Genomic DNA, 57,671 nt, shown 5'->3' with positions numbered 1-57,671 from the left:
CAATGCATAACTAGATTGGTAATCGGTAAATATTACCGAGGAGCCCCCCATGAAAGAGAAGGAAACCCGGGTCGCACGTCGCCATTTCCTCGCGGGCGCTGGCGTCGTCGCTGCCGCCGCGGGTGCCGCGGCCCTGACCGCGCGCACGCCTGCCGCCCCCGCCGGTGCGATTCCCGCGCCGGAACCCACAGCTGCCGACAGCAACGGTTACCGTGTCTCTGAACACGTACGGAAGTATTACCGGACGACGCTGGTATAAGCCGCGCGATATGCCGGTCCGCCGTGATGCCCGTCATCCCGGCGCGGCCGTATCTCGCAGTATCGCCTTTACCCGCTTCGTACCTTTCCCGAGGTGACACATGATTCTGACCCGCAAGCACGCGGCCCAGGGCGGCGCCCCTGCGCAGCGCGTTGATCGACTCGCGTCCGCTCAGCCGGCCGCCGCTTCGTCCGCACGCCTGTCGGCACGACTGGCCACGAGCCTCGCCGGCGCGATGCCGACGATGGACCGCCGCAGCTTCCTGAAGCGCTCCGGCATTGGCGTCGGCGCGGGCCTCGCAGCCTCGCAGCTGACGCTGATCCGCAAGGCCGATGCGGCCGACGGCAAGGCCGCCGGCGACGGCAAGGGCGACATCGTCGTGCGCCGCACCGTGTGCGGCCATTGCTCGGTCGGCTGCGCGGTCGATGCCGTCGTGCAGAACGGCGTGTGGGTCCGCCAGGAGCCGGTGTTCGATTCGCCGATCAACATGGGCGCCCACTGCGCCAAGGGTGCGGCGCTGCGCGAGCACGGCCACGGCGAGTACCGCCTCAAATACCCGATGAAGCTCGTCAACGGCAAGTACCAGCGCATCAGCTGGGACCAGGCGCTGGACGAGATCACCGCGAAGATGAAGCAGATCCGCCAGGAGACCGGCCCGGATTCGATGTTCTTCATCGGCTCGTCCAAGCACAGTAACGAGCAGTCGTATCTGCTGCGCAAGTGGGTGTCGTTCTTCGGCACCAACAACACCGACCACCAGGCGCGCATCTGCCACTCGACCACCGTCGCGGGCGTGGCCAATACCTGGGGCTACGGTGCGATGACCAATTCGTACAACGATATGCAGAACGCCAAGGCGGCGTTGTATATCGGCTCGAACGCGGCCGAGGCGCACCCGGTGTCGATGCTGCATCTGCTGCATGCCAAGGAGAACGGCTGCAAGGTGATCGTGGTCGATCCGCGCTACACCCGTACCGCCGCCAAGGCCGAGCAGTACGTCCGCATCCGCTCGGGCACCGACATTCCGTTCCTGTTCGGCGTGCTGTACCACATCTTCAACAACGGCTGGGAAGACAAGGAGTACATCCGTCAGCGCGTCTATGGCATGGACAAGGTGCGCGAGGAAGTGCTGGCCAAGTGGACGCCGGACAAGGTGGAAGAGGCCTGCGGCGTGCCCGAGGAACAGGTCTACAAGGTCGCCGAGACCATGGCCAAGAACCGGCCCAGCACGCTGGTCTGGTGCATGGGCCAGACCCAGCACACGATCGGCAACGCGATGGTGCGCGCCTCCTGCATCGTGCAGCTGGCGCTGGGCAACATCGGCGTGTCGGGCGGCGGCGCCAACATCTTCCGCGGCCACGACAACGTGCAGGGCGCGACCGACGTCGGCCCGAACCCGGACTCGCTGCCGGGCTACTACGGCCTGGCCACCGGCGCGTGGAAGCACTACGCCGCGGTCTGGGGCGTCGATTACGAGTGGATCAAGTCGCAGTTCCCCTCGCAGGCGATGATGGAGAAGTCCGGCACCACGGTGTCGCGCTGGATCGATATCGTCACCGAGAAGAGCGACCTGATCGACCAGGACAACAACGTCCGCGGCGTGTTCTTCTGGGGCCATGCGCCGAACTCGCAGACGCGCGGCCTGGAGATGAAGAAGGCGCTCGACAAGCTGGACCTGCTGGTGGTGATCGACCCGTATCCGTCGGCGACCGCGGCGATGGCCAACATGCCGCCGGCCGAGGGCGACAAGGTCAATCCGAACCGCGCCGTCTATCTGCTGCCGGCCGCCACGCAGTTCGAGACCTCGGGCTCGTGCACGGCGTCGAACCGCTCGCTGCAATGGCGCGAGAAGGTCATCGAGCCGCTGTTCGAATCGATGCCCGACCACACGATCATGCAGGCCTTCGCCGACAAGCTGGGCTTCGGCAAGGAGCTGTCGCGCAACTTCAAGCTGATCGAGGTCAAGCGCGCCGGCCGTACCTGGATGGAGCCGGAGCCCGAGTCGATCCTGCGCGAGATCAACAAGTCGAACTGGACCATCGGCTACACCGGCCAGTCGCCGGAACGGCTGAAGGCGCATATGAAGAATATGCAGATGTTCGACGTCAAGACGCTGCGCTGCAAGGGCGGCAAGGACGCGGCCACCGGCTATGACCTGACCGGCGACTACTTCGGCCTGCCGTGGCCGTGCTACGGCACGCCGGAACTGAAGCACCCGGGCTCGCCGAACCTGTACGACACCACCCGGCACGTGATGGACGGCGGCGGCAACTTCCGCGCCAACTTCGGCGTCGAGCGCGACGGCGTCAACCTGCTGGCCGAGGACGGCTCGCATTCGGTGGGCGCGGAGATCACCACCGGCTATCCCGAGTTCGACCACGTGCTGCTGAAGAAGCTGGGCTGGTGGGACGACCTGACCGATGCCGAGAAGCAGGCCGCCGAGGGCAAGAACTGGAAGACCGACCTGTCGGGCGGCATTCAGCGCGTCGTGCTGAAGGTGCACGGCTGCCATCCGTTCGGCAACGCCAAGGCGCGCGCCGTCGTGTGGAACTTCCCGGATCCGATTCCGCAGCACCGCGAACCGCTGTACTCGACCCGTCCGGACATGGTCGCCAAGTATCCGACCCACGACGACAAGATGGCGTTCTGGCGCCTGCCGACGCTGTACAAGACCGTGCAGCAGCGCAACATCGAGAACAAGGTCCACGAGAAGTTCCCGATCATCCTGACCTCCGGCCGTCTTGTCGAATACGAGGGCGGTGGCGAGGAAACGCGTTCGAACCCGTGGCTGGCCGAGCTGCAGCAGGAGAACTTCGTCGAGATCAATCCGCGCGCGGCCTCCGCCCGCGGCATCCGCAACGGCGACTACTGCTGGGTCAAGACGCCGACCGGCGCCACGCTGAAGGTGCGCGCGCTGGTCACCGAGCGGGTCGGCCCGGATACCGCCTTCATCCCGTTCCACTTCTCGGGCTGGTGGCAGGGCAAGGACATGCTGGACTACTACCCGGACGGTGCGCATCCGATCGTGCGGGGCGAGGCGGTCAACACGGCGACCACCTATGGCTACGACGCGGTGACGATGATGCAGGAAACCAAGACGACGGTCTGCCAGATCGAGCGCTTCGCGTAAGGGGAACACAATGGCACGCATGAAATTCATCTGTGACGCCGAGCGCTGCATCGAGTGCAACAGCTGCGTCACCGCTTGCAAGAACGAGCACGAGGTACCGTGGGGCGTCAACCGGCGCCGCGTGGTGACGGTCAACGACGGCGTGCAGGGCGCGGAGAAATCGATCTCGGTGGCCTGCATGCACTGCTCGGACGCGCCCTGCATGGCGGTCTGCCCGGTCGACTGCTTCTACCGCACCGACGACGGCGTGGTGCTGCACGACAAGGACGTCTGCATCGGCTGCGGCTACTGCTCGTACGCATGCCCGTTCGGCGCGCCGCAGTTTCCGTCGACCGGCACCTTCGGCGTGCGCGGCAAGATGGACAAGTGCACGTTCTGCGCGGGTGGCCCGGAAGCCAACGGCAGCGAGGCCGAGTTCGAGAAGTACGGCCGCAACCGCCTGTCCGAAGGCAAGCTGCCGCTGTGCGCGGAAATGTGCTCGACCAAGGCGCTGCTCGGCGGCGACGGCGACGTGATTGCCGACATCCTGCGCAACCGCGTGATCAAGCGCGGCACCGGCGGCGATGTGTTCGGCTGGGGCACCGCCTACGGCACCAACGGCCAGGCCGCCCAGCGCGCTCCGGCCGCGCCGGCCGGCACCCCGGCTCCGGCCCAGCAGACGCCGGCCGGTCCGTCCACTCCCGCGGGGCAGGCATCATGAACAAGAACAAGCTGATGTGGGTCGCGGCCGGCGCCGCGCTGATCGGGCTGGCGGGCTGCGGCGAGGAGCCGCAAACCGCCAGGCCAAGCCCGAAGAAGACCGACACCGCGGCCTGGAAGGGCGCGCCCGGCGATCCCTTCGTCGCCACTGGCTGGACGCAGGGCGACCAGACCAGCTGGCAGAAGCAGATTCGCCAGCGCAACCAGCTGCAGAACGAGTACACGCGCGTCCAATGAGCGAGGCGTGCATGGGCGGCCGCCGTTGCCGCCGACTTCAAGCCGATCCGAAGGAGGCCCTATGAGCGCCAAGCTGATTTCCGCGCTGGCCGGCAAGGCCCGTGCCGCCGCGGCAACGGCCGCGTGCGCGCTGGCGCTGGCCGTGCCGCTGCTGCACGGCGGCGCGGCGCAGGCGCAGACCACGCCGGCGCAGACGCCTGCACAGGCAGCCGCGCAGGGCCAAAGCCCCGCCGCGACGCCGGCGCCGGCGGAAGCCGACACCAACAATCCCGCGCTGCATCCGCAGCAGCCGTTCTCGGGCATCGCCTCGCAGAACATCTTCGACGTGCCCGAGCGTGACATTGCCGCCGAGGCGCGCGAGCAGCAGAGCCGCACGCGCACGCAGCCGGGCAACAACGCGCCGGTCTGGCGCGAGATCAATTCGGACCAGCGCCACTACAGCAGCCTGCCGGACAAGGAAGCCGGCGTGCTGATCCTGCGTACCGGCCAGGAATGGCGGCTGTTGCGCAACGGCGTGATCACGGTCTGGGGCGGCTGGCTGCTGGTACTGGTGCCGGCGGTGATCCTGGCCTTCTTCGTCTGGCGCGGCACCATTCCGCTGAAGTCGCAGCCGACCGGCCGCATGATCGAGCGCTTCACGCCGCTGGAGCGCATTGTCCACTGGACCATGGCGATCGCCTTCGTGGTGCTGGCGGTGTCGGGCATCGTGATGCTGTTCGGCAAGCATTTCCTGCTGCCGATCATGGGCCATACGCTGTTCGGCTGGCTGACCTATCTGCTGAAGAACGTGCACAACATCGTCGGCCCGGTTTTCACGCTGTCGCTGATCGTCGGCTTCGTGATCTTCGTGCGCGACAACCTGCCGTCGCGCGACGACATCCGCTGGCTGACCAGCCTGGGCGGCATCGCCAGCGGCAAGCACGTCCCGAGCGGCCGCTTCAACGCCGGAGAGAAGGGCTGGTTCTGGGTCGGGGTGTTCCTGCTCGGTCTGCTGATCTCGGCCTCGGGCTTCGTGCTCGACAAGATCGTGCCGGGGCTGGACTACTACCGCACCACGATGCAGCTGGCCCATATCGTCCACTCGATCGCCGCGATCGTGATGATGGCGATGGCGTTCGGCCATATCTACATGGGCACGATCGGCATGGAAGGCGCCTATCGCGCGATGCGCGACGGCTATGTCGACGAGGCCTGGGCGAAGGAGCACCACGAGCACTGGTACGACGACGTCAAGTCCGGCAAGATCCCGGCCCAGCGTTCCACGCCTTCGCGCCGCCAGCCGGAACGGCGCCCCGCGCCCGGCGAGGCGTAAGCACCGTCGTTCCGCTGCCGTACGGACCAGGCCGGGATGAGCGCTACAATGCATGCTCGACATCACCGTGACAGGAGGTTCGGCATGAAGCGTATTCTTTTCGGTCTGGTGGCAAGCGGCGCGCTGGCAGCGTGTTCGCAGACGGGACCCATCGGGAAGATGATGGGCGGCGGTGCGACGGCCGAGCGAGCCGTGGCGCCGCTGACCGCCAAGAGCGGCACCAATACCCAGGGCACCGTGACCTTCACCCAGCATGGCGATCATGTGATGGTGCTGGCCGACGTGACCGGCCTGCCGCCGAATTCGGTGCATGGCTTCCACGTCCACGAGAAGGGCGACTGCTCGGCCCCCGATGCGATGAGCGCCGGCGGCCATTTCAACCCGACCGGGAAGCCGCACGGTTCCGTCAATACGCCGGATCATCATGTCGGCGACATGCCGAACCTGACCGCCGACGCCAATGGCCGCGCGCGCGCCAGCTTCCAGCTGACCAGCATGACCGTCGCGCCCGGCGCGAACAGCGTGGTCGGCCGCGCGGTGGTCGTGCACAAGGACCCCGACGACTACAAGACCCAGCCCACCGGCAATTCGGGCGGCCGCATCGCCTGCGGCGTGGTGGTCAAGTCCTGACCGGCGCGGCCGGCGCCGTGGCTCCGCCCTGACCAACCAGGCGGGCTCGCCATCGCGCCGGCCTCGTCCCGATGTTCCAGATTTCCACGTAACCATGTCCCTGCGTCCCGAACTGAGCCAAGCCGCCGTCCCGCTGATCGAGGAGGTCGAGGTGGTCGACGAGCAGGGCCGCGTGCGCGCCGCCTTCCTGCCCGGCGAACGGCCGCTGACGGTCTATCTGGACAAGCGCGAGCTGGTCACGCTGATGACGCTGGGCGGCGCCCCGGAGGCGCTGGTGCTCGGCTACCTGCGCAACCAGCGGCTGGTCGAGTCGATCGAGGACATCGCCGCGATCCAGGTCGACTGGGAGACCGAGTCGGCCGCGGTGACCACGCGCGGCGGTGTCGACCGCATCGAGGAGCGCACCGCGCGCAAGATCGTCACCACCGGCTGCGGCCAGGGCACGGTGTTCGGCTCGCTGCTCGACGAAGTCGACCAGATCCGGCTGCCCGACGACGCGGTGCTGGACCAGCAGACGCTCTACAGCATCGTCGACACGATCCGGCTGCAGCAGTCGGTCTACAAGCAGGCGGGCTCCGTCCATGGCTGCGCGCTGTTCCAGGGCCGCGAGCTGCTGATGTTCATCGAGGACGTCGGCCGCCACAACGCGGTCGACGCGATCGCCGGACGGATGTGGCTGGAAGGAATGGACGGCGCCGACAAGGTGTTCTACACCACCGGCCGCCTGACCTCGGAGATGGTCATCAAGGGCGCGCAGATGGGCATCCCGTTCCTGCTGTCGCGCTCGGGCGTCACGCAGATGGGCTACCAGATGGCGAAGCGCGTCAACATGACGCTGTTCGCACGCTGCACCGGCAAGCATTTCCTGCTCTATACCGGCCGCCAGCGCTTCCGTCATAGCGAGCCGCAGGCCGCGGTGGCATAAGGCCGATCTCCACGCGGTCAAACTCCCGCGCTCCCCGAGCTCGCCCTTCCGCTGTCCTTCCGGCTTGCCCCTTGATATCCCCGGCCGAGCTTGCCGGGCCGGCCGCGCTTTGGTTGTACAATGCGGCCCATTGCGCGCCATGCCGCCCGTTGCGGCGTTCCACTTCGCGGCGCTTCTTCCGTTCACCGCTACCTTATGAGCATCAAATCCGACAAGTGGATCCGCCGCATGGCGGAGCAGCATGGCATGATCGAGCCGTTCGAGCCGGGCCAGGTCAGGGAAACGGATGGCCGCAAGATCGTCTCCTATGGCACCTCCAGCTACGGCTACGACATCCGCTGCGCCGACGAATTCAAGATCTTCACCAACATCAACAGCACCATCGTCGACCCGAAGAACTTCGACGAGAAGTCGTTCGTCGACTTCAAGGGCGATGTCTGCATCATCCCGCCGAACTCGTTCGCGCTGGCCCGCACGGTCGAATATTTCCGCATCCCGCGCAGCGTGCTGACGATCTGCCTGGGCAAGAGCACCTATGCGCGCTGCGGCATCATCGTCAACGTGACGCCGTTCGAGCCCGAGTGGGAGGGCTACGTGACGCTGGAATTCTCGAACACCACGCCGCTGCCCGCGAAGATCTATGCCGGCGAGGGCTGCGCCCAGGTGCTGTTCTTCGAGAGCGACGAGGTCTGCGAAACCTCGTACCGCGACCGCGGCGGCAAATACCAGGGCCAGCACGGTGTCACGCTGCCGAAAACCTGATTGCCCTACAATGCGGGCCAATGGCGCTTGACGCTGCAAGACCACCGCACCGACCGCCATCACGGAACACCCAGAACCGGCGCAGCGGCCTGACCGCTTCGCCATGAATATCCGAGCCACATGTCCCCGCGCGCCGAACGCGGGCCATGTGGCTCAAGTCCTTTTGCCTCTCTCTCCTTTCCGCGAGGACGCCCGATGAAATTCCGCTTCCCCGTCATCATCATCGATGAAGACTTCCGCTCCGAGAACATCTCCGGCTCGGGCATCCGTGCGCTGGCCCAGGCCATCGAGGCCGAGGGCATGGAGGTGATGGGCCTGACCAGCTATGGCGACCTGACCTCGTTCGCGCAGCAGTCCAGCCGCGCTTCGTCCTTCATCGTGTCGATCGACGACGACGAATTCGCCAGCGGCGCCGACGAGCCCGAAGCGGCGGCGATCGAGAAGCTGCGCGCCTTCGTCACCGAGGTGCGCCGGCGCAACGCCAACCTGCCGATCTTCCTGTACGGCGAGACCCGTACCTCGCGCCATATCCCGAACGACATCCTGCGCGAGCTGCACGGCTTCATCCACATGTTCGAGGACACGCCCGAGTTCGTGGCCCGGCATATCATCCGCGAAGCCAAGGTCTATCTCGAGTCGCTGGCGCCGCCGTTCTTCAAGGCGCTGATCGACTACGCACAGGACAGTTCGTACTCGTGGCACTGCCCGGGCCACTCGGGCGGCGTCGCCTTCCTGAAGAGCCCGGTCGGCCAGGTGTTCCACCAGTTCTTCGGCGAGAACATGCTGCGCGCCGACGTCTGCAATGCGGTCGACGAACTGGGCCAGCTGCTGGACCACACCGGGCCGGTCGCGGCCTCCGAGCGCAATGCCGCGCGGATCTTCAACTCCGACCACATGTTCTTCGTCACCAACGGCACGTCGACCTCGAACAAGATGGTCTGGCACGCCAACGTGGCGCCCGGCGACATCGTGGTGGTCGACCGCAACTGCCACAAGTCGATCCTGCACGCGATCATGATGACCGGCGCGATCCCGGTGTTCCTGATGCCGACGCGCAACCACTACGGCATCATCGGCCCGATCCCGAAGAGCGAGTTCGACCCGGAGACCATCCGCAGGAAGATCGCCGCGCATCCGTTCGCCAGCCAGGCGAAGAACCAGAAGCCGCGCATCCTGACGATCACGCAGGGCACCTACGACGGCGTGCTGTACAACGCCGAGCAGATCAAGGAGATGCTGGCCGCCGAGATCGACACGCTGCATTTCGACGAGGCCTGGCTGCCGCACGCAGCGTTCCACGACTTCTATCGCAACATGCACGCGATCGGGCGCGATCGTCCGCGCAGCAAGGACGCGCTGGTGTTCGCCACGCAGTCGACCCACAAGCTGCTGGCGGGGCTGTCGCAGGCCTCGCAGATCCTCGTGCAGGACTCCGAGACGCGCAAGCTGGACCGGTACCGCTTCAACGAGGCGTACCTGATGCATACGTCGACGAGCCCGCAGTATTCGATCATCGCCTCGTGCGACGTGGCCGCGGCGATGATGGAAGCGCCCGGCGGCACCGCGCTGGTCGAGGAGAGCATCCAGGAGGCGCTGGACTTCCGCCGCGCGATGCGCAAGGTCGAGGGGGACTACGACGCCGGCAACAACGGCGACTGGTGGTTCAAGGTCTGGGGCCCGGAAGACCTGAACGAGGACGGCATCGGCGACCGCGAGGACTGGATGCTGAAGGCCAACGACCGCTGGCACGGCTTCGGCGACCTGGCCGACGGCTTCAACCTGCTCGACCCGATCAAGGCCACGATCATCACGCCGGGGCTCGACGTCGACGGCGAGTTCAGCGAACGCGGCATTCCGGCGGCGATCGTCACCAAGTACCTGGCCGAGCACGGCATCATCATCGAGAAGACGGGCCTGTACTCGTTCTTCATCATGTTCACCATCGGCATCACCAAGGGCCGCTGGAACTCGCTGGTGACCGAGCTGCAGCAGTTCAAGGACGACTACGACCAGAACCAGCCGCTGTGGCGCGTGCTGCCGGAGTTCGTCGCGCGCTTCCCGCAGTACGAGCGGATGGGCCTGCGCGACCTGTGCGACGCGATCCACAGCGTCTACAAGGCCAACGACGTCGCGCGCGTGACCACCGAGATGTACCTGTCGGACATGGAACCGGCGATGAAGCCGTCGGATGCCTGGGCGATGATGGCGCACCGCGAGATCGAGCGGGTGCCGGTCGACGACCTCGAGGGCCGCGTCACCGCGATCCTGCTGACGCCGTACCCGCCGGGCATTCCGCTGCTGATCCCCGGCGAGCGCTTCAACCGGACCATCGTCCAGTACCTGAAGTTCGCGCGCGAGTTCAACCAGCTGTTCCCGGGCTTCGAGACCGATATCCACGGCCTGGTGGCCGAGGAGATCGACGGCAAGCGCGTGTACTTCGTCGATTGCGTGAAGCAGACGGCTTGACGGCGGCGGCACGGTAAAGCAAAACGGCCGGCATCAACGGATGCCGGCCGTTTTGCTTGATGCCGTCGTTCGAGCGTGGCCGGCTCGAACGATCCCGTCTCGAAACTACTTCTTCTCGAACTCGAACACCGGGGCCGATGGGCCGCTGTCGCTCGACTGGCCCGGCGCGCTCGGCGTCTCGAGCTGCGCGCCGCCCGGCAGCGTTGGCGCTTCCGGTGCCTCCGACGGTCCGGACGGCGCCGTGCCGCCTGGCGCCGGCTGCGTGGTGGTGCCGAAGTCGATGTCCAGGCTGCGCGTGATGCTGCGGTCCTGGGCCTTCGTCTTGTCGGTGGTCACCAGGCCCGGGAAGATGATGATCAGCGACACCATGATCAGCTGGATCACCACGAACGGCACCGAACCCCAGTAGATGTCCGAGGTCTTGACCGAGCGCGGCGCGACCGAGCGCAGGTAGAACAGCGAGAAGCCGAACGGCGGGTGCATGAACGAAGTCTGCATGTTGACCGCCAGCAGCACGCCGAACCAGATCAGGTCGATGCCCAGCTTGTCGGCGACCGGGCCGACCAGCGGCACCAGGATGAAGGCCAGCTCGAAGAAGTCCAGGAAGAAGGCCAGCAGGAAGAACAGCACGTTGACCGCGATCAGGAAGCCGGTCTGGCCGCCGGGCAGCGCCGTCAGCAGATGCTCGACCCACAGGTGGCCGTCGACGCCGTAGAAGGTCAGCGAGAACACCCGCGCGCCGATCAGGATGAAGATCACGAAGGCCGACAGCTTCAGCGTCGACTCCATCGCCTGCTTGGTTAGGCCCAGGTTCAGCCGGCCCTTGATCAGCGCCAGCACCAGCGCGCCGAGCGCGCCCATGCCACCGCCCTCGGTCGGCGTCGCCACGCCGATGAAGATCGTGCCCAGCACCAGGAAGATCAGCGCCAGCGGCGGGATCAGCACGAAGGTCACCTTCTCGGCCATCTGCGACAGCAGATTGAGCTTGAGCACGCGGTTGATCACGGCCAGCACGAAGGCGAACGAGATCGCCGCGCCGATCGACACCACCAGCCGCTCGTCCAGCGGACCGCCGGGGTTGTAGTTCAGGTCGACCACCACGCCGACCACTACGGCCAGCGCGGTCAGCACCAGCACCGAGGTCGAGCCGCTCTTGCCGCTGGGCTCGCGGAAGGTGCGCGCTTCCAGCGGCAGCGCCGGGGCGGCGGCGGGCTTGAACAGCGTGACCAGCAGCACATAGCCCATGTACAGGCCGGTCAGCACCATGCCGGGCACGAAGGCGCCCTTGTACATGTCGCCGACCGAGCGGCCCAGCTGGTCGGCCAGCACGATCAGCACCAGCGACGGCGGGATGATCTGCGCCAGCGTGCCCGACGCGGCAATCACGCCGGTGGCCAGCCGCTTGTCGTAGTTGTACTTGAGCATCAGCGGCAGCGAGATCAGCCCCATCGAGATCACCGAGGCCGCCACCACGCCGGTGGTCGCCGCCAGCAGCGCGCCGACGAAGATTACCGCGTAGGCGAGGCCCCCGCGGATCGGGCCGAACAGCTGGCCGATCGTATCGAGCAGATCCTCGGCCATGCCGGACCGCTCCAGTATCAGCCCCATGAAGGTGAAGAACGGAATCGCCAGCAGCGTGTCGTTCTCGATGATGCCGAACAGCCGGCTCGGTAGCGCCTGCAGCAGCTCCGGCGGAAGCAGGCCCAGCTCGATGCCGATGAAGGCGAACAGCAGGCCGTTGGCGGCCAGCGCGAAGGCGATCGGGAAGCCCGACAGCAGGAAGACCACCAGGGAGCCGAACATGATCGGCGCCATGTTGTCGATCAGGAATTGCGTCATCGCGGTCCTCGCTTACGGGGTTGCCGGGGGACCGCTACGGCCGCCATCGGTCAGCGCGGCGGCGTTTTCCGCGGGGCTGTGGCCGTGCTTGCGGAACGCCTCGAACGGCAGCTCGCCCCGCAGGTAGGCGAAGCGCTTGATCAGCTCGGACAGGCCCTGCAGGTTCAGCAGGAAGAAGCCGGCGACGATCAGGAACTTGGCCGGCCAGCGGATCAGTCCGCCGGCATTGCCGGACATCTCCTGCCCGGCATAGGACAGCCAGAAGTAGGGGATCGCCAGCCACAGGATGATCAGCGAGATCGGCAGCAGGAACAGCAGGATGCCCACGATATCGATCCAGACTTGCGTGCGCTCGGAGAAGCGTCCGGCGATCACGTCGATGCGGACATGCTCGTCCTTGCGCAGGGTGTACGGCGCACCGAGCAGGAACACGCCGGCGAACATGTACCACTGCAGTTCGAGCCAGGCGTTGGAGCTGATGCTGAAGGTGTAGCGAATGATGGCGTTGCCCGCGCAGACCAGTACGGCCAGCAGGATCAGCCATTTCGCCCACCTCCCGATGGCATCGTTCACGGCGTCGATAAGCCGTGAGATCCTCATGAGGAGAGACATGTGAACGTCCTAGGGATGGGGAAAAACCGGGGTGGCGCGTCAGTTTACGGTTGAACGCCACGGCAAATCGCTAGGGTTAATCCCCAATTCGTCACATTGTCTGCGTTGTCTGACCCGGAAGCGGGCCGGTGGAGGAGGGCGGCGGGAGGAGGGATTCCCCACCTTGGTGGGGAGCGTCCCCGTGGAGAACGGGGACGCTGCAAGGCGGATGGCCGATCGCCGGATCAGCCGATCGGGCCTTCGATCAGCCGGCCTTGCGCGCGGCCGCGATGGCGGCGCGGACCTGGTCAGGCGCGGTGCCGCCGACATGGTTGCGGGCGGCGACCGAGCCTTCGAGCGTCAGCACGCCGTGCACGTCGTCGCCGATCAGCGCCGCCTTGTCGCCCAGGCCGGTGGCATCGCGCAGCTCGGCCACGGTCAGATCGGCCAGGTCGCACTGGCGCGCGTCGCAGGCGCGCACGGCGTGGGCCACCGCCTCGTGCGCGTCACGGAACGGCAGCCCCTTCTTGACCAGGTAGTCGGCCAGGTCCGTCGCGGTCGCATAGCCCTGCAGCGCGGCGGCGCGCATTGCGTCGGGCTTGACCGTGATGCCAGGCACCATGTCCGCGAAGATGCGCAGCGTGTCGACCACGGTATCGACCGTATCGAACAGCGGCTCCTTGTCTTCCTGGTTGTCCTTGTTGTAGGCCAGCGGCTGGCCCTTCATCAGCGTCAGCAGGCCGATCAGGTGGCCATTGACGCGGCCGGTCTTGCCGCGCGCGAGCTCCGGCACGTCCGGGTTCTTCTTCTGCGGCATGATCGAGCTGCCGGTGCAGAAGCGGTCGGCGATATCGATGAAGCCGACGCGCGGGCTCATCCACAGCACCAGCTCTTCCGAGAAGCGCGACACGTGGGTCATCACCAGCGCCGACGCCGCGCAGAATTCGATGGCGAAATCCCGGTCGGACACCGCGTCCAGCGAGTTGCGGCAGACGCCGTCGAAGCCCAGCTGCTGCGCAACGAACTCCCGGTCGATCGGGTAGCTGGTGCCGGCCAGCGCGGCGGCGCCCAGCGGCAGCCGGTTGACGCGCTTGCGGGCGTCCTGCATGCGCTCGGCATCGCGCGTGAACATCTCGACGTAGGCCAGCAGGTGGTGGCCGAAGGTCACCGGCTGCGCGACCTGCAAATGGGTGAAGCCCGGCAGGATCGTGTCGGCGTGCTGCTCGGCCAGATCGAGCAGCGCGTTGCGCAGGTCGCCCAGCAGGCCGACGATGTTGTCGATCTCGCTGCGCAGCCACAGGCGGATATCGGTTGCCACCTGGTCGTTGCGCGAGCGGCCGGTATGCAGCCGCTTGCCGGCATCGCCGACCAGCGCGGTCAGCCGCGCCTCGATATTCAGGTGGACGTCTTCCAGGTCCAGCTTCCATTCAAAGTTGCCGGCCTCGATCTCGCCGCGGATCTGCGCCATGCCGCGCTCGATCTCGGCCCGGTCGGCGTCGCTGATGATGCCCTGCCGGGCCAGCATCGCCGCATGCGCCAGCGAGCCCTGGATATCGAACAGCGCGAGGCGCTTGTCGAAGAACACCGAAGCGGTGTAGCGCTTCACCAGGTCGGACATCGGTTCGGAGAAGCGGGCGGACCAGGCTTCGCCTTTCTTGGCAAGTTGGGAGGTCATGGCGGTAGGGAACTGGACAGTGCCCACGCACCGAGGCGTGCCGGGCAACGGAAAGGATAGGAAAAGCGGGAATTATATCGTTGCCGGCCGGCCTGGACTGCCGGAAACAATTCCGGGATAGGTGCGGGGCTACGCTTGAGCGTCGAATTGACCTCCCCAGACGTTCCCGCTCAGCCTCCCGTTATGGCGCTTACCGATCCCGCGTCCCCCTTGCCGCCGTCGCGCCCAGACTATGAAGCGGTCTGTACCGATGTGGTCCGTCTGGTCCAGGCCGCCCGCGAGGGCGCGGCCCGCAGCGTGAACGCCTGGATGACGGCGACCTATTGGTTGATCGGTCGCCGTATTGTCGAGTCAGACCAGGGTGGCAAGCGTCGCGCCGCGTACGGCTCGGGACTACTCAAACGCCTGTCGGAAGAGTTGTCGCGACGCTTCGGTCGCGGCTTCGGCATGGTCAATCTGCAGCAAATGCGCCAGTTCTACCTTGCGTGGCCCCCGAAACAGATTGATCAGACACTGTCTGATCAATTCAAGCGGCAAGGCGGCCCGCGTGAAACAGCCGCCGAACTGAGCGATCTGGCTCGGGCATTTCCTCTGCCATGGTCTGCGTATGTCAGGCTGCTCAGTGTCAGAAGCCAACGCGCCCGCCGCTTTTACGAGAGGGAGGCGTTGCGCTGCGGATGGTCGGTACGTCAGCTGGCGAGGCAGATCAACAGCCAGTTTTATGAGCGAGCGCTCCTTTCACGCAATAAGGCGGGCATGCTCAAAGGCGCGACGGTGGCCGAAACCGATGATCTTGTCACCGCCGAAGAGGCCATCAAGGATCCATTTGTCCTTGAGTTTCTTGGCCTGAAGGACGAGTACTCCGAATCCGAGCTGGAGGAGGCCTTGATTCAGCACCTTGCAGACTTCCTGCTGGAGCTCGGTGACGATTTTGCTTTTATCGGCCGGCAGCGGCGACTCCGGATCGACGACAACTGGTTTCGGGTCGACCTCGTGTTTTTTCACCGCCGGCTGAAGTGTCTGGTGATCATCGACCTGAAGATCGGCAGGTTCGGCTATGCAGATGCAGGGCAAATGCACCTCTATCTCAACTACGCCCGGGAACATTGGATGAAGCCGGGTGAAAACCCGCCCGTTGGCTTGATCCTGTGCGCAGCGAAGGGGGAGGCGGAGGCGCACTATGCGCTCAGTGGCTTGGGGAACACCGTCGTTGCCGCCGAGTATCGGACGGTGTTGCCGGAGGAGCGGCTGTTGGCAGACAAAATGGCACAGACCCAGCGGGAACTCGAGTTGATGCGGCGGCCCGCCTCGACCTCCGGCGAGTTTGACGCGGCAACTCGCGGCTGAGCCGCTCGGCACCGTGTCAGACGGCTCGACAACGTGGCTGGAGGCTGGACGACTGCCTCCAGCCACGTGCCCTCAACCGGTATTGCGCAGCCCCGCCGCAATCCCGTTGATCGTCAGATGGATGCCGCGCCGCACGCGCACGTCGTCGCCGTCCTTGCCGGCCCGGTAGCGCTTGAGCAGTTCGACCTGCAGGTGGTTCAGCGGGTCCAGGTAGGCGAAGCGGTTCTTGATCGAGCGCGCCAGCAGGGGGTTGTCGGCCAGGCGGTCGTGCTTGCCGGTGACCAGCCCCAGCATCTCGCCGGTCAGATGCCACTCGGTGCTGATGCGGTTGAACACGGCCTTGCGCAGCGCCGCGTCGTCGCACAGCTGGGCGTAGCGCGAGGCGACCGCCAGATCGGTCTTGGCCAGCACCATGTCCATGTTGGACAGCAGCGTCGAAAAGAAGGGCCACGTCTTGACCATGCGGCGCAGCGTCGCCACCAGCGCCTTGCGGGCCTTGTCGTCGCCGGCCTCATCGAGCAGCGCGCGCACGGCGCTGCCGAAGCCGAACCAGCCCGGCAGCAGCAGGCGGCACTGGCCCCACGAGAAGCCCCACGGAATCGCCCGCAGATCCTCGATGCGGCGGTTCTTCTTGTCCATCAGCTTGCGCGAGGCCGGGCGGGAGCCCAGGTTCAGATCGGCGATCTCGGTGATCGGCGTGGTGGCGAAGAAGTAGTCCTTGAAGCCCGGGGTGTCGTAGACCAGGTCGCGGTAGGCGACGAAGGCGCGGTCCGACAGCCGCTGCATGATGCTCTCGAACGTCGCCAGGTCCTTGGGCGCGTTCTGCGTCGGCAGCAGCGATGCCTCCAGCGTGGCGGCGATCACCGTCTCCAGGTTGCGGCGCCCGATCTCGGCGTTGGCGAACTTGCTGTTGATGATTTCGCCCTGCTCGGTCAGCCGGATCTGCCCGTTGACCGTGCCGGGCGGCTGCGACAGGATGGCCTGGTAGGTGGGGCCGCCGCCGCGTCCGACCGTGCCGCCACGGCCGTGGAACAGCCGCAGCTTGATCTTGCGCTGGGCGAACAGCTGCACCAGCGCGAGTTCGGCCTTGTATAGCTCCCAGTTCGAGGTCAGGAAGCCGCCGTCCTTGTTCGAATCCGAATAGCCGAGCATCACCTCCTGCTCGCCGCCCTGATTGGCCAGCACCGCGGCGAAGCCGGGCAGGTCGAGCAGCGCCTGCATGATGCCGCTGGCGTTGCGCAAGTCCTCGATGGTCTCGAACAGCGGAATCACCATCAGTTCCATGCGCGCCGGATCGTTCTTGCTGCCCAGCGTGCCGCGCAGCATGCCGGTCTCCTTCTGCAGCAGCATGACCTCGACCAGGTCCGACAGCGTCTCGGTGTGCGAGATGATGTAGTTGCGCGCGACGCGGGCGCCGTAGCGGGCCCGCAGTTCGCGCGCGGTCGTCAGCACGCGCAGCTCGCTTTGGGTTTGGTCGGAATAGGTATGCCAGGGCAGCGTCAGCAGTCGCGGCTGGCGCAGTTCGGCCAGCAGCAGCTCGAGCTTGCGCTCCTCGGACAGCGCGGCGTAGTCCGCCTCGACGCCGGCTGCGGCGAACAGCTCGGCGATCACAGCCTCGTGCACGTCGGACACCTGGCGCATGTCGATCGACGCCAGGTGGAAGCCGAACACCGCGATCGCGCGGTGCAGCGCATCGATGCGGGCGCGCGCCAGCGCCTCGCCGTGGTGCTCGCGCAGCGAGTCGATCACCACTTCGATGTCGGCGGCGAAGGACTCCGCACTGGCGTAGGGCTCGGCGTCGGCGACCGGATGGCGCGGCGCCGCGCGGCCGGTCAGCGCATGGCAGGTCGCGGCCAGCCGCGCGTAGATGCCGATCAGCGCGCGCCGGTACGGTTCGTCGGCGCGGTGCTCGGAGCGGTCCGGCGACGCGTCGGCCAGCGCCAGCAGCGCGGGGCTGGCCTCGACCATCAGCGTGGATATCGACAGTTCGGCCCCCAGCGCGTGCACCTCGTCCAGATACCACTCGAGGATCAGCAGCGCCTGCTGGCAGGCCGCGTGCTCCAGCGTGTCCGCCGTGACGTTGGGGTTGCCGTCGCGATCGCCGCCGATCCACGAGCCCATCTGGAAGAACGGCGGCAGCGGACCGGGTTCCGTCTTGGCGCGGCGCGAGGCCGGGAATACCGCGGCGATGTCCTCCTCCAGCTCGGTCATCAGCTGCGGGATGCCGCGCAGGAAGGTGGTGCGGTAGTACGACAGCGCGTTCTCGATCTCATCGACGACCATCAGCCGCGTATTGCGCAGCATCCGCGTCTGCCACAGCGTGGTCACCTTGGCTCGCAGCTGGGCGGTGTTGTGCGCCAGTTCGCGCGCCGTCATCGGCAGGTCGCGCTCGGCCAGCAGACGGGCGATCTCGCGCTCGGCGTCCAGGATGCTCTTGCGCTGGACCTCGGTCGGGTGCGCGGTCAGCACCGGCACGATCAGCGCCTCGTCGAAGAACTTGCGCAGCTGCTTGCCGGTGACGCCGGCGGCGTCGATCGCCTGCAGCGCGCGCGCCATGCTGCCCGGCTGGGGCGGCGAGCCGGCCAGCGCATGGACGCGCCGGCGGCGGTTGTGGTGCTGGTCCTCGGCGATATTGGCCAGATGCGAGAAGTAGCTGAAGGCGCGCACTACCTGGTTGGTCTGGTCGCGCGACAGCCGCTTGAGCAGCCGGTCCAGCTCGGCCGCGGCGGCGCGGTCGTTCTCGCGGCGAAAGCGCACCGCGGTCTGGCGGATCGTCTCGACGATCTGGAAGGCTGCCTCGCCTTCCTGCTCGCGCAGCACGTCGCCGAGCAGGCGACCCAGGAAGCGGATGTCCTCGCGCAGGGGCAGGTCCTTGTCGTTGGCCGCCTTGCGCGCCGGTGCTGCCGGTACCACTTCGAGGTGGGAGGCCGGTTTTGCGGCGGCGCGGCGGGTCGGGCGGGCGGTGGAAGGTGTCGGCTGGGCCGCTTCGACGGTCTGGGGCGAGGGGGCGGCTGTCCCTGGTCCGATCGATCCATTGGCGTCTTCGCGCCCGCCGATTCCGTTTGCGCCGTCGCCGGCGGTTTCCGATCGGCCTCGGACGGCGCGGATCCGGCGGCCGGCCGGGCGCGCTGCTGGCTGCGTCATGCAATCTCCTCTGCGTTTGGTTCTGATGCTGCTGTTGTTTCCGATCGTTCCGATCGCCTTCCAGACCCGGTGTTGCCCTGGCCGCTTTGCCCCGGCTCTTCGGCCTTCGGACGCCACGCCGCCAGCTTCCGGGACGGCGGCCGGACCGGCAGGGGGTGCGTGCTACCATTCGCGGCATGCAAGCTTCCGTCCCTTCCGCATCCTCATCCGCCGCGCCGGGCAGGCTGGTGATCGCGTCACGCGAAAGCCGGCTGGCCATGTGGCAGGCCGAACATGTGCGTGCTGCGTTGCAACAATACTATCCCGCGTGCGATGTGTCCATTCTGGGTATGACTACCCGGGGCGACCAGATTCTGGACCGCAGCCTCTCCAAGGTCGGCGGCAAGGGTCTGTTCGTCAAGGAGCTGGAAGTGGCGATGGCCGAGGGCCGGGCCGACCTGGCGGTGCACTCGCTGAAGGACGTGCCGATGGAGCTGCCCGAGGGGTTCGCGCTGGCCGCCGTGATGGAGCGTGAGGATCCGCGCGACGCGCTGGTGTCGACCCGCTTCGCCTCGCTCGACGAGATGCCTGCCGGCACCGTGGTCGGTACCTCGAGCCTGCGCCGCGAGGCCGCACTGCGCAGCCGCTATCCGCATCTGGTGGTGCAGCCGCTGCGCGGCAACCTCGATACGCGGCTGGCCAAGCTCGATCGCGGCGACTACGGCGCGATCATCCTCGCCGCGGCCGGCCTGAAGCGCCTGGGCCTGGCCGGTCGTATCCGCGCGCTGCTGGAGCCGGCGACCTCGCTGCCGGCCGCCGGGCAGGGCGCGTTGGGCATCGAGATCCGCTCCGATCGCCCCGAACTGGCCGCCTGGCTGGCGCCACTGAATCATCTTTCCACCGCGCTGGCGGTCGGCGCGGAGCGGGCGGTATCGCGCCGGCTCGGCGGCTCCTGCCAGGTGCCGCTGGCCGCTCACGCGCACTGGGATGGCATCCGCCTGCATCTGGACGCCTTCGTCGCCACGCCGGACGGCGCGCGCAGCGTGCACGCGCAGCGCGCGGTCGAAGTGGCCAGCGCCGCCGACGCGGAAGCGCTGGGCAACGCCGTCGCCGATGCGCTGCTGGCCCAGGGCGCCGACGCGCTGCTGGCCGTGGCGCTGCAGAACGACGGCGCGCCGGTGCGCCCCAGCGGCGACTGAGGGGAAACGATGCCCCGCCCGACCGTCGTCGTCACACGACCCGCCGGGCAGTCCCGGCAACTGACCGAGGCGCTGCAGGCCGCGGGTCTGGACGTATTGAGCTTTCCGCTGCTGGCGATCGGCCCGGCGGCCGATGACGGCCCGCTGCGCGCGGCGCTGGCGCGGCTGCCGGATTTTGCGCTGGTCGTCTTCGTCAGCCCCAACGCGATCGCCTACGCGCTCGATGCGCTCGCGCTGGCGCAGGGCGCCGCCGCGGTCTGGCCCGAATCGGTGCCCGTTGCGGTGGTCGGACCCGCCAGCGTGGCGGTCCTTGCCGAGCGCGGCATCGCCGCGCCGCGCCATCGCGTGATTTCGCCGGCGGGCGCCGATGGCACCGCCGCCGATATCGATCCCGCCGAGGCCCGCTTCGATTCCGAGGCGCTATGGGCCCAGCTCGACGTGCCGGCGCTGGCTGGCCGCGAGGTGCTGATCGTGCGCGGCAACGGCGGCCGCGACTGGCTCGGCGACAGGCTGCGCGAGGCCGGTGCAGCCGTGCTGGCGGTCGAAGCGTATCGACGCACGATGCCCGTGCCGGGATCGATGCAGTGGCAGGCGGTACGCGACGGCCTGAAGCCGGGCGCGGCACCGCAGGCCTGGCTGCTGACCAGTTCCGAAGCGGTGCGCAACCTCCACCAGCTGGCGCGCGACAACCTGTCGCCGGAAGAAGACGCCGCGCTGCGTGAAGTGCAGTGCATTGTCCCGCATGCGAGAATTGCCGAGCAGGCTGCGGCACTCGGCTTCACACGCGTGCAAATGGCCGCGCCGGGCGACGAGGGCTTGCTGGCGGCTTGCCTGCGCTGGGCCGAGCCGTATTTGAGCGAGTTGAAGGGGGCTTCGGAAACGGCCTCACGGACGGCTTCACAGGCGGCTTCACAGGCGGCTTCACAAACGGCTTCACCGACGGTTCTGCAACCGGTGGAGCCCTCGGTGCCGCCTTCGACATCGAATCCCGAGCCGGGCCCGACTGCCGCAACCGTTCCCGCGGCTGCTCCAAGTGCGGCCGCTTTGGCCGCGGCTTCGGCAGCGCAATCGCAGGCGCCATCCGCGGCCGCATCGGCTGACCCGGCTGCTCCGGCGGGCTCGCCCGCCGCTCCGCCCCCAATTCCGCCCACCGAATCACCGCAATCCACGTCAACGAAGGTCGATCGCGTGACGCAACAGCAAACCTCCACCGCTTCCTCCTCCGTTCCACCGGCCGGCATGCCGCCCGGTGCGGCGCCTTCCAGCGCCTCGCCCGGCGAGCGGCCGGCTTCGCGCAGCCCAGGCAGCGCGGGCGGCCGCGGCGCGCTGGCCTGGCTGCTGCTGGCCATCTTCGTGCTGGTCGCCGGCGGGGCGTTCTGGTGGCTGCAGCAACGGGTCGACCGGCTGACCGAGGAGCTCGCACGCCGCCAGCAGAACAACGACGCGCTGGTGCAGGAATCGCGCGTGCTGACCCGCGAGGCCCAGACTACCGTCAAGGAAATGCAGGCCAAGGTCGGCGCGCTCGAGGCCCAGGTCGGCGAGACCCGCGACAAGCAGGCCACGCTCGAACAGGTCTACCAGGACCTGATGCGCAATCGCGACGACTGGGAGATCGCCGAGATCCAGCAACTGCTGACCAACGCCGGCCAGCAGCTGCAGCTGACCGGCAACGTGCAGGTCGCGCTTTCCGCGTTGCAGAGCGCCGACGTTCGCCTGGCCCGCTCCGACAAGCCCGAATACAACCAGCTGCGCCGGGCGATCGCGCGCGACATCGGCCGTCTGAAGGCGATGCCCGACACCGACCTGACCGGCGCGGCGATCAAGCTGGACGAAGCCATCAACCAGATCGACGCGCTGCCGCTGCTGTCCAGCGAACGGATGCTCGAACGCAGCGAAGGCACGCCGCGCGGCGCGGCGGCCGCGTCGCAGCCCGGCGCGGCCTCGGCCGCTGCCGCGGGCGACGGCGATGGCCTCGGCAACCGCGTGACGCAATGGTTCGCCGGCGTCTGGGCGACCGTGCGCGACGAACTGATGCGCGTGATCCGCGTGCGCCGCGTCGACGATACCGAGGCGCTGCTGCTGACCGGCGATCAGGGCTGGTTCCTGCGCGAGAACGTCAAGCTGCGGCTGCTGAACGCCCGGCTGGCGCTGCTGTCGCGCAACGAGCAGGTGTTCCGCAACGATCTGGCCGCAGCCCACGGCATGATCGAGCGCTATTTCGATACGAAGAGCCGCCGCGTGCAGGCCGTGCAGACCCTGCTGAAGCAGGCGCAGGCCGGCGCCGTGGCCGTGCAGCTGCCGACCATGTCCGACAGCCTCGGCGCGCTGCGTTCCCTGAAGAAGGAGTAGCGCATGCGACTTCTATTCTGGGTGGCGATCCTGTTTGGCGGCGCCGTCGGGCTGGCGCTGTTCACGCAGTTCAATCAAAGCAATGTGGTGCTGTTCTACCCGCCGTATCGGGTCGAACTGTCGCTGAACCTGGCGCTGGCGCTGCTGTTGCTGCTGTTCTTCATTGCCTGGACCGTGCTGTCGGCGATCCGGCATCTGTCCGAGATGCCCCGGCGCGCCGCCGCCTACCGCGAGCGCAATCGCATGCTGAAGGCGCAGGCCGCGCTGCGCGAGGCGATCGAGAACCTGTTCGCCGGCCGCTTCGCCCGCGCCGAGCGGACCGCGCGCGAGGCCCAGGTCTGGCCGGAGCAGGCGCAGACCGCGGCGCTGATCGGCGCCCGCGCCGCGCATCAGATGCAGGAGGCCGAGCGGCGCGACGGCTGGCTGGCCCAAGTCACCGCGCCCGAGCGTGAGCAGGCCCGGCTGGTATCGCTGGCGGAAATGCTGGTCGACGCCCGCGATGCCGATGGCGCGCTGGAAACGATCGCCCAGCTGCAGGCGCAGGGCGGACGGCAGATCCATGTGCAACGGATCGCGCTGCGCGCGCACCAGCATCTGAAGAACTGGAGCGAGGTACTGCGGCTCGCGCGTTCGCTGGAGAAGCGCAACGCGCTGCATCCGGTGCTGGCGCTGCGCCTGAAGCAGCTGGCCTGCGAGGCGATGCTGGAAGAGCGCCGCCACGACGCCGACGCGTTGCAGGACTTCTGGCGTTCGCTGTCGAACGACGAGCGCCGCGCGGCCCGCATCGCCGAGCCGGCCGCGCGCTATTTCTCGGCGCTGGGCCGTCAGCAGGAAGCCCGCCGGATCGTCGAGGACGCGCTGAAGGTCAACTGGGACAGCCGGCTGGTGCTGCGCTACGCCGACTGCGCCGAGCCGGGCCAGGCGTTGCCGCAGATCCAGCAGGCCGAGAAATGGCTGGCGCAACATCCGAACGATGCCGAGCTGCATTTCACGCTGGGCGTGCTGTGCCTGGGCGAACAGCTATGGGGCAAGGCGCAGTCCAACTTCGAACGCGCGCTGAAGTACGCGACCAGCGAGGAACAGCGCCGCCTGCGCATACGGGCGCATCTGGCACTGGCGCGGCTGTTCGAGCAGACCGAACGTCCCGAGGACGCGCAGCGGCACTATCGCGAAAGCGCGCTGCTGGCAGCGTAGGCCCGCTGCTCTACAGGGGGCCTTCTCCCCTCTCCCGCATGCGGGAGAAGGGTTGGGGGAGCGGGCAAGGCGCCCGCTATGCCGATCCCGTCGCTGCCGCTGCCCCCACCTTCACCACCGCATACCGCTGCAGCGTTTCCTGCCGCGCCACGTCATGCTGCACGAGCGGACGCGGATAGTCCTTGCCCAGCGTGATGCCGGCCGCGGCCAGCACCGCCTCTGGCGCGGTCCACGGCGCGTGCAGATACCTGTCCGGCAGATCGGCCAGCTGCGGCAGGTAGTGCCGGATGAAGCGGCCCTCGGGATCGAACTTGCGGGACTGCGTGACGGGATTGAAGATCCGGAACCACGGCTGCGCGTCGCACCCGGTCGATGCGGCCCACTGCCAGCCGCCATTGTTGGCCGCGAAGTCGTAATCGTTGAGCAGGTCCGCGAACAACGCTTCGCCGCGGCGCCAGTCGATGCCCAGATCCTTGACCAGAAAGCTGGCGCTGACCATGCGCAGGCGGTTGTGCATATAGCCGCTCTGGCGCAGCTGAAGCATCGCGGCATCGACCAGCGGATAGCCGGTACGCGCCTCGCACCACGCGCCGAAATACTGCTCGGCGATGGGTCCGGTGCGCCAACGGATCGCGTCATAGGCGGCGTGGTACGAGCGGCCATCGGCCAGGTCCGGGCGATGGTGCAGCACCATGAAATAGAAGTCGCGCCAGATCAGTTCCGACAACCACGCCGCCGCGCCGCCGGCATCGGCACCGCCTTGCAGCATCGCCGCATGCGCGGCGCGCGCCAGCGTGCGGATCGAGATGGTGCCGAAACGCAGATGCACCGACAGATAACTGGGCCCGCGCACGGCAGGGAAATCGCGCCGGCGCGCATAGTCGCCCAGCCGGTCGAGGAAGGCATCGAACAGGGCATGCGCGCCGGGGCTGCCCGGAACGAGCGGCATCGCCTGCGGCTCGGGCGGCGTGAAGCCCAGCGCCTCCAGCGTGGGCAGCGGACGGTCGTGCGCCGCCGGCAGCGGCGCCAGCGCATGCAGATAGGGCGCGACCGGGTAGGGCCGCAGATCGAAGGGCTGCAGCGCCTTCAGCCAGGCGTTCTTGTATGGCGTGAATACCGAGAAGGGTTTGCCCTGGCCGTTCAGGATCTCGTCGCGCTCGAACACGACCTGATCCTTGAAGGTGAACCAGATGCGCGCATCGGCGGCCAGCGCGTCGGCCACGGCGCGGTCGCGCTCGATGGCCGCAGGCTCGTAGTCATGGTTGGCGAAGACGGCCTGTACGTCGAGCTCCCGGGCGAGCCGGGGGATCGCCGTACGCGCGGCGGCGTGCAGCACGATCAGGCCGCCGCCTGCCGCCCGCAACGCGGCGTCCAGCGGGGCCAGCGAGGCGAGGATGAAGGCCACGCGGCGATCGCTGGTCAAGCCGCGAGCCAACAAAGGGTCGACGATGTCCCGATCGAATACGAATACGCACCATACCCGGCGCGCATGCTTGAGGGCATAATGCAGCGCCGCGTGGTCGTCCACGCGCAGGTCGCGGCGAAACCAGACCAGTGCGCGGTCGAACGAACGGCCGACGCGGTACGGCTCGCGATGGGGGGATGGGTTCAAACTCGATCTCCGAGAAGGCTGCGCCGCCAGCCGCGCGACCGTTTACCGTAGCATGGCCCCCTGCGCCATTCCCCCTGCAACGCGCCGCTTTCCCTGATCGCCGATGAGCTCGAAGACCGCCAAACCGCCCAAGACCACGCCGCTGGACCGCATCCTGCAATCGCAGGGCTTCGGCACGCGCCGCTATTGCGGGGATCTGGTGGCGGCCGGCATGGTCGAGGTCGATGGCGAACTGTGCGAGGACCCGCGCGCGGAATTCGTGCTCGAAGGGCTGCGGCTGACCGTCGATGGCGAGGCGTGGGTCTGCCACGAGAAGGCCTACCTGATGCTGCACAAGCCGACGGGATACGAATGCTCGCAGCGGCCGCTGCATCATCCGAGCGTCTACACGCTGTTGCCGGTGCCGCTGCGCGAGCGCGGCGTGCAGGCGGTCGGCCGGCTCGACCAGGACACCACCGGGCTGCTGCTGCTCAGCGACGACGGCCAGTTCATCCACGCGCAGACCTCGCCCAAGCGCAAGGTGCCCAAGGTTTACGAGGTCACGACCGCGGAGCCGGCCACCGAGGCCCAGGCCGCGGCGCTGCGCGAAGGCGTCCAGCTCGAGGACGAACCCGCGCCGATCGCCGCGCTGGCCTGCGAGATCGTCGGCGAACGCGCGCTGCGGCTGACGCTGGCCGAAGGCAAGTATCATCAGGTCAAGCGGATGGTCGCCGCGGCGGGCAACCATGTCGCCGCGCTGCATCGCAGCCGCATCGGCGGACTGGCGCTGGATCCGGCGCTCGCGCCCGGCGAATGGCGCTGGCTGACGCCGGCGGATCTGGCCGAACTGGCGCGCAAGGATTGAGGCGGGGACTGGGCGGCAAGGCTCACCGCGGCCCCGATGCTGCGATGCAACGGCTGTGCGGCGGCGCGCACCATCCCAATCCCCGCGCGGGCCCGGACGAGGGAATCTTTTCCGGAACATTGGCGCTGATTTGATAAAATGCAACGCATGGCGACGTCCGCAGCCCCCATCAATCTGACGAATCAATTCCTGATCGCCATGCCCGGCATGGCGGATCCGACTTTTACCGGCGCCGTCGTCTACATCTGCGAACACAACGAGCGTGGCGCGCTCGGCCTGGTGATCAACCGGCCGATCGACATCGACATGGCCACATTGTTCGACAAGATCGATCTCAAGCTCGAAATCCAGCCCGTTGCGCAACAACCCGTCTATTTCGGCGGCCCGGTGCAGACCGAGCGCGGCTTCGTGCTGCACGACCCGGTCGGCGTCTATGTGTCGTCGCTGACGGTGCCCGGCGGCCTGGAGATGACCACCTCCAAGGACGTGCTCGAGGCGGTCGCCAACGGCAGCGGTCCGCACCGCTTCCTGCTGACGCTCGGCTACGCCGGCTGGGGCGCGGGCCAGTTGGAGGAAGAGCTCAGCCGCAACGGCTGGCTGACCGTGCAGGCCGATCCCGAGATCGTATTCAGCGTTCCGCCCGAGGAACGCTTCGCCGCCGCCATTCGCCTTTTGGGCATCGACATCACCATGCTCTCCGGCGAGGCGGGGCATGCCTAGCGCGGACGCGGCCACGCCGCTCCACAAGCCGGCGCCGCAAGGCGCGCCAGTGTCCGCCGTGCCCACCGATGGCACCGTATTGGGCTTCGATTACGGCGAGCGCAAGATCGGCGTGGCGCTGGGCAACTTCATCACGCGCGAGGCGCGGCCGCTGACCATCCTGCCGAACATCACCGTGGAAGGGCGCTTCCAGGCCGTCGCCGCGCTGATTGAAGAATGGGCGCCGGTGCATCTTGTGGTTGGACTGCCCCTGACGCCTGACGGCGGCGAACAGCCGGCGACCAAGCTCGCGCGACGCTTCGGCAATCAGCTCAACGGCCGCTTCAATCTGCCGGTGACCTGGGTCGACGAGCGCTATAGCTCCCTGGAGGCCCAGGCGTCCGGCGCCAGGCCCGGGGCGCTCGACCACGAGGCGGCCCGCATCATCCTGCAACAGTATTTCGACCAACTCCCGCTATGATTTCCAACGTCACTCTCGACGCCGAGGCGCTGTACCGCGCGCTGCGTGACCACGTGCAAGGGATGCTGTCCGCGCCCTCAGGCTCCGCTTCGGGCGGTGCGCCCTGGTCGATCGCCGGCATCTATTCGGGTGGCGCGTGGATCGCGGAGCGGCTGGCCGCCGATCTGCAGTTGCCGCATTACGGCGTGATCAACGTGGCCTTCCACCGCGACGATTACGCGAAGAAGGGCCTGCACAGCCAGGCGCAGCCGAGCACGCTGCCGTTTTCGGTGCAGGACAGCCAGGTGCTGCTGATCGACGATGTGCTGGCCACCGGCCGTACCATCCGCGCCGCGGTCAACGAGTTGTTCGACTACGGGCGGCCTGCGCGCGTTGCGCTGGCCACGCTGGTCGATCGCGGCGGTCGCGAGTTGCCGATCGCGGCGGACTTCGTCGGCGAGCGGATCACGCTGCCGCGCGGCACCAACCTGGTGTTGTCGCGCGAAGGCGAGGGCGCCGGCATCCGTTTTTCCTTCGCCACCGAAACGCTGAACGGCAACCACGATTCCGCCGCGGGCTGAACGGAAAGCAGACCAGCAGGCAGACCAGCAGTAGAACAAGCAGAGCCGCCCGAGCCAACGCAAGCACAGCACCCGCGCACCCGTACCGAGCCAAACCGCACCCGCCCACGCCTCACCCATGACCAAGACGTTCCGCAACCCGCAGCTCACCAGGAACGGCGAGCTCAAGCATCTGCTGTCCATCGAGGGGCTGTCGCGCGACATGATCACGCACATCCTCGACACCGCCAGCCAGTTCGTGTCGCTGTCGGACTCCGACCGCGACGTCAAGAAGGTGCCGCTGCTGCGCGGCAAGAGCGTGTTCAACCTGTTCTTCGAGAACTCGACGCGGACCCGCACCACGTTCGAGATCGCCGCCAAGCGGCTGTCCGCGGACGTGCTGAACCTGAACATCAATGCCTCGTCGACCAGCAAGGGCGAATCGCTGCTCGACACCATCAACAACCTGTCGGCGATGTCGGCCGACATGTTCGTGGTGCGGCATGCCAGCTCGGGCGCGCCCTATCTGATCGCCGAGCATGTCGCGCCGCACGTGCACGTGATCAACGCCGGCGATGGCCGCCATGCGCACCCGACGCAGGGCCTGCTGGACATGTACACGATCCGGCATTACAAGCAGGACTTCACCAAGCTGACCGTCGCGATCGTCGGCGACATCCTGCACTCGCGGGTGGCGCGCTCGGACATCCACGCGCTGACCACGCTGGGCGTGCCCGAGGTGCGTGCGATCGGTCCGCGCACGCTGCTGCCGTCGGGCCTCGAGCAGATGGGCGTGCGCGTCTTCCACAACATGGAAGAGGGGCTCAAGGGCGTCGACGTGATCATCATGCTGCGGCTGCAGAACGAGCGCATGAGCGGCGCGCTGCTGCCGTCGGCGCAGGAATACTTCAAGGCCTTCGGCCTGACGCCCGAACGTCTGGCCCTGGCCAAGCCCGACGCGATCGTGATGCACCCCGGGCCGATGAACCGCGGCGTCGAAATCGATTCGGCCGTGGCCGACGGTCCGCAGTCGGTGATCCTGAACCAGGTCACCTTCGGCATCGCGGTGCGGATGGCGGTGATGGGCATCGTCGCCGGCAACAACGACTGAATGACTGAAGCGCGATCCACCGGGCAATCGTCGGCCTCGTGACGGTCGCCAAGCACCAAAACAAGCCGCAATGGCAAGCGATAGCAAGCGACACGATATGAAGATCCACATCAAGGGTGGCCGCCTGATCGACCCGGCCGGCAATATCGATGCCCAGCAGGACCTGTTCCTGGCCGCCGGCAAGATCGTCGGCATCGGCAACGCGCCGGCCGACTTCCAGGCCAACAAGACCATCGACGCCAGCGGACTGATCGTCTGCCCGGGCCTGGTCGACCTGTCGGCCCGGCTGCGCGAGCCGGGCTACGAATACAAGGCCACACTCGAATCCGAAGTGGCCGCGGCCACCGCCGGCGGCGTCACCAGCCTGGTGTGCCCGCCCGATACCGACCCGGTGCTCGACGAGCCGGGCCTGGTCGAGATGCTGAAGTACCGCGCCCGCACGCTGAACCAGACCCATGTGTACCCGCTCGGTGCGCTGACGCTGGGGCTGAAGGGCGAGGTGCTGACCGAGATGTCGCAGCTGACCGAAGCCGGCTGCGTCGGCTTCTCGCAGGCCGAGGCGCCGATCCTCAACACCCAGGTGCTGCTGCGCGCGTTGCAGTACGCGCAGACCTTCGGCTTCACGGTCTGGCTGCGGCCCGAAGACCCGTACCTGGGCGGCGGCGTCGCGGCCAGCGGCGCGGTCGCGTCGCGGCTCGGGCTGTCGGGCGTCTCGGTGATCGCGGAGACCGTGCGGCTGCATACGATCTTCGAGCTGATGCGCTCCACCGGCGCGCGCGTCCACCTGTGCCGGCTGTCGTCGGCGGCGGGCCTGGAACTGGTGCGGCAGGCCAAGCGCGAGGGGCTGCCGGTCACCTGCGACGTCAACATCCACCACGTCGCGCTGACCGACATGGACATCGGCTACTTCAATTCGCAGATGCGCTTCTCGCCGCCGCTGCGCAGCGGGCGCGATCGCGACGCCATCGTCGCCGCCCTGGCCGACGGCACCATCGACGCGCTGTGCTCGGACCACACGCCGGTCGACGACGACGAGAAGTTGCTGCCATTCGCCGAAGCCACGCCGGGCGCGACCGGCCTCGAACTGCTGCTGCCGCTGACGCTGCGCTGGGCCGACGAACACAAGGTGCCGCTGGTCAAGGCGCTGGGTCGCATCACCAGCGAGCCGGCACGCGTGATCGGCCTGCCGGCCGGCCGGCTCGCGGTCGGCGGCGCGGCCGACGTCTGCCTGTTCGATCCGAATGCCGTGTGGAAGGTCGAGCGCCGCTCGCTGAAGAGCCAGGGCAAGAACTCGCCGTGGCTCGGCTACGAGATGCGAGGCCGGGTCACGGCCACGCTGGTCGGCGGCCAGCTGGTCTACGAGCTGGCGGATCAATCGCGCAACGGCGAGGCGGTGGCCGCCCGCTGACGGCCGCGGGCAGCGCTGTCTTTTCCCGACCAATGCTCCCCTCGCCCGCTTGCGGGAGAGGGGCCGGGGGAGAGGGCGACCGCCACTGGCAAACCATGCCCGCTTGCTCTTGCCACTTCTGCTCCATCCCATGATCGCCCTGCGCAAGCTCGCCCTCTGCCTGCACCTGCTGCGCGGCCTGCTGACCTGCGCGGTCCTGTTCCCTTGGCTCGGCAAGACATCGCGCCAATGGCATATCCGCCGCTGGTCGCGCCGGCTGCTGCGCATCTGCGGCGTCGACATCGAACTGATCGGTCCCGTTCCGGCGACCGGGCGCGGCGCCATGATCGTCGCCAACCATATCTCCTGGCTCGATATCTTCGTGATGCACAGCTGGGAGCCGTCCCGCTTCGTCGCCAAGTCGGAGATCCGCGACTGGCCGCTGATCGGCTGGCTGTGCGAGCAGACCGGCACGCTGTTCATCGAACGCGGCCGCAAGCGCGACGCGCACCGCGTGCTGCACGACATCACCGACTGCATGCTGCAGGGCGATCGCGTCTGCGTGTTCCCGGAAGGCACCACCACCGATGGCGCCGACGTGCTGCCGTTCCACGCCAACCTGATGCAGGCGCCAATCTCTGCGGGCCTGCCGGTGCTGCCGGTGGCGCTGCGTTATTGCGACGCCGCCACCGGCGAGCGTACCGTCGCGCCGGCCTATATCGGCGACTTGACGCTGCTGCAGACGCTCGACGCGATCCTGCACTCGCCGCCAATCATCGCGCAGATCGCGTTCGGCCAGCCGCTTCAGGCGGACGACGGCGGGCGCCGTGCGCTGGCTGAGCATGCGCGCGAAGGCGTGGTCGCGTTGTGCCGGCAACTAGAGGGCGAGACGGCGGTGCCCGCCGGCGGACCGTCCGCCACCGCGGCGGAAACCACGGCCACCGGCAATCCGGTCTGATCGTCGGTGCGCCTGCACACCGACATCCCGTCGAGGGGATGACAAAATCAGCCTAAAGGATCACAATATTGCGGGCAATCGACCTGGATGACCTCGCGGTCGGCCGGATCGGGCGCCAAGCGGGCTGCGGTCAGCCGGCCGCCCCAGACGCAGCCGGTATCCAGCGCCATCAGGTCGGGCCGCATCACCAGCCCCAACGTGGACCAGTGGCCGCAGACGATCGTGGTATCGCCGGTGCGGCGTGCCGGCACGTCGAACCAGGGCAGGAAGCCATCGGGCGCCTTGCCCAATCCCTCCTTGGTCTTGAAGTCCATCACCCCGTCGAGGGTACAGAAGCGCAACCGGGTCAGCGCATTGATCACGACGCGATGCCGCTCGATGCCGCGCAGCCCCTCGTGCCAGCGGTTCGCTGCATTACCAAAAACATCCGCGAGAAATGCTTTCCAGTCCGGTCCCTGTAGCTTCCGCTCGACTTCGCCGGCAAGCTCGAGCGTCTGCTCGACGGTCCATTGGGGCAGCACGCCGGCGTGGATCAGCAGGAAGCCGTTCTCATGGAGGGCCAGCGGCCGGTGGCGCAGCCAGTGCAGCAGTTCCTCCCGGTCCGGCGCCTGAAGGATGTCATCGAGCGTGTCAGACGAACCCGGATTGCGTACGCCGGCGGCGACGGCTAATAGATGGATATCGTGGTTGCCCAGCACCGACTCGGCTCGCTTACCCATTGCCCGGACTCTCCGCAAGGTATCCAGCGACGCCGGCCCGCGGTTTACCAGATCCCCGACGAAGCGAAGTGGCGCATCGTCGGGGATTTTGGTGACAAGTTGTTCCAGGGAGGGACAGCAACCTTGCAGGTCGCCGACGGCGTAGGGGTAAGGGGCTGGCACCGAGGAATGGGGCATAGAGGTAAAAAAGAGAGCCGGAGGCGGCTTTTTGTCGATTGTAAAGAGGGGGGGCGTGAGCCGTTACAACAGGCTACAAAAAGATGACTGGCCCGGGTAATCCCGGGGGGGCGCTCGGATAGAATACCGCCACTTCTGAGAACACTGATGATCCTGCCGTCCCCCAAACGGATCAAGGCGGGCGCCGGGCTATTGTCCCGTTTTCGAAACATATCGATAGTTAGGGAGAAAGGGGTTTGCCGCACATCCTCGTGACAGGGGGCGCCGGTTTCATTGGCGCCAATTTCGTCTTGAACTGGCTTGGCAATGCCGACGCCGACAGCGTCGTCAATGTCGACAAGCTCACGTACGCCGGCAACCTGAAGACGCTTGCCTCGCTTGAGGGCAATCCGCGTCACATTTTCTCGCGCACCGACATCTGCGATCGCGCCGCGCTGGACCGGCTGCTGGCCGAGTACCAGCCCCGCGCGGTCCTGCACTTCGCCGCCGAAAGCCACGTCGACCGCTCGATCCACGGCCCCGGCGAGTTTATCCAGACCAATATCGTCGGCACCTTCACGCTTCTCGAGGCCGTGCGCGCCTACTGGAGCGGCCTCGACGACGCTCGCAAGGGCTCCTTCCGCTTCCTGCACGTGTCGACCGACGAGGTGTTCGGCTCGCTCGGACCGAACGATCCGCCGTTCTCGGAGACGACGGCCTACGCGCCCAACAGCCCGTATTCGGCTTCGAAGGCAGGCTCCGACCATCTGGTCCGCGCCTACCACCACACCTACGGCCTGCCGGTCCTGACGACCAACTGCTCGAACAACTACGGCCCGTATCACTTCCCCGAAAAGCTGATCCCGCTGATGATCGCCAACGCGCTCGGCGGCAAGCCGCTGCCTGTCTACGGCGATGGCCTGAACGTACGCGACTGGCTGTATGTGGGCGACCACTGCGCCGCGATCCGCGAGGTGCTCGCGCGCGGCCGGCTCGGCGAAACGTACAACGTCGGCGGCTGGAACGAGAAGACCAACCTGGACGTGGTCCACACGCTGTGCGACCTGCTGGACGAACTGAAGCCAAAGGCCTCGGGCTCCTACCGGGACCAGATCACCTTCGTCAAGGACCGCCCTGGCCACGACCGGCGCTATGCGATCGACGCCCGCAAGCTCGAGCGCGAGCTCGGCTGGAAGCCGGCGGAGACTTTCGAGACCGGGCTGCGCAAGACGGTGCAGTGGTATCTGGACAACCAGGCCTGGGTGCAGGACGTGATGTCCGGGGAATATCGAAATTGGGTGGCGAAGCAGTATGCGGCGTGAAAGCTCCCGTGTCCCGACCCTTCTCGTCACTGGAAGCAATGGCCAGGTTGGTTTCGAGCTGCGCCGCAGCCTGGCACCGCTAGGCCGCGTCGTCGCGCTGGACCGCAATGCCTGCGATCTGGCCGACCCGGAGCAGCTTCGTCGCGTCGTGCGGGACGTCCGCCCGGACATCGTCGTCAATCCCGCCGCCTACACCGCGGTAGACAAGGCCGAGAGCGAGCCTGAGCTGGCTCACGCCATCAATGGCGTGGCCCCCGGCGTACTCGCCGAGGAGGTGCGGGAGCTCGGCGGCCTGCTGGTCCATTACTCGACCGATTACGTGTTCGACGGCCGCAAGACGAGCCCGTATGTCGAGACCGATCCGGTCGACCCCCAATCGGTCTACGGCAAGAGCAAGCTCGCAGGCGAGCAGGCCATCGCGGCAGCCGGTGCCGATGCACTGGTGCTGCGCACCTGCTGGGTGGCCGGCGCGCACGGTGCCAATTTCGCCAAGACGATGCTGCGGCTCGCGTCGGAGCGCGACGCGCTGCGTGTCATTGCCGACCAGTTCGGCGCTCCGACCACTGCGTCGCTGATCGCCGACGTGACGGCCCAGATTGTCGCGCGCCATTGGTTGCACGGCGATCGCGCGGGCTTCGCTGGAGGCGTCTATCACCTCGCCGCCGCGGGCGAAACGAGTTGGCATGGCTATGCGACGGCGGTGCTGCGCCACGCGGAAACCAAGGGCATTGCGCTGAAGGTCGGGTCCGACCGGGTGGCGGCGATCGCGTCCACCGAGTATCCGCTGCCGGCGCCAAGGCCGGCGAATTCGCGCCTGGATACCAGCAAGTTGCGCGATACGTTCGGCATTCATCTTCCGGACTGGCAGCAGGGCATCGCCCACCTGCTGGACCAGATCCTTTCCTGAGTGGTTCGCCATGCGCAAGGGCATCATCCTGGCCGGGGGCTCCGGCACTCGCCTTTATCCCATCACCCGCTCGGTGTCGAAGCAGCTGCTGCCTGTCTACGACAAGCCGATGATCTACTATCCCCTGTCGACGCTCATGTTGGCGGGGATTCGTGACATCCTCGTTATATCGACGCCGGAAGATACGCCGCGCTTCGCGGAAATGCTCGGCGATGGCAGCAAATGGGGACTGAATCTGCAATACGCGGTCCAGCCATCGCCAGATGGGCTGGCCCAGGCGTTCCTGATCGGCCGCGATTTCATCGGCAATGATCCTTCGACCCTGATCCTGGGGGACAACATCTTCCACGGCCATGACCTGGTCAGCCAGCTGACGCGAGCGTGCGCGAAGGAAGACGGCGCGACGGTGTTCGCCTATCACGTGCACGATCCCGAACGCTACGGCGTGGTCGAGTTCGACGAGAACTTCCGGGCGATGTCGCTGGAGGAAAAGCCGCTGAAGCCGCGCTCGAACTATGCGGTGACGGGACTCTATTTCTACGACAACCAGGTCTGCGATATCGCGGCCGAGATCAAGCCGTCCGCACGTGGCGAACTCGAGATCACCGACGTCAACAAGCGTTACCTCGCGATGGCGCAACTCGAGGTCGAGATCATGGGCCGCGGCTACGCCTGGCTGGACACCGGCACGCACGATTCGCTGCTGGAGGCTGCCAGCTTCATCGCGACGCTGCAGAGCCGGCAGGGATTGATGGTCGCGTGTCCCGAGGAAATTGCGTTCCGCAATAAATGGATCTCCGCCGATCAGGTTGCCGAACTGGCGCGCCCTCTGTCGAAGAACGGCTATGGCGCCTACCTGATGCAGATCCTGTCGGAGGCCATCAAATGAGCCTGAACGTCATTCGCACCGAAATCCCGGAGGTGTTGATCCTCGAGCCCAAGGTCTTTGGCGATCAACGCGGGTTTTTCTTCGAAAGCTTCAACGCCAGGCAGTTCGCCGAGGCGACGGGCTTGAACCGGGTCTTCGTGCAGGACAACCATTCGCGTTCGGCGCGTGGCGTGCTGCGCGGTCTTCACTATCAGATCCAGCATCCCCAGGGCAAGCTCGTCCGCGTGGTCGCGGGCGAGGTGTTCGATGTGGCGGTGGATATCCGCAAGGGTTCCCCCACCTTCGGCAAGGCGGTCGGCGTCACGCTCTCGGCGGAGAACAAGCGCCAGTTATGGGTGCCCGAAGGCTTTGCGCATGGATTCCTCGTGACGTCCGACCATGCCGAGTTCCTGTACAAGACTACCGATTATTGGTATCCCGAATACGAGCGTAGCTTGTTGTGGAGCGACCCGGCCCTGGGCATCGACTGGCCGACCGACGGGAACCCCATGCTGGCCGCGAAGGACGCCGCCGGCAAGCCGCTCGCCGAAGCGGACCTGTTCTCGATGGACGATCCATCGCTGCAGGTGCAGGGGCGCGGCTGACCCGATGCCGGATTCCGACGGGAGTGTGCCTTGCGGCCCAGATCCAACGTCGACATTTGAAACGCAACACCAAGCGCAACGATTGACGCGCATTGTGAGGAACATGTGAGTTTGGTACCCATCATCCTGTGCGGTGGCGCCGGTTCCCGGCTGTGGCCCGTGTCGCGTGAACTGCATCCGAAGCCGTTCATCCGTCTGTCGGATGGTCAGAGCCTGCTGCAGAAAGCATTCTTGCGCGCGGCAGCTCTGCCGGGCGTGGCGGAAATCCTCACGGTCACGAACCGGGAGCTGTTCTTCAAGACGGAGGACGAATTCCGTGCCGTCAATGAACAACATTGCGCTACCTCGTACATCCTCGAGCCGCTCGGCCGGAACACCGCCGCCGCGGTCGCGGCAGCGTCGCTGCGCGTCGCGCAGACCCATGGCGACGATGCCGTGATGCTGGTGCTCGCCGCCGATCATCTGATCGCCGATCAGGACGCGTTCCGCGACGCCGTTCAGCAGGCCGAGGCGCTGGCGCGCGAAGGCCGCATCGTGACCTTCGGTATCCATCCGGAGTCGCCCGAGACCGGCTATGGCTATATCGAGGCCGATGGCAATAAGGTACTGCGTTTCGTCGAAAAGCCATCGCTGGAAAAGGCGCGCGAGTATCTGGCATCGCAGCGGTTCCTGTGGAATTCCGGCATGTTCTGCTTTACCGCGGGCGCCATGCTGCGCGAGCTGAAGGAGCATGCGCCGGATATCCTGCAGGCTACCGAGGCCAGCCTCGCCAGATCGCGCGTCGCCACGGCGAAGGGCTGGGCCCAGGTCGAACTGGAGCAGGAGAGCTTCGCCGCGGTGCCGGAAGACTCGATCGACTACGCCGTGATGGAAAAATGCACGCGGGCCGCGGTGGTGCCGTGCTCCATCGGCTGGAGCGACATCGGCTCCTGGGCCGCGCTGAGCGAACTGTCGAAGGCCGACGACAAGGGCAACCGCGTCGAAGGCGAGGCGCTGTTGCATGACGTCAGCGACTGCTATCTGGTGAGCCGCGACCGGTTGATCGGCGCGGTCGGCGTGGAAGGCCTGATCGTGATCGACACCCCCGATGCACTGCTGATCGCCAACCGGGAACGGGCGCAGGACGTCAAGCACGTGTTCGCCAAGCTCAAGGCGCAAGGCCATGAGGCGCACCGCCTGCATCGGACCGTGCATCGGCCCTGGGGCACCTATACGGTGCTGGAAGAGGGCCCGCGCTTCAAGATCAAGCGTATCGAAGTCAAGCCCGGCGCCAGCCTGAGCCTGCAGATGCATCACCATCGCAGCGAACACTGGATCGTCGTCAGCGGCATGGCGAAGGTCGTCAACGGCGACAAGGAGTTCTTCGTCGCGATCAACGAATCGACCTATATCCCGGCGGGCCACAAGCACCGGCTCGAGAATCCGGGCGTGGTCGATCTGGTCATGATCGAAGTGCAGAGCGGCGAGTATCTCGGCGAGGACGATATCGTCCGCTTCGAGGACATTTACGGACGTGCATGACATGACGGAAACCGCAGCAGCTGAACACAGCTACGACACCGACGATATCACCCGGCATAGCCATAGCGACGACATGCTGGTGGGCATGCGTGCGTCCCGTATCTGGGGCACGCTGGGCTGGCATGACATCCGCCAGCGCTATCGGCGCTCGGTGATCGGGCCGTTCTGGTTCACGTTGAGCACGGCGATCATGGTGATCGTGCTGGGCGCGCTGTACTCGACGCTGCTGCAGCAGGAAATCTCGGACTATCTGCCGTATCTGGCGATCGGCCTGGTGGTCTGGCAATACCTGGCCTCCGTCGCCAACGAGGGCTGTACCGCGTTCATCGGCTCGGCCTATCTGATCAAGCAGATACGCATCCCGCTGACCGTACATGTATGCCGCATCGCGTGGCGGAATTTCGTCATCCTGCTGCACAGCCTGCCGGTGGTGATCATCCTGATGGTGGGCTTCGGTCACTGGCCGACATGGGAGTTCCTGCTCGTGCCGATTGGCCTCGCCATGCTGCTGTTGCACGGCATCTGGGTCGGCGTCTCACTGGGCGTGCTGTGCGCCCGCTTCCGCGATATTCCGCCGATTGTGACGAACCTGGTTCAGGTGATTTTCTTCTTCACGCCGGTGATGTGGATGCCGGAGATCCTGAAGGATCGTTCCTGGATTGCCCACATGAACCCGCTGTATCACCTCATTGAAACGATCCGCGCGCCGATAACCGGCAGGCCGATGCTTTGGGAATCGTGGGCCTGGTCGTTCGGGCTGCTGATTCTGGGATTCGCGTTTGCGCAGTATCTGATGAGCCGATACCGCAATCGCGTTCCATACTGGCTGTAACATCGTGACCTCATCCATCGTTGCAAAAGACATCTCCGTCGCCTTTCCGATCTACGAGAACTCGCACCGTTCTCTGAAGAAGGCCGTGCTGAACCTGACCACAGGTGGCCGGATCGGACAGGATGCCGGCAAGCACGCGATCGTGACTGCGCTCGATCGGCTCAGCTTTCGCTTCGCGGATGGTGAGCGGGTCGCACTCGTGGGCCACAACGGCTCCGGCAAGACCACGCTGTTGCGCACCCTGTCGGGCGTCTATGCGCCCGTCAGCGGCGAACTGCATACGCGTGGCAAGATCGCCTCGCTGCTCGACGTGTCGATGGGGCTGGACCCCGACGCGACCGGATTCGAGAACATCTATCTGCGCGGCATTCTTGACGGCCTGCGGCCTGCGCGCATTCGAAGCAAGATCGACGACATCGCCGAGTTCAGCGAACTTGGCGATTACCTGAACCTGCCCGTTCGCACGTACTCGAGCGGAATGATGCTGCGGCTGGCCTTCGCCATCTCGACCAGTGTCGAGGCCGACATCCTGATCATGGACGAATGGCTCAGCGTGGGCGACGCCGACTTCAGCCTGAAGGCTGCCAAGCGCCTGGACGAGCTGGTCGGCAATGCTTCGATCCTGGTGCTGGCGTCGCATGACCCGAAGCTGGTGGCGCGAGTCTGCAATCGGCAGATCAAGATGGAACACGGCCGGATCGTCTCGGACGAGCCAGTGGCCGCCGCAGCCCCGGCCAAGGAGGAGGCGGCGACAACGGAGGCTGCCGGCCTCGCGGCGAGCTCGGTCGGCTGAGGCGCGTCGGCGGATATCGATAACAAGGACGCCTGCGTACCGACAGGCGCCATGGAAAGCCCAACCCGACCATCGGCGACTTTCCCGAACACAGTGCGGTCAGCCCTATGAGCGACATGACATTTACTATGCGAGCTGATCATCCCCTGCTTCGTTATGGCGAACTCGTTTTTGCTCGCCAGCCGCTGCGCACGCTGAAGGGCGTGGTCGGCGGCTATATCGGCTATCCGATCGCCGAACGGCGGGAGCGCCGCAGCGTCACGCCGAAGGTGGCGGAGCTCCGCCGCTACTACGCCAAGCCGATTGCCGAACGGCGCCGTATCGCGCAAAAGCGGCTTGGAGACATCCTGGCCTTCGCCGGCACCCATGTGCCGTACTATCGCGACCTGTTCCGCCAGGTCGGCTTCGATCCACAGCGTGCGGCCGAGGATCCGCGTCGACTGGAGGTCCTGCCTTACCTGACCAAGGACATCATCCGCGAGCAAGGCGAACGCCTGCTCTCGCGCCCGCTGGCCGAACTGCGGCACCACGCGTGCAAGACGGGCGGCTCGACCGGGCTGTCCTGCACCATCTACTACGATCAGGAAGCGGCCGATTATTCGTCGGCCGTCACGCGCTATGCGCGCGAGCGCATCGGCAAGTCGGGCCATCGATCGGAACTGCATTTCGCCTGTCGCTTTCCCGATATGGCGGTCCCGCAGTGGCCGTCCCGTGAAGACTTCAAATGCTTCGTCAATAACCGAAGCAATATCTTCTTCGACCGCATCGACGATGTCGGCCTGGAAGAGATCTGGCGTACCCTGCAGCGCCGCCGGCCGTATCTGGTCCATGCGCATCCATCGACCATCTACGCGTTGGCCTGCTATGTGCAACGTCGGTACGGCGGCGGAAAGACCTTCGAAGTGTTCGAGTCCAGTGGTGAACTGCTCGAGCCTCACGCCAGGAAGACCATTGCGGCCGCCTTGCAGTGCCGGGTGGTCGACCGCTACGGTCTGGCCGAACTTGGCGTGATGGCCTACGAGCTCGACGGCGAACAGGGCGGCTTCCAGGTATTGGAGTCGGAGGGATGGCCGGAGTCGCGCACGGTCGAGAACAATGCGGACGGTGCGCACGAACTGGTGTTCACCGGTTTCCGCAACCGGCTGATGCCGCTGGTGCGCTATGCCACCGGCGACCTGGCTCGGGTCGAGGAACGTCCGACCGGCTTCTATCTGACCGATGTGGTCGGCCGCATCCACGACGTCGTGCCGATCAATGGCGTCGATCATCCGACCCACCATATCCAGGACATGCTGGACCACCGGGTCGGCGGGATCCAGGAATTCCAGATCGATCTGCGTACTTCGCCGCCGACGCTCCGTATCGTGCTCGAACCGTGGGCCAGTGCGGACGACACCATGGCCAAGCTCAAGGCGTTCTGGGGCGATGCCTTCACCGTGGCGTTTGTCGGCCATGACGACTTCGTGCGGGTTGGATCCCGTGCCAAGTTCCGGCATGTGGTGACTGGATGATCGGCGTCGCCTTTCCCTATTCCGCGCGGGCTGCCGGGCAACTGGTGCTCGCGGCCGTGCGCCGTTCGGTCAGCGCGTCGCAAGCGGCGGCGTTGTCGCGGGGCGCGCTGGCGTCGGTCTCGACGCTGGTAGCGGTCGATATGCCGGATGCCTGGACGGATGACCTGATCGCATGGCTCTCTCGGGGAAGGCGCAAGCTGATCGTGTTTGGCCGTATCTCCGACGTGCTGGCACGCCATCTGGGCTGGCAACCGTCCGCGCTGCCGGACGAGCTCGAGCCGGCCAGCCGCAGCGTGGCGGCACCGCGTTATGGCATGGCGGCGAGCCGTGCCGCGGTGCGCTATAACGGCGCTGCCGCGGCGCTGGGTTTGCCGGCATGGCACCGACCGTTCGAGCGCTTCGATTTTGCCGACGAGTGGAACAACCTCGGCTACGGTGCGATCCGCGCGGACGGTTCATGCTGGAGCATCGCGGTCGGCATGGATACCGGCGCCGACGAACTGGCCGCGATCGACGTCGATGGCCAGCGCCAGGGCAGCTATGCCGCGCTGGCACGGCGCGACGAAGCCAGCGTGCTGTGGTTCAACCGTGCCGCCGGCCCATGCGATTCCTGGGAATGGCGCATCGTCGAGCAGTTCCTGTCGGCGCACGGGGCGGAGACGCTTCCCTGCCATCCCGTGCTGTCCGAAGTGCCATGGGGCCATGACGCCGCCATTACGTCGCGGCTGGATTGCGACGAAGACGTCGAGTCTGCACGCCCTTTGTGGGACGCTTACCGCGAGGCCGGCGTGCCGTTTTCCCTGGCGGTTCACACCAGCACGCTGGAGGACGAGCGCCAGCACGGGCTGCTGCGCGAACTGGTCGCCCAGGGCGGTGCCGTGCTGTCGCATACCGCGACGCACGCCCCGCAATGGGGCGGCAGTTACGAAGCGGCGCTGCACGAAGGCTGGGCCTCGGCGCACCGTCTGCACGCGGTGACCGGCCGCGAGGTCCGCTATGCGGTCTCGCCGTTTCACCAGACTCCGCACTACGCCCTGCAGGCATTGGCCGATCTCGGCTATGCCGGCTGCATCGGCGGCATCATCCGCAACGACCCCGAATTCGTTCTTTCGCGCGGCGGCGAGCTGGCCGATCTGCCGGCGGGCTTTGTCGGCCACAGCCAGCAATGCATGCTGCACGGGGACTGCTTGCTGGCGGAAGGGGATCCGCTGGCCGTTTATCGTGAAGCCTTCGACCGTGCGCATGCAACCGGCACGCTGTTTGGCTATCTCGATCATCCCTTTTCCGCCCGCTATGCCTATGGCTGGGCCGATGAAGCGGCCCGCATCGACGCCCATCGACAATTGATCGCACATATCCGCGCGCGGGCACAGTCGCCGCTCTTCCTGCACGAGGAGGCGGCAATGGATTTTCTGCAATATCGCGCGCGGGCGTCGGTGCGCGAGCAAGAGGGCGCCTATCGTGTCGCCGTGCCGGTCGGCGCATCGAACGGACTGCAACTCGCGGTCGAGTATCACGGCCGCCGGATGTGCGCGACCGGATGGGAGGCATCGCGATGAAAGTCATGGTCGTGATGGGCACCCGTCCCGAGGTGATCAAGCTCGCGCCTGTCGTCGCGGCCCTGCGCGAAGCGGTCGACGTCACGGTCTGCAGCAGCGGTCAGCACCGCGAAATGCTCGAACAGGCGATGTCGTATTTCGCGCTGTCGCCGGATATCGGCCTCGATTGCATGCGACCAGGCCAATCGCTGAACGGTCTGGCATCGCGCCTGCTGGCGGAGCTGGACGAGGCAATCGCCGCTCAACGGCCCGACTGGGTGCTGGTGCAGGGCGATACCACCACGGCCTTTTGCGCGGGCCTCGCGGCGTTCCATCGCGGCGTACGCGTCGGGCACGTCGAGGCCGGCCTGCGCACTGGCGATCTGGCCAGTCCCTTTCCCGAGGAAGCCAACCGCAGCCTGCTGGGTCGCATCGCCGCGCGCAACTTTGCGCCGACCCGATCGGCCCGCGCCAACCTGCTGAACGAGGGCGTCCGCGCCGATACGATCGTCACGACCGGCAACACCGTCGTGGACGCCATCGAAATGGTGCGCGTCGGCTGGGCGGGCCATGCACCGGAGCTGCCCCCCGAACTGCGCCATGGCGGTCCGCAGGTCCTCGTCACGTGCCATCGGCGCGAAAACTTCGGCGACGTGATGCTCGGTATCTGCACCGCACTGCGCGAACTGTGCGGCCGCTATCCCCACCATCGCTGGATCTTCCCCGTGCACCTGAATCCGGCGGTGCGCGAGCCGGTGTTGCGTGAACTGGGCGGCGTTCCGAATCTGTCGCTGGTGGAGCCGGTCGACTATCCGACCAGTCTCTATCTGATCAGCCGCAGCGACCTGGTCGTCAGCGATTCGGGCGGCATCCAGGAAGAGGCGCCGACCTTCGGCGTGCCGGTGGTCGTGATGCGCAGCCATACCGAGCGGCGTGAAGGCGTCGATGCCGGCTTTGCGACGCTGGCGGGCCAGGATCCGCGGTCGATTTGCGCGGCGGTTGCGGACTGGCTCGATGCCCCGCAGCGTGTCGTCGCGTTGCGCGATCGCGCCAATCCGTATGGCGACGGTCGCGCGTCGGCGCGTGTGGTCGCGAGCCTGCTTGATCGGCCGATGGAGGACTTCGGTGGCTGAGGCGATCGACAGGCCCGAAACGGCGAGCGCCCGTCAATCCGCGCCCGCGATAACCGGCGCGGAAGCGGGCGATTGCGTGTTGTTCTCGACCGCCGATTGGGACGAGCCTTACTGGACCAACAAGCAGCATATGACCTGCGAGCTGGCCGGACTTGGCTGGCGGGTCTTGTATATCGAGAGCGTGGGCCTGCGCAGGCCCCGCATGGCGAGCGGACGAGACTGGAAGCGCCTGTGGCGACGGCTCTGGCGTGGCGTGCAGTCCGTGGTGATCGGTCCACCACGGCGCCGCGACAATATCTGGGTGCTGTCGCCGCTGATCGTGCCGGCGAAGCATCATTGGCCTGTCGTTCGCTGGATCAATCAGGCCCTGCTGCGACATGCCCTGGGGCGATTCCTGCGGGCCAGGCGTTTCGCGCAGCCGCTGGTGTGGACCTACCACCCATACATGCAGAACGCGATCGCCGACATGCCGCGCGGTCCACTGGTCTATCACTGTGTCGACGATCTGTCGGCGGTGCCGGGTGTCGACGTGGCGGCGTTCGATGCCGCCGAGCGCAGCTTGCTACAGGCATGCGACCTGGTCTTCGTCACCGCGCGCGCGCTCGAGGAGCGTTGCCGCCCGTTCAATCCGAACACGTATTTTCTGCCCAATGTCGCGGACGATCGCCACTTCGGCAAGGCGCTGGCCGCCGGACCGGTGCCCGACGATCTCGCTGCCATTCCGACGCCGCGTCTCGTTTATCACGGCGTGCTGTCCGACTTCAAGGTCGACTTCGCGCTGCTGCTGGAGGTCGCGCGTCGGCGTCCGGATTGGCACTGGGTGCTGATCGGCGAGCAGCGCGAGGGGCAACAGAGCCAGCTGGTGGATGCACTGGCGGCCTTGCCGAACGTGCATCTGCTCGGCTACCGCAGCTATGCGCAATTGCCCGACTACCTGCGCGGCATGCAGGTCGGCCTGCTGCCGACACTGATCAACGATTACACCAGATCGATGTTTCCAATGAAGTTCTTCGAATACCTGGGGGCCGGCTTGCCGGTAGTGTCGACCCCGCTGGCATTCGCCGAAAGCGGGCCGGCCGGCCTGGAAATCGGCGCCGATGCGGACGCGTTCGAGGCGGCGATCGAGCGTCAGCTGCGGCGCGGACGGTTGAGCGAAGAGGAGGCCCGGCGCTTCGTCGGCGACAACACTTGGCGGGCCCGCACCGCGCGCATGCTCGGACGCGTCCGTACGTTGGAGGCCAGACCATGAAGGTGATGTTCGCCACGTATCCGATGGCGTTCCATACGCCGGGCGGCGGGGAGATCCAGCTGCTGGCCTATCGCAAGCACCTGCCCGCGCATGGCGTCGACGTTTCGCTGTTCGACCAATGGGCGCCGCGTTTTCTCGAGCACGATGTGGTGCACTTCTTCTCGTGCATTGGCGGCTCGGTGCACTTCTGCCATTTCGTCAAGCAGTTGGGGTTGCCGCTGGTCGTGTCGACCAGCCTGTGGATCACCGAAGGGACCCGGCACCTGTACCCGGTGGACGAGATTCGTGCCCAGCTTGCGCTTGCGGACCGGGCCGTCACCAACTCGGATATCGAGAGCGACATGCTGGCCAGCGTGCTGGACCTGCCGCGCTCGAAGTTCGCCACCGTCTACAACGGCATCGACGAGTTCTTCCTGCAGAAGGTCGGCCCGGAAGGGTTTCGGCAACGCTTCGGTATCGACGGTCCATTCGTGTTGAACGTCGGCAATATCGAGCCGCGCAAGAACCAACTGGCGCTGGTGCGCGCGATGAAGCGGCTGCCGCAGTGCAGACTGGTCCTGATCGGTCATCAGCGCGATCCGGGATATGCGCGCCAGGTGCTGGAGGAGGGCGGCGCGCAGGTCAGTTACCTGGGACCGATGCCGCACGACGAAACGCTGCTGTCCGCGTACACCGCATGCGAACTGTTCGCGTTGCCCAGTACGTTGGAGACGCCCGGCCTTGCGGCGCTGGAGGCGGCGGCGCAGGGTGCGCCGCTGTTGCTGACGCGGGAGGGTTCGTGCCAGGAGTATTTTGGTGACCGTGCCGTGTACGTGGACCCGGCCTCGGTGGACGCAATCGCCGACGCCATCAGCGCGATGCTGTCGAACGGCGGGCGCGCGGGCGCGCGGGAACAGGCGGACGCCGCGGCGTCCTCGTTCCGGCCGGAGGCGTTCACCTGGTCGTCCACGACGGCGGCGCTGCGCGATGTCTACCGGCAGCTGATCTAGCCTCATGACGACCGACGCAGCAGATACGTCGCAGATGCGCCGCAGATACGCCGTAGAAACACAGAACGGCCATACCCCATTAGAACGATGATGAAACCCAGTTTCGCTTCCATCCCGCAGAGCAGCGCCAGGCCGCGCGTGCTGATGGTCACCCATGTGATGCCGTACCCGCCCGCGGCGGGCAACGAGATCCGCATCTACAAGATGCTGTCGTGGTTCCGGCACAAGGGATATGCGGTGACGCTCGTGCTGAAGCCGCTGGGCGACACCGAGGTCAGCAATCAATGCATCGTTGGCCTGCGTGAGGTCGTCGACGCGTTGCATGTGTTCGACAATCGGATCGTGCTGCCGCGGCCCGGAGGCACCATGGCCAAGCCGGTGCAGGTCGATACCGATTTTGCAGACGCCGAGCTGTCCCGCATCCAGGACGGCTTCTGCCCCGACTGGTTTGCCGCCGAAGTGGCGCCGATCGTGGCCGCGGTCCGTCCGGACGTGGTGATCGCCCAATACGTGTTCATGAGCCGTATTCTCGAACTGCCGGAATGCGGAGATGCGCTGAAGATCATCGACGCCCATGATCTGTTTTGCCGCAAGCAAAAGACGGTGGAACAGTACGGGATCAAGAACTACACCCTGAGCCTGACCGAGGCGCAGGAAAGCGCCTTGCTCCGCCGCGCCGACATCGTGCTGGCCATCCAGAAGGCCGAGCAGGACGAGCTCCGGCAACTGGTGCCGGAAGTCGAGGCGCTGCTGACGTCGTTCGATCTGGACATCCATCATGGCGATTCCGCCGCGGTGGTGGCGGACCAGGTGCTGATCGTTGCATCGAGCAACGAATTCAACGTCAAGGGAACGCAGGACTTCCTTGACTATACGTGGCCGCTGGTGCGTGCCGCGCGTCCCGGCGCGCGCCTGCGGGTGATCGGCAAGGTGTGCCAGTTCGTGCATTGCGACGATCCGACCGTATCGCTGCTTGGATTTGTCGAGAGTCTCGAAGCGGAATATGAGCAGGCTGCGGTCGTGGTGAATCCCTGCCGCGTCGGTACCGGCCTGAAGATCAAGACCATCGAGGCGCTGGCGTGGGGCAAGGCGCATGTCGCCTGGCCTTCCGCGGCGGACGGACTTCGTGAGCTCGGCGACGTGCCGGCGGTGATCGTCCACGACGCGGTGGCGTTCGCGCGCGAGATCGTGGCCCTGCTGGCGCGGGAGCCCGAGCGCATCGCGCTGCAGCAGTCCGCTCACGCCTTCATCGAACAACATTTCGGTTCCGAAAGCGTTTATTCGGCCCTGACCGGCCGGATCGACGCATGCCGCAACCACGACATCGAACAGGTGCCCGCTTGACCAGCAAGATCGCCATCGTCATTACCTTGCCCGAGGCTGCCCAGCCCGGGAAGCAGGCTATCGCCTGCCTGAGCGCGCTGGCCGCTGCGTCGCTGCGGCAGCTCGTCGGGCGCGTCCATGTCTTCGTGCCCGCCGGCGCGGCGCCGATCTCGGACGACCCGATCATCGATACGATCCCGGTGCGGGACGCCGGCGATTACATCGCACGGTTGAACCGCGTCGTGCATCCGCTGGCGGAAGCCGGCACGCCGGTGCTGTTCACCGCGCCAGAGTACGAGTTCGACGGGGAGGCGGTCGCGCAGCTGCTGGAGGCGCTGTCCGCGGATCCGCTGTATGGGTTTGCCGTGCCGCGCACCAATATCGGCGGTTCGGCGCCGGTTCCGCGCCAGGGCGGAGACGAGGCGCTGACCGGCCGCGAACCGCTCGCGCCGTTTCTGCAATCGTTGCCGTCGCGCTGGGGCGGGGGCATCGTCACGGGCGCGCCCGTGCTCGTGCGGGGCGACATGCTGTACCACTTCGGCCGGCTCGACGGCAAGGACCAGGGGCTGGGCGATGCGCTGGGGCGGCTGTTCATCCGTGCCAACCGCCGCGGCTACAGCGCCGTGGTCTGCAATCGCGCGTTGTTCTTTGCCGCCGAGTCCGGGCCCTATCCGGGCGCGGCGCAGCCGCCGTCGATCGAACGGGCGGCCGACTATGCGCGCGCCATTTCGCGCCGTGCGGAGTTTCCGGAGCAGCGCTGGGAGGCGCTGCTGTGGCAACGGCTCAAGCCGAAGGCAATGCGTACGGTCCTGTTCGACATCCGCAATCTCGCTCCCGGCTACAACGGCACCGCGCAACACATCCTTTCGCTGCTTGACCCGATCGTCAGGCTCGCCGACAGCGTGTCGGTGACTCCGCGTTTCTGGGTGCTTCCGGAGGCCGCGCAGTTCCATGGGCTCGACCGCACCATGCCGGACGCCCTGATCCACACGATGCCCGACGATGCCATGTTCGATGCGGCGATCCGTCTGTCGCAACCGTGGAGCTTCAGCGAACTGCGCGACCAGGCGCGTCGCTCGACCGTGAATCTGTATCTGATCATGGACGCCATCGCCTGGGACTGCCATTACATCCGCATGCCGCATATCGATGGCGTATGGCGCGCGGCCGCCAGCTATGCCGATGGCTTCGTCTTCAACAGCGGCTATACCCGCAATGCGTTCCACGAGCGCTTTCCGGCGTCGCGCGAAGTGCCGAGCGCCATCTCGTACTGCTCGCTGGATCCCGCTGAATACTACGCACCGCCAACGGTGGGAGACGGACCGGAAGGCGAGCCCTATGTGCTGGTGGTCGGCAACCAGTACTATCACAAGGGCCTGCACGAAGCGGTGCGCGTGCTCGCCGCTGGCTTTCCGGAGGCGCGGATCCGCGTTCTCGGCGAAGTGGGCGAGCAGTACCCCAACGTCGAGCAGCTGCCTTCTGGCATGTTGTCCAACGAAGCGGTCGATACGCTGTTCCGCGAATGCGCCTGCCTGGTGTTCCCGTCGTTCTATGAAGGGTTCGGTCTTCCCGTGCTGAAGGCGCTGTCGTTCGGCAAGCCGGTGATCGCGCGGCAAAGCCAGCTGATCGACGAGATCCGCTCGCGCGTCAGTCCGGTCGACGGCATCGTACCGTTCTCGCGGCGGACCGAATTGCTGCAGGCGGTCAGCGAGGTGCTGGAGCGCAAGGAACACTGGCGGAATTGCCAGACCCAAACGCAACGGCCCGCCCAGGTCTTCGGTTGGGAGGCGGCTGCGCGCGAAGTGCTGTCGCTGGTGGACGCATCGCTGCGCGACGCGGATGCCGGGCGCTGCCTGCAGCGGCTGGAGTTCTTCTATCGGATCGACCAATTCGACGTGGAGCGGGCGGGATGGGCCAACGCGGCGCAGAACAAGGTCATCTTCGAAGTGGAGATGGAAGAATGAAGCTGCTTACCTTGTTCGTCCGCTACGGCGATGCCGACTACCCGGGCGCATTCAAGCGCCTGTGCCAGCTTTACCAGCGCATCGAAGGGCTCGACTATGATGCCGTCCTGATCGACACGGCGCTGCCCACGGACCTGACGGTCAACCTTGGTCCGAACATCGTCATGATCGGCGGCGACAACTCGCGCCGCGAATTCAGCGGCTGGGACACCGCGCTGGCGCGCTTTCCCGCCTTGCTGGATGGTTACGACCTCGTCCATATCGTGACGTCCGCCTTCGAGAACGAGTACAACGGCTTCTATCCGTACATCAATCGGCAGATGTTCGACTATGCGGCAAGCCACGACGATGTCGTGCTCGCGCATATCGATGCCTATCCCGACGCGGTGCGGCAGTTCGGGCGCAGTTTCCAGACGTGGGGTTGTTCCAAGTTCCTGATCGCGGTCCCCGAGCGGATCCGGACGCTCGGCAGCTTCGTCGGCCGGTTTGGCTCGGAGGCGCTGTTCGCGCCTTCGTCCGACCGCCCCTTCCGCGAAGACGCGCCGTTGTCGGCAAACTACCAGTCCTATCTGCTGGAATGGCTGACCGGAGACGGCCTGCCGCACGGCAAGTGGCATTCGGTGTTCGAGCTATCGCCGCAGAACCTGCAGCGCTTCCAGGCCAAAGCAATCTCGATTCTCGACGAACATGCACTGTCGATGCGGCTGCGCGAAACCGGCGCTCGCATTGTCGACTACACGTGGCTGCATTCTCGCGGGCTCGAGCAGGATGTTGGCAGCATCCCGGATGAAATCCAGCAGGTGCAGGAACGCAACCGATATCTGTTCGACAATCCCATCGTCGACCGTGGCCTCGACCTTTCCGACCATCGGCATCATCGGAGCCTGTCGACGCTGTTCCAGCGCCGGCAGAAGAGCGAGACGCCGTTCGGTCGCACTCCGGTGCTCGAGGCGTTGTGGCTCGGCAACCGTGTGCTGCGATCCCAGTTCGATCTCGACGATCCGCTGCACTGCGCCGCCATCCATCTGAACCAGGGCGTCGCGATCGATGGCGAGCAGCGCGACTGGCTGGCGCGCCCCGATACCACGCTGCCGCAGGACTGCTGGCTGCCGCTGACGCGCGGCCTGCATGCCATCTATCTCGCCCGTGACGACCTGCGTGCTTCGTTCGATCTGGCCACCCGCGGCGGCAGGCACGGCCTGGTGTCATGGTGGCTGCTGGAAGGCCTGCGCGATGCGCGCTACGTCGGCTTCACGCGCGACGACATGTACGCGCGCGTCGATGAAACCGTGGTGCAGGACCAGCCATTGCCCATCACGTGCGGCTTGCACGCGATATGCGAGGCTCGCGACGATTTGCGTGAGCAGGCCGACCTGTCGACCGAGGCCGGGCGGCGTACGCTGCTTTCCTGGTGGATGCTCGAAGGCATTCACGATCCTTCGCTGCGGACATGCATGCCGGCGGCCCTGTACGCGGAAGTGTCCACGCAGGTCGACCAGGATGCCGCCATTCCGCTGACACGCGGTTTGCTGGCGCTCAGGGTGGCGCGGCAGGATTTGCGGGGCATGGATACCGCCACGCGCGAGGGGCGTGAGCGGCTGGCGTCGTGGTGGGTGCTGGACGGCCGCCACGAATCCCAGCCCGTCTGCATCGTGCGGCCTGAAGAGTATGCGGCGGTTGACCCGGCGATCGTGCAGGACGCATTGCTGCCCATCACCAAGGGTCTGCATGCCGTCTGCAAGGCGCGCACGGATCTGCGCGACCAGATCGATCTGGCCACGCCTGAAGGCAGGGGCAAGCTGGTCCAGTGGTGGATCCGCGAGGGCGCCGGAACGCCGGCGTTCGACGGCTTCCTGCCGATCGCCTTCTATCACGAGCTGGCTCGCGATATCGCACAGGATGCACCGCTGCCGATTACGCGCGGCATGCAGGCCCTGCACGCCGCCCGGGACGACTTGCGCGAATTCGCCGATCTGGCGAGCAGGGAAGGGCGCGCGGCTTTTGTCTCGTGGTGGATTCGCGAGGTGCCGGGCAATGCGTTCCTTGCCCAGTTGATCTCCCGCGACCAGTTGCAGCAGCCCGACACCGCGGTGACGCAGGACCAGCAGGTTCCCATTACGCGGGCGATGCGAGCCCTGTACACAGCTCTGGCCGGCGGGCCTGACACCGACAAGATCTTGTCGAAGGCAGAGGGCCGCGGTGAACTGGTGGCATGGTGGAGCGAGCTGTTGCTGCGCGGCGCGGTTCCCCGCGCGCTGCTGCCCACCGACGCAACACTGGGCATCTCCGACCCGACGCAGCCCGGCAACGAACGCGACGTGGTGCATCCGCTGGCCGCGGCCGCCTATGCCCAACGGTCCGATCTGCGTGATGCGTTCGACATGGGCACGGCCGAAGGCCGTCTGGCGCTGAACTTGTGGCTGTTCAACTTCGGCAAGTACGAACTGCGCCTGCATATCGAGGATGAAGAGTCGCAGACGCATGAAATTCGGCCTGCGCAGCAGGCCGCGGCAACCGGCAAGTTCCTGCGCGGCGGCGTCAATATCGTGGGCTTCGGGCGCGGCGAGCTGGGCATCGGCGAGGACGTCAGGATGGCATCGCTCGCGCTGCGCCATGTCGACATGGACCTGTGCGTCCCTGCTATCCCGCTCGCGATCGGGGCGCGCCAGCAGGATCTGTCGCTGCGTGCCTATGAGGTCGACGCGCCGCTGTACAACACCAATCTCGTGTTTCTGCCTCATTACGAGACGATCCGGCTGCTGGGCGCCACCGGCGAGAAAATGTTCGGCGACCGCTACAACATTGGCTGCTGGCAGTGGGAGTTGCCTGCCTACCCTCGCGGCATGGAGCTGGCGCTGGAACTCGTCGACGAAATCTGGTCGAGCACGCGCTTTACTGCCGAGGCAATGCGCGGCGCCACCGACAAGCCTGTGCTGGTGATGCCGATGGCGGTCGCGCTGCCGCCGTTGAGCCGCGCCTACACCAGGACGGAGTTCGGCCTGCCGGAAGACGCGTTCGTCTTCCTCAATATCCTGGACGGTAATTCCAGCGTCCATCGCAAGAATCCGCTGGCGGTCATCAAGGCGTTCCAGCGGGCGTTCCCCCCGGGTACGCCCGGTGTTCACCTGCTGTTCAAGACGATGAACATGGGGAATGCGCCGGGCCAATGGGCCGATGTGCTGGCGCTGTGCCGCGACGATCCGCGTGTCTCGATCATCTCCGAGGCCATTGCGCGCGAGGCGGTGATCGGGCTGCAATCGGTCTGCGACTGCTTCGTGTCGCTGCATCGTGCCGAAGGCTTTGGCCGCAATATCGCAGAGGCGATGCTGCTTGAGAAGCCGGTGATCGCATCGGCGTTCTCGGGCAATACGGACTTCACCAACGACACCACCGCGTTCATGGTCGGCGGCGAAGCCATTGCAGTTGGCGCCGGCGAGTATGCATTCGCGGAGGGGCAGCATTGGTGGGATGCCGACGTCGAATCGGCGGCGTCGCAGATGCGGCGCTGCGTCGAGGACGAGGGCGAGCGCCGGCAGCGTGCGCTGGCAGGCAAGCACTTCGTGCTGGCCCACTATTCGCCGGAAGCGGTGGGGCGCAACTATCTCGAACGGCTGCAGCAATTGAACGCGGCGGGCAAGGAGGGCGCATGACGCTATTCATCGCTGCACCGGACATCCACGTCGGGGACGCCGTGGGCAACCACTGCCTCGGTATCGCCCGCGCCGCCGAGCGGCTGGGCATACCGGCGCGCGCCTGCGCGAAACACTTCACGGGCGACGTGGAACCGCTGGATACGCTGTTCGAGCAAATCCAGCCGCAGGATACGCTGCTGGTCAGCTATTCGATCTACGATCCGATGCTCGAGCGGCTGCTCGCGCTGGGAAATCGCAAGCTGTGCTATTTCCATGGCGTGACCGAGCCGGAGCTGCTGCGCGAATTCGAGCCCGTCACCGCGGATCTGTGCGCACGCTCGCTGGAGCAGTATCCGCTGCTGCGCCAGTTCGATCTGGTAATGGCCAATTCCCGGCTGACCGCGGCATCGCTGTCACCGCATCTGCGGACCGACGAGATTCTGGTAATTCCGCCGGTATGGCCGGATATGCCGCTGTTCCGGCGTATCCCCGCCGGACAGGCCGACCCCACCGGCCCATTGACGCTGCTCGTGGTGGGACGGGTCGTTCCGCACAAGCGGGTCGAGGATGCCATCGAGATCCTCGCTCTGGTTCGAGAAGCCGGTGTCGACGCGAAGCTCGAAATCGTCGGCAGCGCGCCCAACGGCGTCTATCTCGCTTTCCTGCGCGAGCGCGCGGCGCAATGCGGCGTGGCCGAGCACGTCGACATCACCGGCATGATCGACGACGAAAGCCTGTTCGCGCGCTTCGACCGCGCCGGCGCCTTGCTGTCCGTCAGCCAGCACGAAGGGTTCTGCGTGCCCGTGCTCGAGGCCATGCACCTGGGCGTGCCGACCTTCGTGCGCTCCGGCACGGCCGCGAGCGAGGTCGGCGCCGATGCCACGGTCTCGTTCGACCGCCTGGACGACGCGCCCACGGCGATCCTGCAGATGCATCGCGATCCGGGGCGCCGTACCGCCATGATCGAAGCGGGCAAGCGGCGCGCGGCGGCGGTGCTGGCGCAGGCCGACGACAAGGCCCTCGCCGCGGTGCTGTCGGTGCCGCGCCAGGCCAACAACTTCTAGCTGGATATCATCTTGTCCGATCCCCGTGTATTGATCACCACCTACCACCAGGCGTTTCTGGTGCGTGGCGGCGGCGAGTACGAAATCTTCTCGGTGGCCGACAGCCTGAAGCAGCGCGGTCTGATCGTCGACATCTATGGCCCTTATTCCAGGGACATGGACAACTACGATGTCGTGCTGCATTTTTCGGTGCACGGAGGCGGTATCGAGTTGCTGCAGGAATTGAAGGCGACCGGCAAGCCGGTGGCACTGTGGCCCAACCTGTGGGTTCGAGACATCGGCAACGCGCCGGTCGATCTGGTCAATCGGCATGTCGATCTCGCCGACGCGGTGATCTTCAAGTCGGACGCAGAGCTTGCCCACTTCCGCGAGCGCTTCCGGCTGCCTGCCGAGAAGGAGCACCGCGTCACGGTCGGCGCCGACGCCGCCTACATCAAGCGGGCACCACAGGGCCTGTTCCGCAGCCTGTATGGTCTGGATCGCTACGCGATCTGGTTCGGCGTGATCGAGCCGAACAAGAACCAGCTGGCGGCGATTCGCGTGCTGCGCGAAAAGGGCATCCCGTTGGTGCTGGTTGGGCGTAGCCGCGAGGAAGCGTACTTTCGCCAATGCAGAGAGGCCGGCGGCGACAACGTGCTGTTCATCAAGGGGCTGCCGCAAAAATCCGAAATCGTCCGCAGCGCGCTGCAGGAAGCCCTGTTCTATATCGAGGTTTCGCATGAGCCGCCGGGGTTGTCCGCCATCGAGGCAGGCTTGTCCGGCTGCCGTCTGCTGTTGAGCGATTCTCCCTGGTCGCGCGAGCACTTCGGCGATCATGCGGTCTATGCCGATCCCGCCAGCGACGAGGCCATCGCCGCTGCCGTCGATCAGGTACTGGCGCTGCCCGCCGATACCACGTCGCTGGTCGATGACATGCGCCGCTTCTGCCTTCCCGGTGCGATCAATCCTCTGATCGACATCCTGCGGAGCATTGCCAGATGATGCTCTATCTGGTCCGCCATGGCCGTTCCGTGGCCAACGATGCCGGGCTGGTGACCGGCACCACTGCCGACGAGCTCGATGCCATCGGCCTCGCGCAAGTCGAGCGGATGGCGGCGTGGTTCTCGCGTGCCGGCATTGTCGCCGATCGCTACGTGACGAGCCAATGGCGCCGCGCCCAGCAGACCGCGCGCGGGCTCGTGCCCGGCGTGGAGTGGGAGGTCGACTCCCGGCTGGGCGAGACCGACGCCGGCGAGGTGGCCGACTGGCAGCTTGCCCGCTTTGTTGCGCAATGGCCGGACTTTTATGCCGATCCGGGCAATCGCTATCCGGGCGGCGAGTCGCATCTCGCGCTGAACCAGCGCGTGCTGGCCTGGCTCGATGAACAATTGGCGCGGCCGGTCGACGCCCTGATGGTGGTGGCCCATTCGGGCCCGATTTCTTGCATCCTGCAGCATATCCACGGCGTGGGGATGGAGCGCTTTCCGGCCTTCCTGCCGGCCCATGCCAGCCTGTCGGCGATCGAAATGGTGCGCGGCGACGATGCATGGCACGGCCGACTGCTCGGATTCGCGCTGGGCCCGCTGGAAAACCTGCCGGTCTCGATCCATGGGGCGCGGGGGAGGGCGGCATCGTGAAAGTCGTCGCCTTGCATCGCGAGTCGCATGTGGCACAAGGCGTGCCGTCGTTGTCCGTCGCGGCCCGGATCACCGAGGTGCTGGAGTACATGGAGTCGCGCGGCCAGCTGGTCTTCACGGCGATTTCCGAGAACGACGAAGCGGCGCGCAACGGCGTCAATTGGGCCGACGTGCTGATCCTGAGCAAGCACAGCTCTCAGCGCGCGCTGGACCTCGTCCGCCATGCCCGAGCCCGGGGCGTGCGCGTCATCTACGACATCGACGACTGGATCTTTTCCTTTCCGAGCTATAGCGGCGCCCAGGCGCATAACAGCAAGGTCGCCCTGATCCGCGACATTCTCGCCCTGTGCGACGTCGTGACGGTGGCGAACCCCGTCCTGCTCGACAAGGTCCGGCCCTATGTGCCGGAACCTGTGCTGGTGCCGAACGGCATGTGGGTGGAGAAATATGCAGCGGGCGTGGTGGAAGAAGCGATGCCGCCGCGCATCGTCTTCACCAACGCGGACTTCCTGAAGATGCAGAGCGCGAAAGACATGCTGCTGACGGCGCTTCAGGTCTTTTTCCTGCGTCACCCGGACTACGCGCTGGACTTCTATGGCGACCCCTTTCCGGAGATGTTCTCATTGCCGTTCCTGCATTTCACCAACCGGATGCCGTATGCCGACTATATGCGCGCGCTGGTTTCGGGCCGCTACCAGTTCGCGATCACCCCGCTGGGCGGCAGCGAGGACGTGGAGGCGGCCGAGTTCAATGCCTGCAAGAACCCCTTCAAGTATCTGAACTACGGTACCGCGCGCGTGCCGGGCATCTACTCGTCGGCACCGATTTACCAGGGTTGCGTGGTGCCGGAACGCACGGGGCTGCTGGTCGGCAACGACTTCCAGGAGTGGGTGGACGCCCTCGAGCGCCTTGCCGGCGACCGCGCGCTTCGGCACCGGATCCGCGATGCGGCGTTTGACGACGTGATGCGCAGCCACCACGTGGAGGCGAGCGCCGCCGCGCTCGCCGCGGTGCTATGAGGCCAGCGATGATGAGCGCCTCCATCCCGGCAAAGGGCGAGCGTCGACCGCTGCGGGTGCTGCACGTGTATCGGACCTATTTCCCGGACCCCCCGGGGGGGCTGCAGGAAGCCATCCGGCAGATCGCGCTCGGTTGCCAGGCGTACGGCGTCGAGAGCCGCGTCTTCACGCTCTCGCCGACCCCCACGCCATCGGAGATCGCTCTCCCCGAAGGGACGGTGCTGCGCAGCCGCTCCTGGGCGGCGCCGGCGTCTTGCGATCTCGGCGGGATCGGGTCCGTGCTGCGCTATCGGCGGGCCGCGGACTGGGCCGATGTGGTGAATTTTCACTTTCCCTGGCCGTTCGGGGACGTCCTTCATCTGCTCGGCGGCAGCAGCCGCCCCGCGGTGATGACGTACCACTCCGATATCGTGCGCCAACGCATGTTGGGCCAGGTTTACGGCCCGCTGATGCGCCGCACGTTGCGCGCGATGGATGCGGTGGTCGCGACATCGCCGGCCTATGCCCGGACCAGCGAGGTGCTGAAAGCCAATGTCGTACCGCAGCGGCTGCGCGTCATTCCACTCGGCATGGCCGATCTTGCCGAAACGGCGCCGACTGCCGGCGAGGCGGAATCGCTGCTGCAGCGTTTCGGCCTGGGCGGACGGCCGTTCCTGCTCGCGCTGGGCGTGCTGCGCTACTACAAGGGGCTGCATTCTCTGATCGAAGCGGCACCGGCCATCGCCGGCGATATCGTCGTTGCCGGGTCCGGTCCGGAGATGGAGCGGCTTCGCGCGCTGGCAGCGCAGAAGGGTGCCACCAACGTCCTCTTTGCCGGCCAGGTCTCCGATGCGGAAAAGGCCGCGCTGCTGCGTGGCTGCCGCGCGCTCGTGCTGGCTTCGCAATTGCGGTCGGAGGCATTCGGCATGGTACTGGTGGAGGCATCGATGTTCGCCAGGCCGATGGTCTCCTGCGAGATCGGCACCGGCACGTCCTATGTCAACGCCGATGGCGTGACGGGTTTCGTGGTGCCGCCGGAATCGCCTGCCGAACTCGCGGCGGCCGCTTCCCGCTTGCTCGATGACGGCGCGCTTGCCGATCGGATGGGCCGCGCCGCGCGCTCGCGCTATGAGCAGCTGTTCTCCGGCGCGGCACTGGGGCGAGCGTACAGCGATCTCTATCAAGAGGTCGTGGCGGCTTGCGCGGCGGGCCGGTCCACGCAACGGGCCTGACGGGCGTCTACGCAAGGACCGCAATCATGGAGGCGCGATGGACCATGTTCTGTTGACCGGCTCTGGCGGATTCGTCGGCGCGGCGTTGTTGCGTGCGCTGGAAGCCGTCCATGTGCAAAGGACCTGTGTGGTCCGCGGTGGCCCAGGGCGGCCGGCGGCGCAGCGGCACGAGCTCGTCGTCGCGGACGACTTCGCCGATATCGAGTCGGCATGGCCGGACTCGCTGCGGCCCGATTGCGTCATCCATCTGGCGGCACGGGTCCATGTCATGCGCGATCGCGCGCCCGATCCGCTTGCCGCCTTCCGCGCGACCAACGTCGAAGGCACGCTG

General features: G+C 66.5%; 47 protein-coding genes (1 of these 47 running past the window's edge). 41 read left to right on the top strand and 6 right to left on the bottom strand.

Annotated elements, in window-relative coordinates; genetic code table 11:
• The first annotated feature begins 49 nt into the window (after positions 1 to 49).
• The 9 genes from M1D55_RS22010 (at position 50) to M1D55_RS21970 (ending at position 10,420) form a co-directional block, all read left to right on the top strand.
• Positions 50 to 259 carry a hypothetical protein gene (locus M1D55_RS22010; RefSeq protein ID WP_006579351.1) on the top strand — a complete coding sequence of 70 codons (210 nt, stop codon included), beginning with the start codon at positions 50 to 52 and terminating at the stop codon, positions 257 to 259.
• Positions 260 to 359: 100 nt separating this feature from the next.
• Positions 360 to 3,389, top strand: a complete 3,030-nt coding sequence (locus M1D55_RS22005; RefSeq protein WP_064572708.1) for a molybdopterin-dependent oxidoreductase — start codon at positions 360 to 362, stop codon at positions 3,387 to 3,389.
• Positions 3,390 to 3,399: 10 nt separating this feature from the next.
• Positions 3,400 to 4,089, top strand: coding sequence for a formate dehydrogenase FDH3 subunit beta (gene fdh3B, locus M1D55_RS22000; RefSeq protein ID WP_064572710.1), 690 nt, complete (start codon positions 3,400 to 3,402; stop codon positions 4,087 to 4,089).
• Positions 4,086 to 4,325, top strand: a complete 240-nt coding sequence (locus M1D55_RS21995; RefSeq protein ID WP_456281835.1) for a hypothetical protein — start codon at positions 4,086 to 4,088, stop codon at positions 4,323 to 4,325. Before fdh3B ends, M1D55_RS21995 begins: the two co-directional genes overlap by 4 nt.
• 61 nt (positions 4,326 to 4,386) lie before the next feature.
• Positions 4,387 to 5,637, top strand: a complete 1,251-nt coding sequence (locus M1D55_RS21990; RefSeq protein WP_456281834.1) for a formate dehydrogenase subunit gamma — start codon at positions 4,387 to 4,389, stop codon at positions 5,635 to 5,637.
• 84 nt (positions 5,638 to 5,721) lie between these two features.
• Positions 5,722 to 6,267 (top strand): superoxide dismutase family protein, encoded by a 546-nt coding sequence (locus tag M1D55_RS21985; protein WP_006578443.1) that lies wholly within the window; start codon positions 5,722 to 5,724, stop codon positions 6,265 to 6,267.
• A 94-nt stretch (positions 6,268 to 6,361) separates the two neighbouring features.
• Positions 6,362 to 7,192 (top strand): formate dehydrogenase accessory sulfurtransferase FdhD, encoded by an 831-nt coding sequence (locus M1D55_RS21980; RefSeq protein ID WP_064572716.1) that lies wholly within the window; start codon positions 6,362 to 6,364, stop codon positions 7,190 to 7,192.
• Positions 7,193 to 7,387: 195 nt separating this feature from the next.
• Positions 7,388 to 7,954 (top strand): dCTP deaminase, encoded by a 567-nt coding sequence (gene dcd / locus M1D55_RS21975; RefSeq protein WP_006578441.1) that lies wholly within the window; start codon positions 7,388 to 7,390, stop codon positions 7,952 to 7,954.
• 195 nt (positions 7,955 to 8,149) lie between these two features.
• Positions 8,150 to 10,420, top strand: a complete 2,271-nt coding sequence (locus tag M1D55_RS21970; RefSeq protein ID WP_006578440.1) for an arginine/lysine/ornithine decarboxylase — start codon at positions 8,150 to 8,152, stop codon at positions 10,418 to 10,420.
• Between the two features lie 105 nt (positions 10,421 to 10,525).
• Here the strand turns inward: M1D55_RS21970 and M1D55_RS21965 are convergent, their stop codons facing one another.
• The 3 genes from M1D55_RS21965 to argH form a co-directional block, all read right to left on the bottom strand.
• The gene (locus tag M1D55_RS21965) at positions 10,526 to 12,259 is read right to left on the bottom strand and encodes a TRAP transporter large permease (RefSeq protein WP_232204886.1); all 1,734 of its coding nucleotides are present in this window, start codon (positions 12,257 to 12,259) and stop codon (positions 10,526 to 10,528) included.
• 12 nt (positions 12,260 to 12,271) lie between these two features.
• Entirely contained in the window at positions 12,272 to 12,871 is a 600-nt protein-coding gene (locus M1D55_RS21960) for a TRAP transporter small permease subunit (protein ID WP_456281833.1), read from the bottom strand.
• 244 nt (positions 12,872 to 13,115) lie between these two features.
• On the bottom strand, positions 13,116 to 14,525 hold the full coding sequence (argH, locus tag M1D55_RS21955) for an argininosuccinate lyase (RefSeq protein WP_456281832.1): 1,410 nt from the start codon (positions 14,523 to 14,525) through the stop codon (positions 13,116 to 13,118).
• Positions 14,526 to 14,708: 183 nt separating this feature from the next.
• Here argH and M1D55_RS21950 point away from each other — a divergent pair, with 183 nt between their 5' ends.
• Positions 14,709 to 15,872, top strand: a complete 1,164-nt coding sequence (locus tag M1D55_RS21950) for a PDDEXK nuclease domain-containing protein (protein ID WP_456281831.1) — start codon at positions 14,709 to 14,711, stop codon at positions 15,870 to 15,872.
• A 72-nt stretch (positions 15,873 to 15,944) separates the two neighbouring features.
• On the opposite strand, the gene ppc is transcribed toward M1D55_RS21950, so the two are convergent.
• Positions 15,945 to 18,785, bottom strand: coding sequence for a phosphoenolpyruvate carboxylase (ppc, locus tag M1D55_RS21945; protein WP_456281830.1), 2,841 nt, complete (start codon positions 18,783 to 18,785; stop codon positions 15,945 to 15,947).
• Positions 18,786 to 19,192: 407 nt separating this feature from the next.
• On the opposite strand from ppc, the gene hemC reads away from it, so the two are divergent.
• Genes hemC through M1D55_RS21930 form a run of 3 tightly spaced genes read left to right on the top strand, consistent with a single transcriptional unit; the run spans position 19,193 to position 23,737 of the window.
• Entirely contained in the window at positions 19,193 to 20,194 is a 1,002-nt protein-coding gene (gene hemC, locus M1D55_RS21940) for a hydroxymethylbilane synthase (RefSeq protein WP_456281829.1), read from the top strand.
• A gap of 9 nt (positions 20,195 to 20,203) precedes the next feature.
• Positions 20,204 to 22,543, top strand: a complete 2,340-nt coding sequence (gene hemDX, locus M1D55_RS21935; protein ID WP_456281828.1) for a fused uroporphyrinogen-III synthase HemD/membrane protein HemX — start codon at positions 20,204 to 20,206, stop codon at positions 22,541 to 22,543.
• A gap of 3 nt (positions 22,544 to 22,546) precedes the next feature.
• A complete protein-coding gene (locus M1D55_RS21930; protein WP_232204879.1) occupies positions 22,547 to 23,737 on the top strand; it encodes a heme biosynthesis protein HemY in 1,191 nt (396 codons plus the stop codon).
• A 76-nt stretch (positions 23,738 to 23,813) separates the two neighbouring features.
• On the opposite strand, the gene M1D55_RS21925 is transcribed toward M1D55_RS21930, so the two are convergent.
• The gene (locus M1D55_RS21925) at positions 23,814 to 25,349 is read right to left on the bottom strand and encodes a cryptochrome/photolyase family protein (RefSeq protein WP_456281827.1); all 1,536 of its coding nucleotides are present in this window, start codon (positions 25,347 to 25,349) and stop codon (positions 23,814 to 23,816) included.
• A gap of 103 nt (positions 25,350 to 25,452) precedes the next feature.
• Here M1D55_RS21925 and M1D55_RS21920 point away from each other — a divergent pair, with 103 nt between their 5' ends.
• The 7 genes from M1D55_RS21920 (at position 25,453) to M1D55_RS21890 (ending at position 31,368) form a co-directional block, all read left to right on the top strand.
• Positions 25,453 to 26,193, top strand: coding sequence for a 16S rRNA pseudouridine(516) synthase (locus M1D55_RS21920; protein ID WP_006575893.1), 741 nt, complete (start codon positions 25,453 to 25,455; stop codon positions 26,191 to 26,193).
• 147 nt (positions 26,194 to 26,340) lie between these two features.
• Positions 26,341 to 26,913, top strand: a complete 573-nt coding sequence (locus M1D55_RS21915; RefSeq protein ID WP_006575892.1) for a YqgE/AlgH family protein — start codon at positions 26,341 to 26,343, stop codon at positions 26,911 to 26,913.
• Positions 26,906 to 27,373, top strand: a complete 468-nt coding sequence (gene ruvX / locus M1D55_RS21910; protein WP_456281826.1) for a Holliday junction resolvase RuvX — start codon at positions 26,906 to 26,908, stop codon at positions 27,371 to 27,373. The genes M1D55_RS21915 and ruvX overlap by 8 nt, the downstream gene beginning before the upstream one ends.
• Positions 27,370 to 27,933 (top strand): bifunctional pyr operon transcriptional regulator/uracil phosphoribosyltransferase PyrR, encoded by a 564-nt coding sequence (gene pyrR, locus M1D55_RS21905; RefSeq protein ID WP_006575890.1) that lies wholly within the window; start codon positions 27,370 to 27,372, stop codon positions 27,931 to 27,933. Before ruvX ends, pyrR begins: the two co-directional genes overlap by 4 nt.
• 118 nt (positions 27,934 to 28,051) lie before the next feature.
• Positions 28,052 to 29,023: an aspartate carbamoyltransferase catalytic subunit gene (locus M1D55_RS21900; RefSeq protein WP_006575889.1), complete on the top strand. Its 972-nt coding sequence runs from the start codon at positions 28,052 to 28,054 to the stop codon at positions 29,021 to 29,023.
• A gap of 97 nt (positions 29,024 to 29,120) precedes the next feature.
• Positions 29,121 to 30,431 (top strand): dihydroorotase, encoded by a 1,311-nt coding sequence (locus M1D55_RS21895; protein ID WP_456281825.1) that lies wholly within the window; start codon positions 29,121 to 29,123, stop codon positions 30,429 to 30,431.
• Between the two features lie 130 nt (positions 30,432 to 30,561).
• Positions 30,562 to 31,368 carry a lysophospholipid acyltransferase family protein gene (locus tag M1D55_RS21890; RefSeq protein ID WP_456281824.1) on the top strand — a complete coding sequence of 269 codons (807 nt, stop codon included), beginning with the start codon at positions 30,562 to 30,564 and terminating at the stop codon, positions 31,366 to 31,368.
• Positions 31,369 to 31,415: 47 nt separating this feature from the next.
• Here the strand turns inward: M1D55_RS21890 and M1D55_RS21885 are convergent, their stop codons facing one another.
• Positions 31,416 to 32,264, bottom strand: coding sequence for a symmetrical bis(5'-nucleosyl)-tetraphosphatase (locus M1D55_RS21885; protein WP_232204873.1), 849 nt, complete (start codon positions 32,262 to 32,264; stop codon positions 31,416 to 31,418).
• A gap of 236 nt (positions 32,265 to 32,500) precedes the next feature.
• On the opposite strand from M1D55_RS21885, the gene rfbB reads away from it, so the two are divergent.
• From rfbB to M1D55_RS21780, 21 genes are all read left to right on the top strand, one after another.
• Positions 32,501 to 33,565 (top strand): dTDP-glucose 4,6-dehydratase, encoded by a 1,065-nt coding sequence (gene rfbB, locus M1D55_RS21880; RefSeq protein ID WP_456281823.1) that lies wholly within the window; start codon positions 32,501 to 32,503, stop codon positions 33,563 to 33,565.
• Positions 33,555 to 34,472: a dTDP-4-dehydrorhamnose reductase gene (gene rfbD, locus M1D55_RS21875; RefSeq protein WP_006575884.1), complete on the top strand. Its 918-nt coding sequence runs from the start codon at positions 33,555 to 33,557 to the stop codon at positions 34,470 to 34,472. Before rfbB ends, rfbD begins: the two co-directional genes overlap by 11 nt.
• 10 nt (positions 34,473 to 34,482) lie before the next feature.
• Complete coding sequence (rfbA, locus tag M1D55_RS21870) at positions 34,483 to 35,361, top strand: glucose-1-phosphate thymidylyltransferase RfbA (protein ID WP_023264931.1); 879 nt, start codon at positions 34,483 to 34,485, stop codon at positions 35,359 to 35,361.
• The gene (gene rfbC, locus M1D55_RS21865; RefSeq protein ID WP_232204870.1) at positions 35,358 to 35,945 is read left to right on the top strand and encodes a dTDP-4-dehydrorhamnose 3,5-epimerase; all 588 of its coding nucleotides are present in this window, start codon (positions 35,358 to 35,360) and stop codon (positions 35,943 to 35,945) included. Before rfbA ends, rfbC begins: the two co-directional genes overlap by 4 nt.
• A gap of 105 nt (positions 35,946 to 36,050) precedes the next feature.
• Entirely contained in the window at positions 36,051 to 37,466 is a 1,416-nt protein-coding gene (locus M1D55_RS21860) for a mannose-1-phosphate guanylyltransferase/mannose-6-phosphate isomerase (RefSeq protein ID WP_006575881.1), read from the top strand.
• Between the two features lies 1 nt (position 37,467).
• Positions 37,468 to 38,298, top strand: coding sequence for an ABC transporter permease (locus M1D55_RS21855; RefSeq protein WP_456281822.1), 831 nt, complete (start codon positions 37,468 to 37,470; stop codon positions 38,296 to 38,298).
• 1 nt (position 38,299) lies between these two features.
• On the top strand, positions 38,300 to 39,091 hold the full coding sequence (locus M1D55_RS21850) for an ABC transporter ATP-binding protein (RefSeq protein ID WP_456282752.1): 792 nt from the start codon (positions 38,300 to 38,302) through the stop codon (positions 39,089 to 39,091).
• A gap of 128 nt (positions 39,092 to 39,219) precedes the next feature.
• Complete coding sequence (locus M1D55_RS21845; protein ID WP_456282751.1) at positions 39,220 to 40,602, top strand: phenylacetate--CoA ligase family protein; 1,383 nt, start codon at positions 39,220 to 39,222, stop codon at positions 40,600 to 40,602.
• Positions 40,599 to 42,161 carry a polysaccharide deacetylase family protein gene (locus M1D55_RS21840; protein ID WP_456281821.1) on the top strand — a complete coding sequence of 521 codons (1,563 nt, stop codon included), beginning with the start codon at positions 40,599 to 40,601 and terminating at the stop codon, positions 42,159 to 42,161. The genes M1D55_RS21845 and M1D55_RS21840 overlap by 4 nt, the downstream gene beginning before the upstream one ends.
• On the top strand, positions 42,158 to 43,273 hold the full coding sequence (gene wecB / locus M1D55_RS21835) for a non-hydrolyzing UDP-N-acetylglucosamine 2-epimerase (protein WP_456281820.1): 1,116 nt from the start codon (positions 42,158 to 42,160) through the stop codon (positions 43,271 to 43,273). Before M1D55_RS21840 ends, wecB begins: the two co-directional genes overlap by 4 nt.
• A 130-nt stretch (positions 43,274 to 43,403) precedes the next feature.
• Positions 43,404 to 44,522 carry a glycosyltransferase gene (locus tag M1D55_RS21830; RefSeq protein ID WP_253281388.1) on the top strand — a complete coding sequence of 373 codons (1,119 nt, stop codon included), beginning with the start codon at positions 43,404 to 43,406 and terminating at the stop codon, positions 44,520 to 44,522.
• Positions 44,519 to 45,511 carry a glycosyltransferase family 4 protein gene (locus tag M1D55_RS21825; RefSeq protein WP_456281819.1) on the top strand — a complete coding sequence of 331 codons (993 nt, stop codon included), beginning with the start codon at positions 44,519 to 44,521 and terminating at the stop codon, positions 45,509 to 45,511. The genes M1D55_RS21830 and M1D55_RS21825 overlap by 4 nt, the downstream gene beginning before the upstream one ends.
• A gap of 87 nt (positions 45,512 to 45,598) precedes the next feature.
• On the top strand, positions 45,599 to 46,855 hold the full coding sequence (locus M1D55_RS21820) for a glycosyltransferase family 4 protein (protein WP_456281818.1): 1,257 nt from the start codon (positions 45,599 to 45,601) through the stop codon (positions 46,853 to 46,855).
• Entirely contained in the window at positions 46,852 to 48,798 is a 1,947-nt protein-coding gene (locus tag M1D55_RS21815) for a glycosyltransferase family 4 protein (RefSeq protein ID WP_456281817.1), read from the top strand. The genes M1D55_RS21820 and M1D55_RS21815 overlap by 4 nt, the downstream gene beginning before the upstream one ends.
• Positions 48,795 to 52,448 carry a glycosyltransferase family 4 protein gene (locus M1D55_RS21810; protein WP_456281816.1) on the top strand — a complete coding sequence of 1,218 codons (3,654 nt, stop codon included), beginning with the start codon at positions 48,795 to 48,797 and terminating at the stop codon, positions 52,446 to 52,448. The genes M1D55_RS21815 and M1D55_RS21810 overlap by 4 nt, the downstream gene beginning before the upstream one ends.
• Complete coding sequence (locus tag M1D55_RS21805; protein WP_006575871.1) at positions 52,445 to 53,494, top strand: glycosyltransferase; 1,050 nt, start codon at positions 52,445 to 52,447, stop codon at positions 53,492 to 53,494. Before M1D55_RS21810 ends, M1D55_RS21805 begins: the two co-directional genes overlap by 4 nt.
• A gap of 12 nt (positions 53,495 to 53,506) precedes the next feature.
• Positions 53,507 to 54,475, top strand: a complete 969-nt coding sequence (locus M1D55_RS21800) for a glycosyltransferase (RefSeq protein ID WP_456281815.1) — start codon at positions 53,507 to 53,509, stop codon at positions 54,473 to 54,475.
• Positions 54,472 to 55,110, top strand: coding sequence for a histidine phosphatase family protein (locus M1D55_RS21795; RefSeq protein WP_456281814.1), 639 nt, complete (start codon positions 54,472 to 54,474; stop codon positions 55,108 to 55,110). Before M1D55_RS21800 ends, M1D55_RS21795 begins: the two co-directional genes overlap by 4 nt.
• On the top strand, positions 55,107 to 56,129 hold the full coding sequence (locus M1D55_RS21790) for a glycosyltransferase family 1 protein (protein ID WP_456281813.1): 1,023 nt from the start codon (positions 55,107 to 55,109) through the stop codon (positions 56,127 to 56,129). Before M1D55_RS21795 ends, M1D55_RS21790 begins: the two co-directional genes overlap by 4 nt.
• A gap of 50 nt (positions 56,130 to 56,179) precedes the next feature.
• Positions 56,180 to 57,340, top strand: a complete 1,161-nt coding sequence (locus M1D55_RS21785) for a glycosyltransferase (RefSeq protein ID WP_456282750.1) — start codon at positions 56,180 to 56,182, stop codon at positions 57,338 to 57,340.
• Between the two features lie 37 nt (positions 57,341 to 57,377).
• A protein-coding gene (locus M1D55_RS21780) for an NAD-dependent epimerase/dehydratase family protein (RefSeq protein ID WP_456281812.1) crosses the window boundary here: on the top strand, positions 57,378 to 57,671 show its 5' portion. 690 nt of this gene lie beyond the right edge of the window; 294 of the gene's 984 nt are visible here — the first part of the coding sequence; its start codon is at positions 57,378 to 57,380; the stop codon falls past the right edge of the window.

The sequence above is a fragment of the Cupriavidus sp. JZ107 genome (assembly GCF_053903255.1).
Note: the sequence above shows the minus strand (reverse complement) of the source record. Positions and strands in the feature narration are given on the sequence as shown.

Bases quoted from the DNA above. Each gene is read 5' to 3' on its own strand.
- M1D55_RS22010 (WP_006579351.1), top strand. From the start codon at position 50: ATGAAAGAGAAGGAAACCCGGGTCGCACGTCGCCATTTCCTCGCGGGC.
- M1D55_RS22005 (WP_064572708.1), top strand. From the start codon at position 360: ATGATTCTGACCCGCAAGCACGCGGCCCAGGGCGGCGCCCCTGCGCAG.
- fdh3B (WP_064572710.1), top strand. From the start codon at position 3,400: ATGGCACGCATGAAATTCATCTGTGACGCCGAGCGCTGCATCGAGTGC.
- M1D55_RS21995 (WP_456281835.1), top strand. From the start codon at position 4,086: ATGAACAAGAACAAGCTGATGTGGGTCGCGGCCGGCGCCGCGCTGATC.
- M1D55_RS21990 (WP_456281834.1), top strand. From the start codon at position 4,387: ATGAGCGCCAAGCTGATTTCCGCGCTGGCCGGCAAGGCCCGTGCCGCC.
- M1D55_RS21985 (WP_006578443.1), top strand. From the start codon at position 5,722: ATGAAGCGTATTCTTTTCGGTCTGGTGGCAAGCGGCGCGCTGGCAGCG.
- M1D55_RS21980 (WP_064572716.1), top strand. From the start codon at position 6,362: ATGTCCCTGCGTCCCGAACTGAGCCAAGCCGCCGTCCCGCTGATCGAG.
- dcd (WP_006578441.1), top strand. From the start codon at position 7,388: ATGAGCATCAAATCCGACAAGTGGATCCGCCGCATGGCGGAGCAGCAT.
- M1D55_RS21970 (WP_006578440.1), top strand. From the start codon at position 8,150: ATGAAATTCCGCTTCCCCGTCATCATCATCGATGAAGACTTCCGCTCC.
- M1D55_RS21965 (WP_232204886.1), bottom strand. From the start codon at position 12,259: ATGACGCAATTCCTGATCGACAACATGGCGCCGATCATGTTCGGCTCC.
- M1D55_RS21960 (WP_456281833.1), bottom strand. From the start codon at position 12,871: ATGTCTCTCCTCATGAGGATCTCACGGCTTATCGACGCCGTGAACGAT.
- argH (WP_456281832.1), bottom strand. From the start codon at position 14,525: ATGACCTCCCAACTTGCCAAGAAAGGCGAAGCCTGGTCCGCCCGCTTC.
- M1D55_RS21950 (WP_456281831.1), top strand. From the start codon at position 14,709: ATGGCGCTTACCGATCCCGCGTCCCCCTTGCCGCCGTCGCGCCCAGAC.
- hemC (WP_456281829.1), top strand. From the start codon at position 19,193: ATGCAAGCTTCCGTCCCTTCCGCATCCTCATCCGCCGCGCCGGGCAGG.
- hemDX (WP_456281828.1), top strand. From the start codon at position 20,204: ATGCCCCGCCCGACCGTCGTCGTCACACGACCCGCCGGGCAGTCCCGG.
- M1D55_RS21930 (WP_232204879.1), top strand. From the start codon at position 22,547: ATGCGACTTCTATTCTGGGTGGCGATCCTGTTTGGCGGCGCCGTCGGG.
- M1D55_RS21920 (WP_006575893.1), top strand. From the start codon at position 25,453: ATGAGCTCGAAGACCGCCAAACCGCCCAAGACCACGCCGCTGGACCGC.
- M1D55_RS21915 (WP_006575892.1), top strand. From the start codon at position 26,341: ATGGCGACGTCCGCAGCCCCCATCAATCTGACGAATCAATTCCTGATC.
- ruvX (WP_456281826.1), top strand. From the start codon at position 26,906: ATGCCTAGCGCGGACGCGGCCACGCCGCTCCACAAGCCGGCGCCGCAA.
- pyrR (WP_006575890.1), top strand. From the start codon at position 27,370: ATGATTTCCAACGTCACTCTCGACGCCGAGGCGCTGTACCGCGCGCTG.
- M1D55_RS21900 (WP_006575889.1), top strand. From the start codon at position 28,052: ATGACCAAGACGTTCCGCAACCCGCAGCTCACCAGGAACGGCGAGCTC.
- M1D55_RS21895 (WP_456281825.1), top strand. From the start codon at position 29,121: ATGAAGATCCACATCAAGGGTGGCCGCCTGATCGACCCGGCCGGCAAT.
- M1D55_RS21890 (WP_456281824.1), top strand. From the start codon at position 30,562: ATGATCGCCCTGCGCAAGCTCGCCCTCTGCCTGCACCTGCTGCGCGGC.
- M1D55_RS21885 (WP_232204873.1), bottom strand. From the start codon at position 32,264: ATGCCCCATTCCTCGGTGCCAGCCCCTTACCCCTACGCCGTCGGCGAC.
- rfbD (WP_006575884.1), top strand. From the start codon at position 33,555: ATGCGGCGTGAAAGCTCCCGTGTCCCGACCCTTCTCGTCACTGGAAGC.
- rfbA (WP_023264931.1), top strand. From the start codon at position 34,483: ATGCGCAAGGGCATCATCCTGGCCGGGGGCTCCGGCACTCGCCTTTAT.
- rfbC (WP_232204870.1), top strand. From the start codon at position 35,358: ATGAGCCTGAACGTCATTCGCACCGAAATCCCGGAGGTGTTGATCCTC.
- M1D55_RS21855 (WP_456281822.1), top strand. From the start codon at position 37,468: ATGACGGAAACCGCAGCAGCTGAACACAGCTACGACACCGACGATATC.
- M1D55_RS21845 (WP_456282751.1), top strand. From the start codon at position 39,220: ATGCGAGCTGATCATCCCCTGCTTCGTTATGGCGAACTCGTTTTTGCT.
- M1D55_RS21840 (WP_456281821.1), top strand. From the start codon at position 40,599: ATGATCGGCGTCGCCTTTCCCTATTCCGCGCGGGCTGCCGGGCAACTG.
- wecB (WP_456281820.1), top strand. From the start codon at position 42,158: ATGAAAGTCATGGTCGTGATGGGCACCCGTCCCGAGGTGATCAAGCTC.
- M1D55_RS21830 (WP_253281388.1), top strand. From the start codon at position 43,404: ATGACCTGCGAGCTGGCCGGACTTGGCTGGCGGGTCTTGTATATCGAG.
- M1D55_RS21825 (WP_456281819.1), top strand. From the start codon at position 44,519: ATGAAGGTGATGTTCGCCACGTATCCGATGGCGTTCCATACGCCGGGC.
- M1D55_RS21820 (WP_456281818.1), top strand. From the start codon at position 45,599: ATGATGAAACCCAGTTTCGCTTCCATCCCGCAGAGCAGCGCCAGGCCG.
- M1D55_RS21810 (WP_456281816.1), top strand. From the start codon at position 48,795: ATGAAGCTGCTTACCTTGTTCGTCCGCTACGGCGATGCCGACTACCCG.
- M1D55_RS21805 (WP_006575871.1), top strand. From the start codon at position 52,445: ATGACGCTATTCATCGCTGCACCGGACATCCACGTCGGGGACGCCGTG.
- M1D55_RS21795 (WP_456281814.1), top strand. From the start codon at position 54,472: ATGATGCTCTATCTGGTCCGCCATGGCCGTTCCGTGGCCAACGATGCC.